We start from the raw sequence: 57,671 nt of genomic DNA on the forward strand, positions 1-57,671 counted from the left end.
CGCTCGCCCGCGTCGCCGGCGTAGACCCGCTCGGCGGCTACGAACGGCGCCTGACGATGTCGGTGCACCCGGGCCTCGACGCCGCGGCGGGCCGCACCGCCTGCGACCGGTCACCCCACCGCGCACGCGCCGAGCACGAGGCATGGCTCGGTGAGGTGGAAGGCATCGACCTCACCCTGTCCTTCGTTCGGTGCCGAGCCGTGGCTGCCGCCGGAGGAGCCGCTCGACGGCGGAAGCGTCGACTTCGAGGAGGAGACCGCGCGGCTGCGCGTCTCTGCCGGCGAGCGGCGGTGTTCGCGCGTCGCCGAGGAACTGGGCCGCGCCGTGCTGGAACTACTACAGGAGTTGTTTGCGTCCGAATAGGCATCCGGCCGCCGAATTGCTGCGCCGTTCGGCGGCCCGGCCTATTCTGGATGTCCGCATCGGCTGTCGGCAGGGGGGACGATGAGCTATATAACGCCAGGCCCAGGACGTCGCGACTTTTCCACCCCACCCCAGCAGGAGGCAGAGTCCCTCGTCGAGCGCGCTCGACGGGAAGCCGCGCGCCGCGCGGCCTCGTCCGGGAAGCGGGCGGACGCGGTCCCTTCTGGCCCGCCCCGGCCGGAGGCGACGGAGTCCGCCGTCGGGCCGCCGGTGCTCAGCCACTTGATCGAACATGAGCAGGCTCGTACCGCAGCCCGTCTGGCCAACGACCGGAAGCTCGCCGACGACGCGCTCAGGACGGTCGTGGGCGATCTGGACATCCTGCTCGGCCAGGCCGAGGCGCAGCTGCGGTTGTCGGATCGCGGACGCGCCCGGCAGACGGTCAAGGAGGCAGTGCCGCGGTTCGTCGCGATCTCGAGCCTGGCCGCGCTTCCGCTCGCCGAAGTGGCGGACATCCTGAACCTGCCTGCCACGGACGTAAGCACGGTAACCGACTCCCTTATCCGGCACGGCGGGCTGAGCCCGGCCGAGCGGCACGACGCGCTCACCGGGATCGAGCTGCTCCGCAAGCAGCTGCGGCAAGTGGAGATCACGAAAGACCACTCGCTGCTGGACCGCATCATCAGGTTCATCGTTAAGGTCGGAGTCCTGTTGGGCATCGCAGCGGGCTCCGCGCTTCCGGCGGCGCTCGCGGTCGGCGACACGATCGTCAAGGAAGTGGTCAAGGCCGCGATCACCGCACTCGTCGCGCTGGCGCTGCAACGGACGGTCCGCGGCGTGCTGGCTCATGGCGACGATCTCCGCACCACCGCGCGAGCGGCCCACACCGCCTTGGTCGACGAGCTGTCCGTCATAACGGCCTTGTGTGACACACCCGCCTACGAAGGCGAGCACACCGTACTGCGCGTCCGGCTCGCCGTGCGCTGCGCCATCGCGCGAATCGCCACGACTTCCGTGCCCTGGAACCGGAAGCAGGAATACTGGGCTGTCCTCGACGAGATCACCCGGAAACTCGCGAACGACCCGCCGACCACACTTCTGCATCTGCAACGCAAAGTCCGCGCGTTCACGCCACCGCCGGAGCGCCGGCCGGGTACCGGACCGGCCTGAGACGCACCGGGCTCACGACCCGGCGGGGCGGGAAACCACTTCGCTCGTTCTGCTGGGGTAGTGCATGTATTCGAAGGTGCGAGTGCGACGCGAAGTCGCACGTGGTGAGTGAGCTAGCTGTTGGTGACGCCGGTGTGGAGCCTGGACGCTGGTGGCTGGTCTCCGGTTGGAGCCGGCTTCGCGGTTACGGAGCTTCCACCACTGGCTCGCTCACGCTGCAATTTCTGACCTTGCCGAGGAGCCCGCACCGTCTGGTAGTCCCGGCACGACTCGCCTTTGTCCGGGCCGCTTGCCACCCTCCCCCGCGTTCCCCGGATCGGGCTGCCGCCAGCTTCACTCAGGCCGCAAGGCCGCGACAACGACGCCGAGCGGGTGCAACGACAACTCGACAACCTTGCCGAAGCGCCGAAGTCGAACAGGCCTCCGGACGCGGACGACAGCACGCAGAAATCGTGAAGCCTGGATGCCGGTCGTTGGTGCCATCGATGTGAGACTCGCCGCCGACCGCCATGACAGCGTGTTCCTTCTACGCCGACCGGCGCGCGCTTTCAGCTGGCAGTGAGCATCCTCAAAATTGTTTTTCGCCGCCGTCGACGTAGATGTTGGCGCCGACGATGAAGCTGCTCTGGTCCGAGGCGAGGAAGGCCACGGCGGCGGCGACTTCTTCCGCGGTGCCCATCCGGCCAATCGGAACCTCCGCCGCGAAGCTTGCCTTGACCGCCTCCGCGTTCTCCTCGCCGACCATGCCGGCGATCGCGGGGGTGTCGATTGTTCCCGGCGAGACAGCATTGACCCGGATGCCCCGTCCTTTGAGCTCGTTGGCCCAGGTTCGGGTGTACGAGCGCAGAGCGGCCTTGGTGGCCGCGTACGCGCCGAACGCCTCGACGCCGTCGTCGGCGCGGGTGGAGCAGTTGAGGATCACCGAGGCGCCCTCGTTGAGCAGCGGCAGCGCCTTCTGCACGGTGAACAGCGTGCCCCGGACGTTGACGCCGAAGATCCGGTCGAAGTGCTCCTCGGTGGTCTGCTCCAGCGTGGCGAACGATGCCGCCGCGGCGTTGGCGAACAGGGTGTCCAAGCCCTTACCTCGGGCGCGGACCGCGTCGTAGAGCCGGTCCAGGTCGGCCGGGTCCGAGATGTCGCCGGGCACGGCGGTGGCCGAGCCGATGGCCTCGACCGCCTCGTCCAATTCCGCCTTGCGTCTGCCGGTGATGAAGACGTGCGCGCCCTCGGCCGCGAGTCGCGCGGCGACGGCCCGGCCGATCCCGCTGCTCCCGCCGGTCACGACCGCTGTCATGCCTTCGCGTTGTCCCATGCTTTGACCTCCGGATATTTCCATACCGATCGGTACTTAATGAAACCCTAGCACTTAGGTACCGGTTGGTACCGAAGAGGTATCCTTGGTGGCGTGACTGGTCACGAGAAGGCCCTCATCGGCCGGCCCAGAGGGTTCGACGCCGAGCAAGCGCTCAGGCGTGCCTTGATGGTCTTCTGGGAGAAGGGCTACGACGGGGCCAGCCTTGCCGACCTGACCGGTGCCATGGGCATCACCAAAACCAGCATGTACGCGGCCTTCGGCAACAAGGAACAGTTGTTCCGCAAAGCCCTGGAGCTGTACACCGAGGGACCCGCCTCTTACGGGATGCAAGCCCTGCAGGAGCCGACCGCCCAAGCGGTGGCCACGGCGTTCCTCAACGGCACGGTCCAGGCCACCACCCGCCCCGAATGCCCGGCCGGGTGCCTGGGCGTCCAGGGCTCGCTGGCGACCGGCGACCTCGGCCGACCCGCGCGTGACGCGCTGATCGAGTGGCGAAACAACGCACGCCTACGCCTTGAGGAACGTTTCCAGCAAGCCGTCGACGAGGGTGACCTCCCACGAGACACCAATACGGGACGGCTCGCCCGCTACATCATGACAGTGTCGTTCGGCATCGCCGTCCAAGCCGCCAGCGGCATCACCCGTGGCGACCTCCAAGAGGTCGCCGACACGGCACTGCGCAGCTGGCCACCGGCCTGAGCGACAGCGACTGACTGCCAACCCGCCCTAGTACTCCAGCCGTAGTTCGTGATGGTCATGGTTCTAGGTCGGGCGCCGCCGAACGGTTCCTGGATCGCCGCCGGGCTTCCCGTGCGTGATCACGGAAGGTGAGGTCGTTCACCGTCCCGGTGTAGTGCGTTCGCTCGCTCGATACGGCAGGCCGGTCGCATTCCGTCGTTTTTGCCCGGATTTTCCTGAATGTTTCCCGGATTCACTCCAGCGTTTCCGCGCGTTCCCACACCTTCAGGTCATCGCACCGATCGGGGGTGGCCGCCTCGGTACCATCGGTTCGCTTGATGCGCACCGGCAGTCACGTTCCGAAGACCATTGTCAGGAGCTGCTGAATCGTGACGAACACCGGAATCGATGGCGAAACGTTGACCGTCGTGGCGTCCGTGGCGGCGGTCCGGCACACCGTCGCCGTGCCGGAGGAAACCGCGGCCAGATCGACAACGTGCTGCTGCTGGCGGTGCTGGCCGCCGGCGCGAAGTACAACATCGGCCTGCAGAGCGATGAGTGGTTCAGCACGTTCGACGACTTCGGACCACGGCACGCTCGGATTGTTGAACGTCAACGCCAGCTCCCACCGATTTCGCTGCGGGGAAGCCAGCGACTCCAGGTCGAACACACGATCGGCCACTGTGGTCAGATCCTGCGACGCGTGCGCTTCCGGTGTCAACCGGGGAGCAGGCAGAGTTGCGTCTGTCACGCCCCGGCCTGCCGTCCGGGACCTGCTCCCGTGTCAACCACGGGGATAGGCCGGAAGAGGGATGCGCACGGCCGCGGAGCTTGGCTAGTGTCGGCCGGTGCACCGGATCACCTTCGTGCGCCGGGACACCCGCGCCGGAGACCTGGCGCTGGCCTTGACGCAGTTCGCGCTGATGTGCGTCGTCGGCGCTCTGTTCCGGGAAGGGGCGTACCGGCTCTTCGACTGGTGGGCTTACACGCTCACCGCGGTGATCTCCCTCCCGCTCGCCGTCCGTCGCTCGGCCCCGATGACCGTTCTGCTCGTGACCTCGGCGGCGTATGTGGTCTTCACGGCGGCCGGATACTTGCCCGGCGTGAACGTGTGGGGCCCGATCGTGGCCTTCTACAGCCTTGCCGGGCTGAGACCGCCCAGGATGACCGCGATCGGCGCCGGGCCGGCCGCCGGGGCGATGTTCGCCTGTGGCCTGGCCTTGCGAGGGCCCTTGGTCGCGAACCTCGCCCAGGCGGTCGCCGTGCCTGCGGTGGCGTGGGGGCTGGGCAACATCTCGCGGCAGCTGGAGCAGCGGAACCGTCAGCTCGCCGAAGCGACCGCGCAGCTGGCGCACGAGCAACAGCGGAACATCGAACAAGCGGTGGTGCAGGAGCGGTTCAGGATCGCTCGCGAGCTGCACGACGTCGTCGCCCACCACATGTCGATGATCTCGATGCAGGCGGGTCTCGCGGGCTACGTCTTCGACTCCGACCCCGAGACGGCGCGGGCCGCAGTGGACACGATCGGCGCGACCAGCCGGGAAACGCTCGACGAGATGCGCCGCCTGCTGGTCCTGCTGCGCGAGCCGGATCCGGAGGACGGCGCCGGGACACCCGCACCCGCACCGGGGCTGAACCTGCTGCCGTCCTTGGCGGACCGGGCCGAGGCGGCCGGGCTCGGCGTCGCGTTGACCACCTCCGGCGATCTGGAGGGCTTGCCGTCGGGGCTGCAACTGGCCGTGTACCGGGTCGTCCAGGAGGCGACGACCAACGTGATCAAGCACGCCGGCGGGTGCGGGGTCGAGATCACGGTCCGCCGCGAGCCCGGGGTGGTCCACGCGGCGGTACTCGACGAGGGGCCCGGCACCGGGCGGGCCGGCACCGGCGGATTCGGTCTCACGGGCATGCGGGAACGCGCGAGGATGTACGGTGGGACGATCACCGCGGGGGCACGACCCGGCGGGGGGTTCGCCGTGAAGCTGACCATCCCGTTTCCCTGAAGCGAACCCCGTTCCGCATCGGAAGAGTCCCGCTGGGGAGGACGACTCCACATGGTCTCGGTACTCGTCGTCGACGATCAGCCGCTGGTGCGCGCCGGCCTGGCGGCGCTGCTGCACGCGGCCCCGGGTCTCGACGTGGTCGGCGAGGCCGCCGACGGCGAACAGGCCATCGCCCGTTCCGCGGCCACCAGCCCCGACGTCATCCTGATGGACGTCCGCATGCCGGGCCTGGACGGGATTGCCGCCACCCGCCGGATCCTCTCCGGTGCCGCCGAACGGCCGCCGCGGATCCTCATCCTCACGACCTTCGACCTCGACGAATACCTTTACGACGCCCTCGCCGCCGGGGCCGCGGGCTTCCTGCTCAAGGAGGCCGAACCGGCCCGCCTGCTGTCCGCGATCCACACCGTCGCCGCCGGCGACCTGCTCTTCGCCCCCGTGCTCACGCGACGGCTGATCGAAACGTACGTACGGCACCGCCCCCCGCTGGGACGTTCCGGCGCGCTGCGGACACGGCTCGGCGTGCTCACCGGCCGTGAGCGCGAGATCCTTCGGCTGGTCGGCACCGGGATCGCCAACGGGGACATCGCGCAGCGGCTCGCCATCAGCGAGGGCACCGTGAAAACGCACCTCAGCCGGGTGATGACGAAACTCGGCCTCCGCAGCCGGGCCCAAGCCGTCGTGCTGGCCTACGAGACGGGGCTGATCGTGCCGGGAGCGGCCGAGACGCTGTGACGTCGTCCGGGCCCTACCGCAGGAGTTTACTTCGGGCTACTGCGGGGGTTTACGTCGATCACCATTGATACATCGATGGATTGACGCAAACCGCCCGGGTGAACTGATTGACTGCGGACGTTCGAGTCAGCTGCCTCAGGCACAGTGCCCCACGCGGGCAAAGGGGAGTCGGAAAATGAAGAAAACGGGACGCACCGCCAGACGGTTGCTCTTCCTGGTGCTGGCCGTCATCGCCGGCGGCGCGGTGGCCACCTCGCCGGCCTACGCGACCGGGCACAAGTGTGAGCACTCGAAATGCATCGAGGTCTACGGCAGCGGCAACCACGTGCGGCCACGGATCTGCATGGGTACGGACAACGGCCGAACGAGCGGCATCGGCCACATCGAGGTCCGGCACCAGTACGGCGGCATCAGCTACTACGAGAACAGCGACAACAACGGCAGGATCAAGCCCGACATGGAGGACGCCTGCTTCAACGTCGATTTCTGGGTCGATTCCAACACCTACGTTTGCGGACGTTTCTGGGAGTACAAGAACGGAGCCTGGTACCTGACCTTCGGCGACTGGACCTGCCTCAAGACCCACCCGTGACACCGTGACCTGCTCGCGAAGCACCCGCTTCGCGAGCAGATCTGGGTGAACTCTGGGGCAGGTCACAACGCGGCGCTGCGGAACCTGTTCGGCCGACTGCTCAGCGGCCTGCGCTACTGCCTTCAGCACGAGCAGCTCTACCAGGAGCATCGCGCATTCCCGGCCGAGGCTCCATAACGCTGGCCAGGTAGGAGGTGGCCGGGAACGCCTCGGACATCAGCCCGAGCCTCGAGCTCCGACGCGGGAACGGCGCCCGGCCACCCCTACCCGGCCACCGTGGCCTGCCGAGCGCGACGTGCCTCAGAGGACACCAGGTTCGGCATGAAAACGCCTCGCCCGACCCCAGTACACGAGGAAGGTGGGCGTGCCGCGGATTAGCACGGCAGGTCCCCTTCATGTCTGCAACAATCCGGCCGGCGGCTGCTACCCCGGGCCATGCTGAAACCGTGCTCGCGTAGCTGAACCTGCTCAGGAGTCGCTGTTTGGCGGCCAGCAGTGGTCGCTGTCGGGGTCGTCGAGCCAGATGAACTGTTTGTCCGGCATGTTGAGCGCGGTCACGCCGAGCCGGGTGGCGTCGGGCTGCCCGAGGGTGCCGAACGCGGTGGCCGCCGGCCGGGTACTCGACATCGCTCCCCCGCCGGACACCGTCGTCTTCGCCGGCCAGCCCGAAACTCCTTCGAGCTCCACGGCGTCGTCCGGTCCCACCAAGACAGTCCCTTTCGGACAGATCGTCTACGCGCGCGCCGGCGACAAGGGCGCCAACGCCAACCTCGGCGTGTGGGCCCGCGACGAAACCGCGTGGCCATGGCTCGCGGGGTTCCTCACCGCTCGCCGGCACGGTGACCGGCATGGTCGCCGCCGAAGGCAGCCTCGACGAACCGAAGCTCCCGCCGACGTCGATCATCAACGACTACCTGGTCGCCTGGCTCGGCGCGACCGGCGCCATGGCGGCGCTGGCCCGCCGCGCCACCGAAGGCGGCAGCTACCGGGTCCACGTGTCACTGACCCGGGCGGCGATGTGGGCGGTCACCCTCGGCTTCTTCGACTGGGACTACGTCCGCGGCGCGGTCGGCAGCGCGGCGAGCACGAACTGCTCGACCCGCAAGCTGTTCACCTCGCTCACCTCGCTGGGCATCTACCAGGGCGTCACCGAGAACATCACGCTGTTCCGGACCCCGCACCACTACCTGAACGTGCTCTCCCCGCGCGGTGCCGACCAGCCAGCCGGTCTGGCTTCCGCGGCCGCGGAAGCCGGACGTCGCCGCGTCGGCCAAAGCCCTGGGCCGGGGCTGATCAGCGGCGATTGACTTTCACGTCGTCCATGCAGGTCGAGGTCACCGTGAGGTCCCGGTACGGGTAGTTCTCGCGCTCGAGCAGCTCCATCGCCATCAGCTCGGCCTGGTCGTGGGCTCGCCGGGTGGCGTCCGCGCCCGCGGCGACTTCCACGGCGACTCGGAAGCTGAACCCGCCCAGGTGCGGGCTGTAGGTGAGCGCGCCCGTTTCGCTGAACACCAAGTCGGAAAGGCCGGAAGTGCCGGCGTCGGCCAGCAGCTTGTCGCGGACGGCTTCCGAAGGCCGGTCGAACTTGCCCCGGACGAGGACACGGTAGGTCGGCATGCGGTCAGGCTAGCGGCGCACGCCCCGCGGGCCGACTGCTTTTGGCGGCAGCGTCCGTCCGGGCAACCCGCACAACAAGGCACGAACAACCGCGTTCCGGACAACCGCGCGACGAGCACTGTCCGCAATGGCCGGCCGGCCCTTCGCCGACGGAAGGTGACGGTCGCCGCATTTCCTGTCACCAGGGTGATTTTTCGTGTCTGCTTCGGTAACGCTGCCGGGCTTCCGCCGATAGCGGGGTGAACGGATACCGGGTGGAGGTTTGCGGTGGGTTGGATTCGACGTGCGGTGACCGCGGGTGCGGTCACCGCCTTGGTCACGGGTGTGCTGGCCGGGACACCGGTGGCGGCTATGGCATCGAGCGTTCCGGCGGCCGCCGCGAAGGCGACCGCGGGCGCGCCGTCCCATCCGGGCTCGGACTACATGGGCTCGACGATCGGGGCGCACACCACCGCGACGCCGAAGGCCGCTGCGCGCGCGGCCGCGACCGCGGCCTCGGGTGTCACGACGCCGGGTATGGACGTGTCCCACTATCAGGGCACTGTGGACTGGGGTACGGCGGCGGCCCAGGGCGCGAAGTTCGCGTACATGAAGGCCACGGAGAGCACGACCTATGTGGACCCGCAGTTCACGGCCAACTTCGCCGGCTCCGCGAACGCCGGGCTGCTGCGCGGCGCGTACCACTTCGGACTGCCGGACACCTCGTCCGGTGCGGCGCAGGCACAGTACTTCCTGAGCCACGGCGGCGGCTGGGTCGCCGACGGCAAGACGCTGCCGCCGGTGCTGGACATCGAGTACAACCCCTACAGCACGGCGGACTGGCCGGGCTGGTGCTACAACATGACCCCGGCGCAGGTCTCGGCGTGGATCTCCGACTTCGTCACGACGATCCACAATCGCACGAACCGGTGGCCGGTCATCTACACCACCAACGGCTGGTGGTCGAATTGCACCGCGAACAACCCGAACTTCGCCAATGATCCACTGTGGATCGCGGGGAACGTCACGATGCCGGCGAGCTGGACGGACTACACGTTCGACCAGACCGCGTCGTCCGGCACGTTCCCCGGTGACCAGGACGTGTTCAACGGCAGCCTGACCGATCTGCAGTCCTTCGGCACGGGCACCGTCGCCGACAAGATCACGCAGCACTACACCGACCTCGGCGGCGCGTCCTCCTACCTGGGCAACCCGACCGGCGGCGAATACGCGGCGGCCGGCGGCTGGGCGCAGAACTACGAGCAGGGCGTCATCGGCTACTTCCCGGCGACCGGCGCGTACGCGGTGCACGGCGCGATCTGGCAGCACTACCAGCAGCTCGGCGGCCCTGGCGGCGTGCTGGGCCTGCCGACGACGGACGAGACCGGGACCCCCGACGGCGTGGGGCGCTACAACCACTTCACCGGTTCGCTGGGCGCCTCCATCTACTACACGGCGTCGACCGGTGCCAAGGCGGTCTACGGCCTGATCCGGCAGAAGTGGGCCGCACTGGGCTGGGAAACCGGCCTCGGCTACCCCACCATCGACGAAGCCGGGACACCCGACGGCGTGGGCCGGTACAACCACTTCAACGGCGCCCAAGGCGCCTCCATCTACTGGACAGCGGCCACCGGCGCCCAGTCGATCCACGGCCTGATCCGGCAGAAGTGGGCCGCACTGGGCTGGGAAACCGGCCTCGGCTACCCCACCATCGACGAAGCCGGAACGCCCGACGGTGTCGGCCGCTACAACCACTTCAACGGCGCCCAAGGCGCCTCCATCTACTACACCGCGGCCACCGGCGCCCAGTCGATCCACGGCGCGATCCGCCAGAAGTGGGCCTCGCTGGGCTGGGAGGGCAGCAGGCTGCGCTACCCGACCAGCGACGAGTTCGCGGTCACCGGCGGCCGCCGCAACAACTTCCAGGGCGGGACGATCACCTACGTCACCGCCAGCGCGACGACCCAGGTCGCCTACAGCTGATTCCGCGCCGACGGGCCTGGTTCGCAGGTTGCGACCCGCGAACCAGGTTGGGCTTTGACGTGGCGATCCGCACCGATCACTTTCGCGAATTCCTCAGTTACGCCAAGGCCCACAACGTCCTGCCCGACATCACGACGTGGCACGAACTCGGCCCGGACTCCCTGGCCTCCTACCGGGGTCACTACGCGGACTACCGTACCCTCGAGCGGTCACTTCGGCGATGGTCAGGCACGAGGTCAGGTCGTGGAGCAGGATGAACCGGTGCTCGTTGCGCCATCAGTCGATTACGAGATTCGCGCACGCCGGGTCACTGCCCACTCGTTGATGCAGGATCGCGACACGTTCGCGAAGCTCATGCAGGACACGTTCACCGCCCCCGGCCGCGTGGGCGGCCGGCGACGAAGTCTACGGCGACAACCCGAAACTTCGCGCCGCGCTGGAGGCGCGCGAACTGGGCTACGTGCTCGCGGTCTCCCGCACCCACCACGTCCCCACCCCGCCGGACCCCAACGGGCCGACCACCTCGCCAAGCGCATCCCGCGCCGGGTCTGGCAGAAGCTCTCGGCCGGACACGGCGCACATCGCTACTACGACTGGGCACTGATCGCCATCACCGCAGGCGATCCGACGGCCATCAGCACCTGATGGTCCGCCGCAACCGCACCACCAACGAACTGGCCTGACACTGGCGGGGCCGGACGAGCACCAAGCCCGCTGCTGGGGCTCCTGGCACCGCTGGGTCACCCTGCCCCTGATCGCGCACGCGTTCCTCGCCGTCACCGCTGCCCTCGAATGCCGCGACCAAGCCCCGGCCGACGACGGGACCAGCCCTGACGGGCTGATCCCGTTCACCTGTAACGAGATCCGGCGCCTGTTCACCGCTCTCGTCGCCCGGCCCACCCGTGACACCGCCCACCGAATGCGCTGGTCGACCTGGCGACGACGCCACCGAGCCCGCGCCCGCCACCGCCACTACCGACGCCAAGCAGCCCCGTGGGTGACCAGTTCTGATTCCCTGCCCGCGGCCAGTCAATGGGGAGCCATCTGGCCGCGAATGCGACGAAGCGGAATTTGCAAAAACCTTGTTTAGCGCTAACATTCAGCACGGGAAGAAGCGTTGACTGCCAGGCCTCTGCACGACTACATCGGCTCGTATTTTGAGTCGAAAGTGATCATCTTCCGGTAGGTTGATCACTTGTGTCGCGGATGAGAATTTGAACTCATCGGCTCGGTCACCGAGATCCATCATGAGGTTGCGGATCTGCTGGGTGGTCCATCTACCGTCCGGATGCGTGGTCGTGCCGAGGACGTGGACGTAGCGGCTGCCGACCTCCAGCACGACGAACACGTAGATCCGCTTGAGGGTGAGCGCACAGTCGACGTGGAAGAAGTCGCACGCCAGCATCGTCGAGGCACCGACCCGGTGTCCAAGCTTGAGCAACTCACCCTGAATCCTCTTGTAGCCCCAACTGCGGTTCTCCCTGGCCATCCGTTCGATCAACCCGGCGATCACCTCGTCGGCCGGTGGCCGGCCGACCCGATGTGAATAGGTCCCCTTCGCAGCTACCAGTCGACGGTGCCAGCGCAGGATCGTGCCCGGGGTGACCAACCGGTGTGTTCGCAGCGCCTTGGGCAGCAGGCGGACCAACGCCGCGACGACGGCCCGGTCGGCCCTCCAGGCGAGGTTTCGGGTTGCCTCGGCGCAGCACCAGCAACTCGACGTCCTTGGACGCCGACGAGCGGCCGAGCAACACCAGCAGACCCACCAGCCGGAGGAAGACCAGGTAGAGCAGACGCAACGCCATGACCGGCGATCATGCCCTGCCCGTTGAACGTGCCATTGCCGCAGTTCAGATGGCATGACCGACTTCTGGAACCCCCCAGGTCGATCCCGATCTGTGGGGCGGCGATCCCCATGCCTTTGCCGAAAGTGTGCGCCTGCGCGACCCGCTCATACGCCGAGTGCAGCGCGGCCACCACGCGGCGGGCGTCCTCGGCCTCGGCGGGCAGGTCACAGCGGCGGGCGGCGCGGCGCGGGGTCGCTGTCCTGCACGGTGCCGAGCGAGGCAATCACCTCGCTCGGCGCCGGTGGCGGCCCGTCGACGGGCGCGGCGCGGCCACGGAAGTCCCGTTCGAGCCGGTAGCGGGCGTGCAGCGGCGGGTCTTCACACGACCAGGAGAAGACGTGCCGCTCGCCGGTGTCGTCGCAGCCGATCGCGGTGGCGAACGGCATCGCCTGCGCGGTCATCGACGTGTGCTGGCCCTACATGGACGCCAGCGGTCGGGTTGACCACGGCCTTGTTTCGAGCCGCTCGCCTATTGCTGCCGCCAGGATGCTGTCGTAGTCTCCCTGACGACCACCATAGATCCGATGAATTGCGGTACCAGGGCAGACGCAGTCCGGTTCCGACATCGCTCGACCCAGCCAGGCCGCACCCACGTCAACTCCGCACGCCTACTTCACCTGCGATCTCCCCTGTTGGCAGCCCATCCGTCAGTGGACAGGCGACTTCGCACCGCTCACCGCGCATCCCTCAACCAAGCAGTCATCGGACCTATCCAGTCCAGGGTCCGTATCTGAAGGAGCATCAATGTCGTTGTTCCGTAGGCGAGCCGTCGGACGGCTCGGTGTGCTCGTCCCCGTGCTGTGCGCCGCGGTCGTCGCACCTGGCACCGCCTCCGCCGCCTCTCCCACCCTGCTGTACGCGTCGCCGACCGGCTCGGGCAGCACCTGCACGGTCAGCGCGCCCTGCGACCTGGCCGGCATCCAGACCAAGGTTCAGGGCCTGGTCTCTGGGATGACCGCGGACATCGACGTGTACCTGCGCGGTGGAACCTACCGACTGGCGCAGGCGTTCACCCTCGGGCCCTCGGACTCCGGACAGAACGGTCACCGGGTCGTCTACGCCGCCTATCCGGGCGAAAAGCCGGTACTCAACGGCGCGAAGAAGATCACCGGCTTTTCGTTGTACGACAGCGCGAAGAACATCTACCGGGCCGCGATCCCGGCCGGCACGCAGAGCCGGCAGCTATTCGTCGACGGGGTGCGCGCCCAGCGGGCTCGCGGCCCGCTCAACCCGGGCGGCTTCACTCTCAGCGGGTCCAGCTTCACCACCAGTGACACCTCCTACGCGTCGTTCACCAACACCTCCTCGGTCGAAGTCGCGTACGACAAGGACTGGAAGCACATGCGGTGCCCCCTGGCGGGCATCACCGTGCCCAGTGGCGGCGGCTCCAGCCTCAACGTCGATTCGGCGTGCTTCGTGAACAACAACACCTCGGTGGTCAACCGGGGCTTCCCCTTCAACGGCGCCGGTCTGCCCAAGCTGGACGGCCTCACCTGGGTGGAGAACGCCTACCAGCTGCTCGACGAACAGGGCGAGTTCTACCTGGACACCGCGGCCAACTACCTCTACTACAAGCCGCGCACCGGCCAGGACCTCAGCACCGCGGACGTGGAACTACCCGTCCTGGACAAGCTGGTGGACGCCGGCGGCACCCCGGGCCACCTGACCCCGGTCAACGACAACGACTCCCACGCCACGTACACCGGCGCGTGGTCCACCTCCACCGGGCGCAACTTCGGCGACCTGCGCGACGACGTGCACGTCACCAGCACCAACGGCGACTCGGTGAGCTACACCTTCACCGGCACCGGCCTGGACGTGCTCTCGGAGGTCAACAGCGACGAGGGCGGCATTGACGTCTACGTCGACGGCACCAGGACCCAGAGCGTGAGCGCGACCGGCTCCACGCGGCTCGCCCAGCAGGTCATCGCCTCGGTGAACGGACTGACCAAGGGGCAGCACACCGTCAAGCTGGTCAAGACCAGCGGCAGTTTCATGGTGATCGACGGCTTCACCGTCATTCCCGACACCGTGGCCCCGGTCCACGACATCACCTTCCGGGGCCTCACCTTCGCCTACGCCACCTGGATGCTCCCCTCCACCGTCGGCTACCTCGACAACCAGGCGGGAGTGCTGTGGGACGCCATCACCCAGGCCCCGCTGCGCATCCCGGCGGCCGTCCAGATCCACCGGGGCGCCAACATCACCCTCACCGACAGCGAGATCACCCACACCGGCGGCAACGGCGTCGACCTGGCCGACGGCACGCAGAACACCTCGGTCACCGGGAACTACATCCACGACACCTCCGGCGGCGGCGTCTACGCCGGCGAGGTCGATGACTACTACCTCACCGACACCGCCAGGATGACCACCGGCGACACCATCTCGCAGAACTGGATCGAGCACGTCGCCCTGGACTACCGCGACGCGGTCGGCATCTGGGGCGGCTACACCCGCAATCTGACCATCGCGAACAACGACATCGGCCACACTCCTTACTCCGGGATATCGCTCGGCTGGGGCTGGGGCTACGCCTCCCCGTGCAGCATGCAGTCGGCCCAGGGTCTGTCCATCTGCCGCCACGGCACCATCTACGCGGGCGGCAACCAGATCCTGAACAACCACGTCCACGACGTGATGAACGTCCTGCACGACGGCGGCCCGATCTACACCAACGGCGGCCAGGGCAACGGCGGCGGCACCGTCACCTCCGTGGTCTCCGGCAACCTGCTTGAGGTGACCAACCACACCAACCAGGTGATCTACCACGACGAGGGCAGCTCCTACTGGGACACCCACGACAACGTCGTTCGCCTCGGACCGGGCAACTGGGTCGGGATGTGGACACCGACCATCCACGACAACTACATCCACGACAACTACGCGGACCGCTCCAACTGGGCAAGCAAAGCGACCAACACCACCGTGGTGCAGTCGACGATCGTCTCCGGCGGCGCGTGGCCCGCCGCGGCCCAGGCGATCATCGCGGCGGCCGGCCCCACGGCCGCGTACCGGCCGATGACCGGCCTGATCGACGACGACGACACAGCGATCGCCTACACCGGCACCTGGAGCGCCAACGGCTACCGTGGCCTGGGCGACCTCCACGACAACGTGCACGCCGCCTCCGTCGACGGCGCCACCGCCACGCTGACCTTCACCGGCACCGGTGTTTCGGTGATCGGCGAGAAGTACAGCGACCAGGGCCAGATCGAAGTCCTCATCGACGGCGCCTCCCAGGGCCGGTTCGACACCACCTCCACCACCCGCCAGGTGCGACAAGCCGTCTACAGCACCAGCGGCCTGACCCCCGGCAGCCACACCATCCAGGTCATCAAGCGCAGCGGCACCTGGGCCACTGTGGACGGTTTCGAGGTGACCGGCACCCACAACGACACCAACGCCTCCATCGCATACAACGGAAGCTGGAGGCTGTTCGCCAACCGCAGCCTCGGTGACTACCAGGACGACGTCCACGCCAGCACCGTCAACGGCGACTCGGTCACCGTCGCCTTCCTCGGCACCGGGATCGACGTGATCACCGAGACCAACACCGACGAAGGTCTGATCGCGGTCTCCCTCGACGGAGCCTCACAGGGCGCCGTCAACGCCAACGCCACCAGCCGCCACGCCCAGCAGACGGTCTACACCGTCAGCGGTCTCACGGCCGGACGACACACCCTCACCCTCACCAAGAACAGCGGCGCCTACCTGGTGATCGACCGGTTCGACGTCAGGTGACCAACCGCGGCCCCGGCCGCACAGCAGCCCGGCCCGTGCCCCTCCCGGCACGGGCCGAGCTGACTCACCGGTGCGGTTCCCAGGAGAACCACCAGCCACGGCCCGGCCGGCGGCACCCGGCAAGATCGCCGTGGGCCCGCGGGGACGTCAGCGGGTCATCCAGTAGCGGCGCACCGGGCCGCGCGTAGCAGGTCGGATCTCCTCGACGACGCCGGCGAGGCGTTCGATCGTCGTCGCGGAGGCGAAGTTGCCGGTGGCGCAGACGACCAGCACTGTGGCCAGGCCAACCACGACACCCACGCAGTAGTCACTGGAAAGCCGGATGATCGGGAAACCATCAAGTCCGGTTTGGGAGGGGGTCGGGAAAAGGGCCAGCTCTGCTGGTACCTCGCCCGACGGCCTACCTTGCTCTGTCCCCACCCGAGGTCACGCAAGCCGCCGCGTGGCTGCTCAGCGACCGCTCGTCGTACCTGACCGGCGTGACGCTGCCGGTCGACGGCGGCGCGAACGTGTGATCCCGCTCAGAAACGGGCGTTGGTCAGCCCACGCGGGACAGGCGTGATCGCGGCCGGTGGCGGCAACGGCGGGGCCGGGTCGGCCTGGAACGACTGGATCAGGTAGGCGATCAGGCGGCGGGACCCTGCCAGCGCGGTCTCGGTGTCCTCGGTGGCGATGGCGCAGTTGGCCGGCAGCAGGAGCATGAGGTCGGACGGGTCGAAGTCCCGCCGCAACCGCCCGCACTCCTGGGCGCGCCGGGTCAGCTTGGCGAAGCCCCGCTCGACCTGGGCTCGGCGGGAGTCCATGTCGACCGCGTCGGGGAACTCGGTGAGGAAAGCGGCGGTGAATCCGCGGTCGCCCCTTCTCGATGAACGTGGGGAATCCGCGCCACGGATCGGGATCGGCCAACGCCTCGTCGAGGACGTGGTCATCGGCCACTCCTTGCAAACGGAGTGAGAAGTCCGTATTCTCTAACCGGAGTAACGAGTCCGATTATAGCTCACTGGGTTCTGCGGCCACGGAATGGAGACCGGCATGTGGCAAGCGGTACTGCTCGCGTTCCTGGCCGGCTTGCTGGGGTGCAACGCGTATCCCCACTTCGCCAAGGGCATCACGGCGCAACGGTTCCCGACCGTGTTCGGCTCGTCCCCGGTGGTCAACGTGATCGCCGGCTGGTCGGGCTTGACGCTCGCCGCGCTGTGTCTGTGGGGTGCGCACCCGGTGCGGCATCCGGGCTGGGCGCTGCTCGGCCTGGCCGTCGGTGCGCTGCCCATGGGTTTGTTCCACGCCGCCGGCCATACGATCGGCGCCCGCGACTGAATCCACCGCTACCACAGATCACAACGGGGCTCTTCGACGAAACCATTGCCAGGTAAGCGATCCGCGGCGTGTCGCGACCGGGTATGGCGCGGCCACCGCATGATCATCAAGTGTTGGTAGAGGCGGGCCGGGTCGAGGAGAATCTGGGCACGCTGATCGGCCGGATCGGATCATACCTTTCCGGGTGGAACCGGTGCGGCAAGTCCGCAAGTACATCCGCGGCTTGGTGAGCGACCTGCCCCGCAAGAACTGCTGGACTCTGGCCGAGTACGCCGGGGACGCCACCCCGGACCGGATGCAGCGGCTGCTGGAACGCGCGTCGTGGAACACCTTCGCGGTGATGCGCGCGGTGCGGGACTTCGTCGTGGAGCTTGGCGGCCCACGGAATACGGAAAGCACCGACGCCCGGTGGTGTCGGCGCGCCCGGCCTGCCCGCGGCGTTGGCCGTGCGGCTCGCTGGCTGCCAGCCGGCCGGGAGCTCTGCTGCCGCGGTGTCCCTCCGGGGATGCAGCAAGAATCCGGCCGTGAACCGGGCGCCGACTGCCGAGGACGAGCGCAGAGCGGGCCGCGGCGATCGATCGAGGTGTACCACCCGTAGGGCGGTACACCTCGCGGCTCAGTCGGCGGGTTGGGGACTGGTGTTGCGTCGTTGAGCTTCGTGGAGCTGGTCTTCGAGGGAGATGATGCGGCACGCGGCGTCGATGGCCGTGCCCTCGTCGACCAGTTGCCGTACTCGCGCGGCGATGCGCAGCTGGTGGCGGGAGTAGCGGCGGTGCCCGCCCGCGGAGCGCTGGGGCTCGATCAGGCCGGCTTCATCGAGGCTGCGCAGGAAGTTCTGGGTGGTTCCGAGCATTTCGGCGGCCCGGCCCATGGTGTAGCCGGGGTAATGCTCGTCGTCGAATCTGTCGGCCGCCCTGGGCGTGGCCGGGTCGTATTGGGCAGGGATCATGCGACCTCCACATCACAAGGGACCCCGGGTGCCATGCGCGGCACCCGGGGTCCCAGGGGTTGGGTTTCACCATTGTCAACCGACGCGACCGCCGGCTTCCTGTACACGCGTCCGGCCCAGCGGGCAAGGACGCGGGGATCGCTTACTCGTAACCGAGAACCACCTGCCAATCCGATGGGACTGCGGTACCCGCGCGGCACTACTGCCCAGCCGCCGCGGGCGATCCAATGATGTGCCCTATCCCTTCTTTCCGGTGTTTTCCTCTTGCTGAGTACTGCTTCTGCGGTCATCACCGGCTGGAACCCTTCCACTGATCGGCCCCAGCACGCGTAACACCGCCGGCCCGCTTGCTCGGCCGTCTTCACTGCATACTGCGATCTATCCAACTGCAGGTACTGCTGATACTGCGGACAAACTGACTACTGCGTAATACCTTGCTCCGCGGGCAATCGAACTCCGCCCACGTCGTGCACTGCTTCACGTCACCGGGACCGTTACCTCTGACTTCATCTTCACAACCCGGCCCCGGGCACAGCTTCGGTCACCAGCCGGGACCTGTTCACTGATTGGCCCCGTGCTGCCTGACCCTTGTCTCACCTCGCGGGTAGTTACGTCCTCTCCCGCGCCTGCTTGACGTTGTCTCTCTCGGTACAAGGAGGACTCTACACACACTCAGCACCGAATGTCTAATCCAGCCGCCATAGATTTACTACGTGACCCGAACGGGTACCCGGCCCTCCGGGAGTCGCGGGTGAGGCGCTCGGGATGACGCCCGGCACGGACAGCGGAGGACAGTGCGATGAGTGACCAGGTCGCCGGGCAGGAGCCGTTCGAGCTCGCCGCGGTGCGCAACCGCGAGGACCACGCCGACGCTCTTACGCGGTTGATCGATCGGGGTCGCCGGGAACGCTGCATCGCGCTGTTGTCGGGCACCGAGGCCTACGCCGTGGCCGAATTGCTAGGCCAGCATGCCCAGCTCGACCCCACGGACAAGCTGCACCAGCTCGCCGCGACCATCGCCAGCCGGATCTACAGCCGCCTCGGCGCCTGACTCCAGGCCTCCACGCTCGCTGCGGCTCAGCCGCCGATCGGTTCGAAGTGTGCCCGGGGGCGCGTCCGGCCGGCGGGGACGACCTCTACAGCCGGCCCGGCGGACGCCAGGCCCGCGCACCGCCGAGGCCGCCGGGGTGGAAGTTTTGCCAGGCCACGCCCATCGAGTCGACGTCCGGTGGCCAGAAGGTCGCGGACTTGTCCCGCGCCGCGTGGGGCCGATGGTCGCGGCAAGCCCTCTCGAGCCTTCGCCAGACGGCAGCCACCGGTAGGCTGCGGGGGTGAGCGACTCGCACATCAGCCAGTTGCAGGTGAGCCAGTTACCCGGCGAGCGAGGCCTGCAGGTGATCGGCGCGGTCGACCTCAGCACCCGGGAGATCTGGCGCGACGCCCTGGAATCGGCGACCGCGGACGGTTCGCCGACCCGGCTGGACCTGTCCGAGCTGTCGTTCATCGACACCCGCGGCACATCCATGCTGCTCGCCGCCGCGCAACGCCAACCCGGCACGGCACCTCTCGCGATCATTCGCCCACCGACGGTCCTGCGCAGGGTCCTGGCGGTGCTGTGCCCGGACGAGCCGGCGCAGATCGTGATCGAAGAACAGGAGGCGTCGTGAGCACGCCCGTCGACACACCCGGCGCCGAGCCGTTCGTCCACCCCGCCCTGTTCTACCGGGATACCGACGAGTACCTCGCCGGCACCGTCCCGTTCATCCGGTCCGGACTCGCCGCGGGCGAACCGGTCGCCGTGGCCGTCCCGGGGCCCAATCTTGCGCTGCTGCGCGCCGAACTCGGTGCCGACGCCGACCGGGTCCGGCTCATGGACATGAACACCGCCGGCCGCAACCCCGGCCGGATCATCCCCGGTGTGCTGCGCGCCTTCGCCGACACCCACCCCGAGCAGCCCGTCCGCATCATCGGCGAACCGATCTGGCCAAGCCGCACCGACGACGAATACCCCGCCTGCGCCCAGCACGAAGCCCTGATCAACCTCGCCTTCACCGGCCGCGACGTCACCATCCTCTGCCCCTACGACACCCAGAACCTCACACCGGCAGTGCTGGCCGACGCCGAAGCCACCCACCCGCTGCTCATCGACGCCGCCGGTGAGCGAAGCAGCACCGCCTACAACCCCGAGCGGATCATCGACGGCTACAACCAGCCGCTACCCGAACCGGCCGACGCCACCGAGCTCACCGTCGATGCCACCAACCTCGCCCAGGCCCGGTTCCTCGCCCGCACCCACGCGCAGCAGGCGCGTTTGTCGCAGGACCAGGTCGCCGACGTGGAACTGGTCGTCACCGAACTGGTCACCAACAGCATCGACCACGGCGGCGGCACCGGCCGGCTCCGGATCTGGACCACCGACGGACACCTCGTCTGCGACGTCCACGACCAGGGCACCCTGACCGACCCACTGGCCGGCCGGCACCCCGCCAAGCCCGGCCAGCACCGGCAGCGAGGCCTGCTCCTGGTCAACCACATGTCCGACCTGGTCCGTCTCCACACCGGCCCCCGCAGCACCACCATCCGCGTCCACTTCCAGCTGTGACGCGGCCGGGTTCCTGTGGCGGTAGAGCCGTTTGGGCGAGCGGTCTGCGGGTATTCGCACCCGTGAGCGACGCCATGGGGACCATGACCGGTGCGTGGTGAGGACGTAGCCGGTGATGCCGCGCGCTGGGTCATGGATCTGCGCGGCACCGGTCCCTTCGCGCTGGCCGGGGCGCGCCGCTGGGCCCCCGGACAGTGCTCCCGTTGATCGAACGGGTTCCCGCACCCGGCAGCCGCCGCGAGCACTATCGCTTCCCCGACGACGGCTGGGCCCGGCTGATGTCCACCCAGAACGCCGTCGTGCGCCGGCTGGCGGACATGCGCGACTTAGCAGCGCGCCGAGATCGTCGCTGTCAGCGAACATGTCCAGGGTGCCGGTGGCCTGCAGGAGATCATGCGCCGGGCCGCGGGCGTGCAGGACACGGTAAGAGGTGCCATTGTCGACCGCGGTGAGGTAGCCGGCGAGCAGGGCACGCACTCCAGCGAGGTCGAGGGTAGTGACATGACTGACGTCAACCACGAGCGTGCTGGGTAGCTCCGCGACGCGCTGGCCCGTTTGCGCGATCGATTCGACTGTCGAGATGGACGAGCCGCGGGCCGCCGGACGACACTGGCGCGATGCCGACCGTGTACAAGAGCCCACCTGGCCACCGCGCGGTCCGGCGTTGGTGTTCCGATGCGTTGGCGCAGGCGGACTTCCCACTGACCACCACGACCGTGGACACCAGCGCCGGCCGGGTGGCGCTCACCACGGCCGGAACCGGGAAGCCGAGAGTCATCCTGGTCCCCGGCACCGGCTTCAACGCCGCGGTGGCGCTGCCGTGGCTGCGGGCCCTGTCGGACCGCTGGGCGACCACAGTGGTCGATCTGCCGGGCCAGCCCGGGCTCAGCGATCCACGGCGGCCGCGCCGGAACCGACCGGCTTGGTACGGCCGGGCGCTGGACGAGATCCTGACGGCCATGGACGCCGACGACGTCGTCCTGGTGGGCAACTCACTGGGCGCCGCTGTGGCGCTGGCCGCAGGCTCGCCGCGGATCGCGGCGCGAGCGCTGATCTCACCGGCCGGCTTCATCCGCCTCAGCGTGGACCCGGAACTGGCGCTGGCTTCGGCCGTCTGGCTGGTGCGTCCCACCACGGAACACACCCGCCGCATGCTCCGGCTGTTCGTCGCCCCCGGCGAAGACCCACCCTCGGCCGAGGTGGACTGGATGACGCTCATGGCGTCCTGCTGCCGCACGACGCTTGCCCCGCCGCCGCTGCCGGCCGAGTTGCTGGCCCGTCGCGCCGAACAGCCGTGCGTCGTCGCGGTCGGGGAACACGACCGGTTCCTACCGCCCCGACGGCTGGTCCCGGCCGTGCGCCGGACCATGCACGCCGACGTCCGGGTCATCGCCGGTGCCGGCCACCTGACCACCCCGGCTCACCTCGACGAGGTGGTGGCTCTCGTGGCCGAGGTCGTCGATCCGCCTGACCGCGATTGACCGAAGGATGGGGCCGTCAGCGGGAGTCTGGTCTGGGGATGGGGATGCCGGCGGCGCGGAGCTCGGTCTCGAAAAGCGCGGCCAGCCGCGCCCCGGCCGGTGTCCGCTCTTCGCCGTGGCGGGCGATCAATGTGTACCGGGTCGCGGCCTCGGTGCGGCCTTGCAGGCCGGCTCGAACTCCGAGACCGGATCCAGGCCGTAATCTTCGCCTACGAAAGCCGCCTCATCCACCCGGTGTGAAGTCCGTGGGTCTACGCGATCACCGTTGAGCGGTCAGGAAAGCTCCACACGCGGTAGGCATTCTTGTCCAGTCCGCTCAAGCCAATGGCGGCAAAGAAGCCACCCCGCAAACGCCGTTGGTCTTCTTCCGGCCGTCGGCGAGGGACCGTCGGTCAGGTCGCCGCGGGGTGGCTCCACAGCTCGGCCGCGCTCCCCCGGGCCACGTGCTCGCCATACACCCGCACCTTGCTCGCAATCACCTCGAGGCACTCGTTCAGCTCCGCGATCCGCGCGACGACCTGTTCCTGGTGCTCCCGCAGCAGCTCCAGGCGCTCGGCTTCGGTCTCCGGACCTCGGCGCACCAGGTCCGCGAACTTCCGGATCGTAGCCAGCGGCATGCCCGAAGCGCGGAACTTCGTACAGTAGTGCAGCCATTCGACGTCCCACTCGGTGTACACGCGGCGGCCTCCGGCGTCGCGGCGGACCGGCCCCGGCATCAGACCTTCTCGCTCGTACAGCCGCAGCGCGTGCACGCTCATCCCGGTGCGCTCGGCCACCTGCCCGATTCCCAGCTCCACGACAGTGATGGTAGATCAGTTGACCTAGACCCCGGTCTAGGTCCTAGCTTCGCCGTCATGACCACGCACCAGCACAAGATCGGCTCCGGCTTCGGCCACCGCACCACGGCTGCGGAAGTCCTGCACGGCACCGACCTCACCGGCAGGCTCGCCCTCGTCACCGGCGGTTACTCCGGACTGGGCGCCGAAACCACCCGCGCGCTCGCCGCCGCCGGGGCGGACGTGATCGTCCCGGCCCGGCGCCCCGGCGAAGCCCGCGCCGCGCTCTTGGACACGGCCGAAGTCGCCGAACTCGACCTCGGCGACCTGGGCAGCGTCCGCCGGTTCGCCGAGCGGTTCCTCGCCTCGGGACGCGGGCTCGACATCCTCATCGGCAACGCCGGCATCATGGCCTACCCCGAAACACGCGTCGGCCCGGGCTGGGAAGCCCACTTCGCGGTCAACCACCTGGGCCACCACGCCCTGGTCAACCTGCTCTGGCCGGCACTGCGGCCGGGTGGGCGGGTGGTGACCGTGTCCTCGGCGGGTCACCAGTTGTCGGGAATCCGCTGGGACGACGTCCACTTCGAGCGGGGTTACGACCGTTGGCTCGCCTACGCCCAGGCGAAGACGGCCAACGCCCTGTTCGCTGTCCACCTCGACGCGCTCGGCCGGGATTCCGGCGTCCGCGCGTTCTCCGTGCATCCCGGCGCGATCTTCACTCCTCTGCTGCGGCACCTCACGCGTGCCGAAATGGTCGAACGCGGCTGGGTCGACGAGGACGGCCACCTCGCCGATCCCGCGTTCAAAACTCCTGAACAGGGCGCGGCGACGCAGGTCTGGGCCGCGACCTCCCCGCAGCTGGCCGGGCTGGGCGGGGTGTACTGCGAGGACTGCGACGTCGCCGAGCCGACCGAGAGCTCCGCCATGGTCGACGGCGTCCGCGAGCACGCCGTCGACCCCGGCGAAGCCGCCCGGCTTTGGGCGCTTTCTGCGCGGCTGACCGGTGCTGATGCTTTCCGCGCGTGACCGAGGCCGGATCTCGCAACCATCCGGGTTCTCATCCGTGCTTAGACCACATCTCATTTGGGGTTGTTGTGGGTCAAAAGATCCAGCTTGACGGCTCGGCGGTAGCAGATCACCGCGCAGGCCAGCCGAGCGAAGCCCAGGAAATGGGCAGCCTTGCGCTCGTGGCGGCGCGCCAGCCGACGGAACCGGGAACCCCACTCCAGGGTCCGTTCGATGACGTACCGATGACGTCCCAGCCGCTTGGCCGACTCGATACCCCGGCGAGCGATCCGGGCAACGATGCCTCGCCGACGCAGCGCCTTCCGGCAGGCCGGGTAGTCGTAGCCCTTGTCCGCGTGCAGCTTGCGCGGCCGGCGCCGAGGCCGTCCGACCGGCCCGGCGACCGGTGCGACCTCATCGACCACCGCCTCGAACGTCAGGTGGTCGTTGCGGTTGGCCGCGGAGATGACCACGGCCAGCGGGATGCCCGTCGATCGTGACCCACCCGTCCTGCGTACAGCGCATCGGCGAGCACCTGGTCGAGCGGCTCCGCACCAGCCACCTCACCACCACCTGATCCCGGGCCCGTCCCGGTCGTGCGGGACTACGCCGGGTTCTCCGCGACGGCGAGGTAATCCGTGTAGATCTGCGGCGAGCCCGAGAACGAAGCCAGCTGCTTCCACTCCTCGTACATCTGCTTGGTGTCGCGGTGGGCGGACGCGAACTCCGCAGCCTCGCCGGTGGCGATGTCGGGCTCGGGATAGAAGACGTCCAGCGCGTCCAGGCTCGCGATCTCCATCATCATCACGTACTGGTCGAGGCGGTTGCCCCGCTCGCCCTTGAGCACGTGGAACCGCCAATCCGGGTAGTCGTCGATCCGGTGGTGGTTCTCGGCGATGAAGCGGTCGAACACCTCCTCGGTCACACCGGCGCGCAAGGCCAGGTTGTGGATCCCGATGACCCGGGCGACGGGCTCCTCCCCCGGGCGGTCGCGGTAGCGGGGGCCGGGCGTGACCGTGCTCCGCGGATTGTCGGCCAGCAGCCGGTAGTCGGTGAACAACGTCGGCAGCTCACCGAACGTGCCCAGCCGCCGCCACCGCGCCAGCACCGCCTCCGCCTCGGGGTGCCGCGCCCAGAACAGCCGGGCCAGCTCGGTCTGCTCACCCCGGGCCGTGACGTAGCGGTCGCGCTGCTCGGCGCTCTCGATCTCGTACAACATCAGGTACTGCCCGGTCCGCTCTCCGCGCAACCCGCGCAGCAGAGTCCACCGCCACCCCGGGTACAAGGGCAGGTGAACGCCTTCACCACGCACGAAAGTCTCGAACTCCTCCGGCGTAACACCAGCCTCTGTGTCGATGGCGATGTACTGGAAGGTGAACACCGACGAGCGTCCCATTGCGCGTCCAATCCTCGGGCCGGGAACGGGGTCGCGCGTCCGACAGGCACGACTCCCCGCACGACATCCTGCCCGCTCCAGAGCAACGGGGCCCGCGAGCCCTCCCCGCTGGACGCGATCCGACGGGTCCCACCGTCTGTGACGATCAACCAGCGTCAGCGCTACCAGGAACAACGTGGTGCGGTTCCCCGTCGCCACCCAGTCGAACTCAATGCCACGCAGGGTGCCGAACAACGCGTCCCAGTCCACCTCGACCTGGCCGACCCCCGCGGAGGGGATCGCGGCCTTCAAGCAACGCCGTGACCCAGAATTCCGGACCTGACGCCTCACGCGTCGATGCATAGGGCGTTATACGGCCAGCTGGCTCTCCCGGCCCTGCATGCGCCAATCGGACGAACATGCACGCGACCGCCGTCATGCGGCCACGCTCTCCACATCCGCTTAGACCGCATCTCGTCTGGGTGTGTTGCGAGGTGGGCGATATTGTTGATCACTGATGAGCGATGTGGAGAAGTGGTGCCCGGAGCCGTTGTGGCTGCTGGCACAGCCGCTGTTGCCCGACGCACCGCAACGCCGCCAGGGCGGGGACCGGCGCACGTTGGACGATCGTGTCGTGCGGCGATCCTGTACGTGTTGCGGACCGGGTGTGCCTGGTCGGCGCTGCCGGCGTCGTTCGGGGTGAGTACTCCGACCGCGCATCGCCGGTTCACCGAGTGGGTCGAGGCGGAGGTGTTCGTCCGGCTGCACCAGGTGATGCTGGATCTGCTCGGCTCGGCCGGGGCGATCGACTGGTCACGCGCGTCGGTGGACGGCATGCAGGTCCGGGCGGTCAAAGGGGGGATCTGACCGGCCCGAGTCCGGTCCTGGTCCTCCAGCCACGACCCAGGTACTTGACCTGCCCGTAGGCCTCATCAGAGTTTTGCGACCGACCATGCACCGAGGCGTGCTCAGCGCTGATGCGACTTGGAGCCGTTCGCCACCAGATGATCTTGTAGGCGCGCGTGGCGAAATTGGTAGACCGCTCCGACTTGGCGAAGCACGCCGCGCTGGCGCGCATCATCCAGGAAGGCCATCGCCCGCCAGGGAAGCCGGCCGCTCAATCCGAGCCAGGCTCGCACCCAGAAGAGCTGCCCTGAAGCTCGCAGGCATCCGGCGAACATGACAGCCACGACGACATAGGTCACACCGGCAAGGGCATCGAAACCAAGTACGAATATCCAGCCGATGACAAATACGCTTGCAGTGAAAAGAGCGAGGACAAGAGTGGACGCACGGTCGGCGCGTAGGACCGAACGAGGGCTTGCCGAGTGGGACGTATCAACGGGGTTATCGAACAGGAGCTTCAGGAGCCCAATTGCCAACCCGCCGAAGAGCATGACGGGAAGCCATAACGACAGAAGGCCGTCGAAGAGCCTGCAGAGACACCATTGACCGGAGAACACATCCGGAAGATTGTCAACGACGATGCCCATGGCTGAGCAGATAGCGCCTAAGGCGAATCCTGTCTTGAGGCTTGGAGCAACATTGCTGGTTCGGATCTCAGTTACTGACGGGCGCGAAGGGCCTGCCGGTCCGATGGAGAGTGCCAAGCCGAGGACCGAGAGCCACTCCCACCACCACCCAGGCGAAGCGGCTACCGTCCAGAACGTCAGCCATATACTCGCCGGCAGGGGATACATTAGCCAGCGGCCAATGCGGGGAATGGCGAGGATGAGTTCCCACCAGGCCAGGTCCCGGTTGCCGCGTCGGTGAAGGTGCAGCGCGAGGAAGCACAACCATCTCTCGGCCTGCTCGGCAGTCCAGCAGTCGCTATCTCGATCGGGAGTGGGACGAGCGGCGTAGGCAGTGGGAATGAGGCGGTCGAGGAGGTGGTCCTCGATGTGGCTGCGGTCGGTAAATTCCGGCGCCAGCAGCACGGCGGGATCGGCGGCAGTCTGACTGTAGGCACTGTGGGCGAGGCTGGTCATCAGTGGGGTCGACAGGGCCTGGGCGTATGGCCCCTGGGGTTGTGTGCGCAGGTGCTGGAGCACCGGATCCCACTTGGCCCGCTGGCTGGCGGGGGTGGCCTGCAGCAGGTATGCCTCGATGTCGTCGAGATCCAAGGGGCACAGTTCAATGACCGCAGCGGCCGCAAGCGGCTGCGCGGTGGGGCCACCCGTATCCGAGGACCCGACGGCACCAGGGACGAAGAGGTGGTGGTACTCCTCGCTTCGACAGGTCATCACCAATGGGGCCGCTTCATCGGGCTGTCCGGAAAGGGCGCGGTTGAGAGCCTGCAGCGCTGCTGGGCGTAGGTGTTCGGCCATCTCGTCGAGGCCGTCAAGGACGGGCGTGATCCGCCCTGCCTGTACGAATTCCAACGCCAGGCTCCGCGTCCGCGACCTGACGGTGGGGGCAGGAGCCCGGAGCACCGGATAGGTGGTTTCCAGCTGGGTCGCCATCCACTCGTGAAGGTGCAGTTCGGCAGGGTTCCAGGATGCCAGCGACAACAGCACGGGGACCGGCGCGCCGGGCTGGCGGCGCCGCAGAAGTTCGCGGGTCAGTTGCAGGGCGAGCACGGTCTTGCCCGCCCCGGGTTGGCCCAGCACCACCAGCCGCTGTGTCGGCAGGCGCTGGAATGCGTCGGCGATCTCGCCCAGGCCCCCGGAGAGGTAGAACTCGCGGGCCAAGTCTTCGTCCTCGGCGTGGACCGGACCGTCAAGGATTGCGGTGAGTCGGTCCATCACGACAGGATCCGCCGGCGACCACCGCATCGACAGCGGCAGTGGATGCGTTAGGCCTCGGGTTTCGGCCTCGTCCCGCCACTGCGCCGCCACGGCCTCGGCAACCTGCTCCAGCAACTCGTCTCGCCGTCGAGTTGCCGCCGATGCGGTCTGCTTTCCGCTGCGACCGCCGCGGACGGTGACCAGTGCCACCGCGGCGAGCACGAAACTGCCGACGCTGGCCAGTTTGTCGGCCCTGTCCAGCCCGACGGCGACGCCAGCCAGCGTGACAGCCCCGCACACAGCAAGGCAGGCCACCCACGCCGGCGCCCAGCCCAGTCGCGACCTGTGCCCGCTCACGCCACCCATGATGGCCTAAATCTCGGAGCGGACGCCATGGTCGGTGGCGAGGGCTGGCGATCACTCATCGAAACGTCGTCGATCCGCGTGATCAGGAGCCGCGGCAATGAACGTGTCGGATGGTGCAGCGACCTGGCCTTCGCTGCTCGAGGTTCGGTCGGATGGCCGGCACGAAGGGGCGTTCGCCGCAATCCCATGCGACTGGCAGCTATCCTGCTTCGTTTCGCCAATTAGCGTGCTTCGTCATAGCGGGAAGCGTCCACAAGAGACGAACGAATATTGATGGATCGCTTGATATGGAGGCAGTGACGAAGCGTCCATAGTCGTGTAGCCCGAACCACCGGATGCGCACCGGCGGGCCAAGCCCCGGCCGGGGCATGACCATTCCCATTCCGCACCGATCCACACGGAGGACGTCATGCCCCACAAGAACACCACCACCGACCGTCCCCTGCACTCCGTCGCCCGCACGAACGACGCACCGACCACAGAAGAGAAGGTGCGCGCCGTGCTCGCCGCCAAACCCGGATCGACGACCACCGAACTGGCCCTCGCGGCCGGGGTGGGCCGCTCGACCGCCGCGAAGATCCTCGCCCGCTGGGACCGCGACGGCGCGGCCATGCGCGCCGCAGGTGACGGCCCCCGCAAGCCCGACACATGGACGCTCGTCCCGTCGGACACCGGTACCACCGCGCCCGAACCGCAGGACACACTGCCGGACGCGACCGCACATACCGACTCCGAGGACAAGGCCGCCCCGACGGCAGCAGTATCACCGCATGCACCAAGCGATCTTGCCGCTACACCGACACCACCGAGAGCCGATCATGGGATGGGCCCCGGCGGCCGCCGGTTCGGCCTGGGATGTGACCGCGTTTGATCCACCGTCCGGACCGGTTGCCGGCCGTCAGGGCGGTGAACCGGACCGTAGCGAGCGTGCGGCATCTGCGTCGCGTGCGCCCAGAAACGGTCGCCGTAGGACCAGTGCCACCAGCGGGCCGGGTAGTTGGCCAGGCCCACCGCACCCAGCGCCGACGTCAGCAGCCTCCACGTCTTGTCAGGCGGCAACGGAAGCGGGCCGGAGCAGCACGTCGGCAGCAGCACGGTGTTCCGCACCGCTCTGTCTTCGTCGGAGAGGGTGAGATCCACGGCGCCGCCTGTCAGGTGCGGGGCGACCTCAGGTGGCGTCGCGCACACACCGACCAGCCGGTCGAGGTCCTCGGTGGAGACATCGGGATGGCTCAGTTTCACCTCCTCCACCGCGCACGTCGCGTGCCTGCACGGGTTCGGCGGGCGGTACCCGTCGACGATGAGCAGGCGGACGTGGCGCGGCAGCAGGCTCTGGGCGGTCACCAGCCGGTCGACGAGGCCGTACCGGAGATACGTCGGGCCGGCGACACGCAGCGGCGCGGACGTCTGCACGTCGATCAGCGGCTCCTCGCTGTCCCGGATGGGAATCGCGGCGAGACGCGGGTCGGACAGCAGCCAATGCGGCGACGGACGTTCCATGACGAAACCGTCGTTCACACCTCTGCAGAATCACTGCAATGGGACTACAGCGGCCTTGAGCTCCCCGTACTCCCGCGACCCGTAGGTCCGGAACGTCTCGATCGCCTCGGTCAGAATCGCCCTCGCCGCCGTCTCGTCGCCTCGTGCACGCGCAAGCCAGGCGAGGTCGCGCTGCGTGCGGGCGCGGCACAACGCCGCGCCCTGCGCCCGGAACATGTCCAGCGCGCTGGACAGGCACTTCTCGGCCGCATCAAGCCGTCCGGCGGCCAGCTCCAGCTCGCCCATCGTGCGCAGGACCATTGCCTCTCCCCAGCCGTCCCGCTCGCTCCCGTGCGTGGCCAGCGCGGTCTCCAGCGGCTCCCGTGCCTCGTCGAGCCTGCCCATGCGGATGTACGTCTTCGCCAGTCCCCGCAGGCAGAAGGCGATCAAACTGGCATCCTCCAACTGCCGGAACATCGCCAGTGCGCCGATGAAGGCCTGTTCGGCGTCGGCGAGCCTGCCGCGGGCCCGGTAGGTCAGGCCGATCGTGCGCAGGGTCAGCGCCTCGCCGCGCTGACTGCCTGCCCTGCGGTAGGCGGCGAGCCCGTCGGCCAACGCCGTGTCGGCGGCCGCGAAGTCGCCGCGTTCCAGGTGGACCGAGCCGATCAGCCGCTCGCAGTGGCCGGTGGCGCGGTCGTCGTCCAGGCTCCGGCACACCGCGGCCGCCTGCGCCAGGAAGTGTTCCGCCTCGGGCAGGTAGCCCTGGTCCCGGCAGGCCAGCCCGAGCGCGGTCAGCGCGCTGGCCTCACCGCGCGGGTCGTGCAGGTCGCGGAACCGTTCAACGGCGTCGGCCAGGTGCCGGCGAGCGTCGGCGAACCGGTCCTGCTCGTACCGGAGCTGGCCGATCTCGGCCAGCAGGATCGCCTCGCCGTGCGTGTTGCCGGCGGCGCGGGCGGCGGCCAGCGCGGCGCCGTGCGCGCGGTCCCACAGGTCCAGCACGCTGTTGAGGGCATAGCTCGACGCGCACAGCACTGATGCAATGGCGACGGCCAGCTCGTCGAGGCCCATCTCGGCGGCCCGCTCCACGGCGAGCACCAGCGACGCCTTCTCGATGTCGAGCCAGCCGCGGGGATCGGTCAGCGCGGTACCGAGCACCTCGAGGTCGACCGGGCCGGCCTCGGTCGTCGTCAGGGGAATCGCCCCGGAGGTCACGTGGTCGACGACGTGGTCCCGCAACCGGTCGAGCACCGCGGTCCAGCCGCCGGCCACGCGGGCGGTCGACGCCACCAGGTCGGCTCGGGGCTCGTGCCGTTCGGCCTCCTCGCGGGCGTAGATGCGGACCAGGTCGTGCAGCCGGTAGCGAACCTGGCCGGTGTCGTCGACGAAGGTGTAGTCGACCAGGTGGGTGTCGACGAGGTGCTCGACAACCTGCTCGGCCGTGCCGATGTCGACGTCGAGCGCGTAGGCCACGACCCAGGACCGGAAGTCGGCCAGCCCCAGGTGTCCGAGCCGGCGGAGCGCGGTCCGGGCGGCCGGTTCCAGGTTGCGGACGCTCAGCTCGATGCTCGCTCGGATCTGCTGGTCACCAGCGGACAGTTCGTTGAGGCGGCGCCGTTCATCGGTCAGCCTGGTCGCGAGCAGGCGTGCGGTCCACTGCCGGCGCGTGGCCAGCCGCGCGCCCGCGACCCGGACCGCGAGCGGCAGGTTGCCGCAGCAGGCCACGATGTCGGCGGCGGCGTCGGGTGCGGCCTCGATCCGGTCGGTGCCGGCGATGCGGGACAGCAGAGCGGTCGCCTCACCCGCGGAGAGCAGGCCCACCTCGACGAGGTGCGCGCCGGCGAGGCCGGCCAACCGGTTGCGCGAGGTCAGCAGGACCGAGCAGGTGCCGGCACCGGGAAGCAGAGGGCGCACCTGCTGCTCGTTCGCGGCGTCGTCGAGGACGATCAGCACGCGGCGGCCCGCCAGCGCGGTGCGGTAGGCGTCCATGCGCTCGTCGGGCTCGTCCGGGGTCGAGGTCTGATTCGGCTGCAGTGCCCGCAGGAAACGGCCGAGCACCTCGGTGGGCGAGGCCGGCGTGCCGGTGGTGCCACGCAGGTCGACGTGGAGCTGGCCGTCCGGGTAGGCCTCGGACACCTGGTGCGCCACGTGCACGGCCAGCGCCGACTTGCCGACCCCGCCCGGTCCGAGCAGGGCCGCGACCACCGGTCCGCTCCGCCCGCCGGTCAGCACGTCGACCAGCTCACACACCAGCTCGTCCCGGCCGGTGAAGTCGGCGGCGTCGGGCGGAAGTTGTTTCGGCACGGCCACTCGCGGTTCATCGCGGGTGGGCGATAGTGCGGGCCCGGGCCGCGCGGGCGGATCGGCGCGCGGCCCGAGCAATGCCGGATCCGACCGGAGGATGGCCTCGTGCAGCCGGGTCAGCTCGACCCCCGGCTCGATTCCCAGCTCGTCGACGAAGACCTCGCGGCCCTGCCGGAAGACGGCGAGGGCTTCGGCGGTCCGGTCCGCGCGATACAGGGCGAGCATGAGCTGGCCACGCAGCGACGCCCGGGTCGGGTGCTGCCCGACCAGGACGGTCAGCTCGCCGATCAGCTCGTCCGTGCGACCCAGCGCCAGGTCGGCGGCGATGCGGGCCTCGATGACCGCGAGCCGCTGCTCGTCGAGGCGGGCCGCCTCCCCCGCGAGGATGCGGCTGCGCACACCGCCGAGCGCCGGCCCGCGCCACAGCGCGTCCGCGGCCCGGAAGGTGTTCGACGCCTCGCGGTGCCGCCCGCCGGCCGCGGCTTCACGTCCCTCCGCGGTGAAGGCCTCGAACCGGTGCCGGTCGAGGCTGTCAGCTTCGAACCGCGCCAGGTAGCCCGGCGCCATCGTGCGGATGATCTCCGTGCCGTCGTCGCCGAGCGCCCGGCGCAGCGTGGACACATAGGTCTGGATCAGCGCCCGCGCGGTGGGCGGCGGCTCGTCGTCCCAGATGATGTCGACGAGGCGGTCCGCGGCGATGACCCGGCCCGGCTCGAGCAGCAGCGCGGCCAGCAACGTGCGGATCTTGGTGCCCCCCAAGGCCACGGTGCCGGTCTCGTCGGCGACCTCGACCGGTCCGAGCAGCCGGAACTCCATCCCCGCCCCTGATCGTCTCCCCCGAGATGTCACGGCGGACCCTACGCCCGGCGGCGACGCCAGAAAACCGCTGTACGGCGGTTGCAGGCGGATTTGCAGAGAACCTGCAGCGCGGGTCCCGACGCTGGGGCCATGACCAACAAGACGATCGCTCGGCTCACCGTCACCTTCGCCACCGCGGCACTGACCGCGGTCTCGATCGCCGTCCCGGGCACGGCGCACGCGTCGACCGTCAACGGCCCGATCTCCCGCACCGAGGTCCTCGATCGGGCGCAGCACTGGGTGGACCAGGGCTACACCTACACCCAGACCGGCACCCACGTCCCCGGACCGGACGGCGGGCAGACCTACCGCCGGGACTGCTCCGGGCTCGTCTCGATGGCCTGGCACCTCAACACGAGCCTGATCACCAACGAATTCCTCAGCAAGGCCCAGAACGGCAACACCATGCACGTCATCGCCCGGGACGACCTGCGCCCCGGCGACGCGATGGTCCGCGACAGCGACGGCAGCGGCCCTGACGGGCACATGGAGCTGTTCGCGTTCTGGAAGAACCAGGGCGACCACGGCCAGGGCGCCTACGTCTACTCGTTCAACTCCACCGGCCAGACCGTGCAGAACCCGTACAAGGTCAACAACTCCGGCAACCTCGGGTTCGACTCCTGGTCCGAGGTCACCTCCTACACGGCCATCCGCTACGACCGCATCGTCGAGCAGTCCTCCTCGGCCAACGGGGTCGCGGCAGGCGATGTGACCGGTGACGGCCGAGCCGATCTCGTCGCCCGCGGACCCGACGGGACGCTCTCGCTGTACGCCAACAACGGCAGCAACACCTCGCCGTACGACACCGGGAGCCTGATCGGCACCGGCTGGCAGAGCTTCAGCTGGTTCCTCGTCGGCGACGTCACGGGGGACGGCCGAGCCGACATCGTCGCCGCCAAACCCGACGGGACACTCTGGCTCTACACCAACGGCGGCAGCGACACCTCGCCGTACAGCACCGGGACGCTGATCGGCTCCGCGTGGCAGCAGTTCAGCCACGTCACCCTCGCCGACGTCACCGGCGACGGCCGGGCCGACCTGGTGGCGGCCAAGCCCGACGGCACGCTGTGGCTCTACACGAACAACGGCAGCAACACCTCGCCGTACGACACCGGGATCCAGATCGGCTCGGGCTGGCAGCCGTTCACCTGGATCCTCGGCGAGGACGTCACCGGCGACGGCCGAGCCGACATCGTCGGCGCCAAAACCGACGGATCCCTCTGGCTCTACACCAACGGCGGCAGCAACACCTCGCCCTACAGCACCGGAACCCAGATCGGCTCCGGCTGGGCCCAGTTCGACCGCATCCAGGCCGGCGACGTCACCGGCGACAACCGGGCCGACCTCACCGCCACCAAGGCCGACGGCACCCTGTGGCTCTACACCAACGGCGGCAGCGACACCGCGCCCTACAGCACCGGCAGCCTGATCGGCTCCGGCTGGCAGCCCTTCGCCTGACCCACTTCTCGCAACGGGAGCTCACCATGCGCAAATACCTCCTGGCGGTGCTGGCCGGGGCAGTCCTCCTCGGAGGAACGTCGCCCGCGATCGCCGGACCAGCGCCGGACACCGACGTGCCGAACGGATCCGCCAAGGCCGCCCGTGAACCGAACTCGCCCACCGCACTGGCCGCGGGCCTGCCGCCCGGCTACTCCGTCAACGGCATCGACGTCTCCAGCCACGACCACTCCGGTGGCAAGACGGTCAACTGGGCGAACCAGAAGGCGGCCGGCGACGAGTTCGCGTTCGTCAAGGCGACCGAAGGCACCAGCTACACCAACCCCTATTTCGACCAGGACTACCACGGCGCCAAGAACGCCGGGCTCTACACCGGCGCATACGCGTTCGGCCGTCCGGACCTGGGCAATCCGGCGGGCCAGGCGAACTACTTCGTCGACCACCTGCAGTGGGCGACGGACGGCCGGACGCTGCCGCCCTTCCTCGACATGGAATGGCCGTACGGCTCGCTGAACCTGCCCGACTGCTACGGGCTCGGCCAGGGCGACATGCGGGCGTGGATCAGCTCGTTCCTCGACCAGGTCAAGGCACGCATCGGCCGCACACCGATGATCTACACCAACGTCAACTGGTGGAACCCGTGCACCGGCAACAGCACCGCTTTCTCCGGGTACCCGCTCGACATCGCCAGCTGCAACTCGTCGCCACCGTCGGTGCCGGGCTGGGGGACACAGTGGACGTTCTGGCAGTACGACATCGACGCGTGCGGCCGCGGCGCAGCCCACGACTCCAACGTCTTCAACGGCTCGCTGGCCCAGCTCGCCGCGCTCGCGGGCGGATCGGGCGGCGCGAACGGAGTCGCCGCCGGCGACGTCACCGGAGACGGCCGGGCCGACCTCGTCGCCCGCAAGCCCGACGGGACGCTCTCGCTGTACACCAACAACGGCAGCAACACCTCGCCGTACGACACCGGCAGCCTGATCGGCACCGGCTGGCAGAGCTTCAGCTGGTTCCTCCCCGGCGACGTCACCGGCGACGGTCGAGCCGACATCGTAGCGGCCAAACCCGACGGGACACTCTGGCTGTACACCAACGGCGGCAGCGACACCTCGCCGTACAGCAGCGGGACGCTGATCGGCTCCGCGTGGCAGCAGTTCAGCCACGTCACCCTCGCCGACGTCACCGGCGACGGCCGGGCCGACCTGGTGGCGACGAAGCCCGACGGCACGCTGTGGCTCTACGCCAACGGCGGCAGCAACACCTCGCCCTACAGCACCGGAACCCAGATCGGTGTCGCCTGGCAACAGTTCAGCTGGGTCCTCGGCGGCGACGTCACCGGCGACAACCGGGCCGACCTCATCGCCACCAAGGCCGACGGAAGTCTGTGGCTCTACACCAACGGCGGCAGCAACACCTCGCCCTACAGCACCGGAACCCAGATCGGCACGGGCTGGGCTCAGTTCGACCGCATCCAGCTCAGCGACGTCACCGGCGACAACCGGGCCGACCTCATCGCCACCAAGGCCGACGGAAGTCTGTGGCTCTACACCAACGGCGGCAGCGACACCGCGCCGTACAGCACCGGCAGCCTGATCGGCTCCGGCTGGCAGCCCTTCGCCTGACCCTGACCCACCTACGCTGCCGCCCCCGGCCGTCGCCGGGGGCGGCAGTTCCTCGGTGGAGGCATGCGACGCAGCGCATCCAACTGCACAGGACCGCGCTCAACGACAGCCAACTGCGCCACGCGACCAGCAGATTCTCCATAACCGCAGGTCAGAGCCACGATCGGCCCATACTGGCAGTGAGAGGGTCACCAGCGCTGTTCTCCCTGGTCAAGGACGTCCCCGTCAGTCGGCTGACCCGAGCTGATCAGTGATCATCGGCAGATCCGAACGACATACTTTGTGGCACGGTGCCCCACCTCGAGCAGTACAGCGAGAAGCATCCGCTGACATCAGCTCAGCAACAGAGGACCTTCGGAAGTCATCGATAGCTCGCCGATGCCGGTAACCCACACGGAAGCCACCTCCGCCGGCGATAGGACGCACAGCAGACCCGCCGTCAGGCGTGCCCAACCGATGAGCCAGCGATCGACGCGGGGCCGACCGCCAGCTCCTGGAAGAACCCGACCATAGCCCTACGCCTGCTTCGTGGGTCGGTTGGTCGAGGCGCGCAACGTGTTCGTGTCGCTGGCGACCTTCGGCGCGTCCAGGAACCTGTCCACGCCTGGCGCACTGTCGGGCCGCTGGCTCCCTCTGGTCGCCCGCCGTTGTCGATCACTTCAGCGGGCAAGCGATCCTGCGGCCCCAACCCGGCAACGGCCTGCTCGCCGAGATCCTCGCCCGCCTCCGCGTACTGCCCACCTGGCCCTGACCACCCGGCCCACTGGCCCCGACCCGAGGAACCCGAAAACGCGAACCCGGCGCGACAACCGGGCCGGCAGCACGCCCACCACCCGGACAACCCACACGAAGATCAACAACAAGCCGAAGATCGACAAGCCAAACTACTCGCAGATTCGGGTCAGACGGTCTCCACCAGTGCGGCGAGGCGGTTGCCGAGTTGTCGTCCGGTGCCGATCGCCACGGCCCACGCGTCGCGCGTGGTCCAGTTCTTGGCACGCGTTCGCTCCAGCACGAAGTCTGTCGATCGGACCCGTCGCTGATCGATCGCGATGCGGCCGACGACCTTCCCGTTGACGTCGAAGAGGAAATGCTCAACGCTGACGCCCGCGAGCGTCTCCTCCGTGATGGATGCCCGGAAACGCGCGAGAAAGGTCCCGGCGAGGTGAAGGGACCCCACCAACACGGCGGGTTTGACCTGCTGGTGAATGCGGCCGAAGTCCACGACCGCGTCCGGCGTGAGGTGCCATCGCGGCTTCTTTCCATCAGAACGAATCGGCAGCCGCCGCACCAGATCCTCGGTGTAGCTCCACCCGCGGACACCGAGTTCGAGGTCGATGCCCGTGCCCGGGTCGATCGGTACATCTCCGAGTAGCTCGACATCCTGTACACACACGGTGAATCGGTCGTTGGGTGAGGGGCGGCCTGTGCTCGCGCGCCAACCCGTCGCGCACTGTCGCCGGAACATGCGGCCGTACTGGCGTACGAGGTGGATCTCGAGGGCCGATGCGTGCGGGTCCCATGCGCCGTCCCGCAGATAGTACGCGGGGCCGGGGATTTCCGGGCGCGGCGCCCCGCGGTTCGGGACAAGCCGGGCCGCCGCGCCGCCTGCCTTGCGCAGACTGGACGGGTCGAGACGAGCCAGAATTCCCGGCAGTGCCGTTCCGGGGTCGTTCACATACCGGTGCACGCTCTCCAACGCGGCATCCATCGCGGCGACGACGGCGAGGGTGGAGGCGGAGTCGTACAAGGGGTCGGCCGTCTCCGAGTCCACGGCGAGAAAGGTGTGCGGACCGCCCACGAAGTAGACCGCGTGCCCGCGTGCGCCGTTGTCGACCACAAGGTCGTAGACCGCCTCACCTTCGGGTGTCTCATCGGGATGGTGTGACGTGACTTCCCGCACGACCGTCGTTTCCTGCCCTTCGGGGCCGATGGCTTCGAGCGTCACCCCGGCGACCAGCGCCCCCACACCGTCGGCGATCATCGTCGGTACCGCGTCGATCAGGTTCCACGGGTCGACCGCCCTGCGCCGCGGCCCCGGACCGTCGGCCGCGCGAAAGGGATGGCCCGACGTGACGAAAGCCTGCAGGCCGTTCACGGAATACAGTGTTCGGCCGAGTCGGCCCGGTTTTTCGACCAGTGCGATCGTTCCCACTCCTCCATTGGACATTACTTTGTCACCGATCTCGATGTCCTCGATGGCCTTCACCGATCCGTCTGCCATCAGAACGCCGGTGCCCGCACCGAGACAGCTGGTGTCCGGCGGTTGATACGTGTTGAGCGGGCCCCAGAAGCACAGGCTTTGGGAATAGCCGTTCGTCGCCGAGACATTCGTGTTAACCGGCGGTGGCGGCGGATCGCCATCGAACGATGTCGTCTCTGATTCGGGCATTCCCGCAGTGAGCAGGCCCGACGTCGATCCGGCCACATCTGGTCCGGCGAGTGGGACGTACCACGTGGTGTATCCGCCGTTCCACCAGGCCTGCGGACCTACCTCACCAGGTACGGTGAGCCCGGCGCTTTGCAATGCTTGGATTTCGGCGTCCACATTGGAACTTCCCAGCGCTTTCAGGGTGACCCATAGGTTGTAGAGAAACCAGACGGCGGCGTTCGTGCTGTCACCTCCCATCGCGATGGCGGCATTGACGTTCGCGGTGAACTGTCCCTCGCTCAGCGCATCGCCGAGTTCGGTGCAGGCCTGGGCGAGTTGGCCGGCCGAGGTTAGTGCGCGCAGCGCGGACACTGTCGGGTCGTAGGCGTTCTGCAACGTGGCCAGATAGCTCGCGGTGAGAGCGGGCAGGAACATGGCGTTCATGTTCGCCAAGTCCATCGTCAGCTTGCCCGAGTCCACGGACAGCGAAGCCGCCTGTCGCGCCGCGTCGGTGAGTACGGCCAGGACGTACGCCTGCCACCAGCCTGCGTTGAGTTGCGCGTTCTGCGCCTGCGCCCCGGACGCCACCGCCTCCGACGCGGTCGTGGGGGCCCGGTTGTGAAAGAACGCATCGGCGTAACCGGAAAACGGGCCGTCATAGGCGTACCACGAGTAGTAGCCGAAGCCACTGTCGCTCGGCTGTGCCGAGATCGCGTTATTGGCCATATTGACTTCGAGCAGTGTGCCCAGGACACCACGGTGGGTCGACTCGAGGTCCGGGTCTCCGTAGTACGGCAGCCCGTCGAGCAGCGCCTGAAGGTACGGCAGCATGTTCTCGGCGCTGTCGGCTTGCGCCGAGGCACCGATCACATCGTCGACGAACTGCTGCTGATACTGCTGATATGTGGTCATCGCGTCTCCACGCGCAGGTGCTCGGTAGGCACGGTGTTCACGCCGTTGCCGTCGGAGGAGGCGGCGGCGCCGCGACGGTGGTGGTGAAGGGCGCCGATGCGGTCCCGCAAGAGTTCGTCGCCGAGATGGTGTTGTTGGTGCTGGAGGCCGGACTCGCCATCTGGCCGTTGGGGGTGAACGCCCCGGTCTGCGTGCTGAAGCCGAGGAAGGCGGGCAACGGGTCACCTTCGCAGGCATAGGTCGCCTGCGTACTGGGAACAACGCCGAACGTCGGACCGAAGGTCTGCAGGGTGGACGGTGTGCTGTCCAGGATGAAGCTCAGATCCACCATGGTCATGAAGTTCGGTGCCATGCCCATCATGACGAGCGTGAAGGCTGTTCCCGCCTGATCCGATACGATGACTCCCGACTCTGTGGCCACCAGCGATCCCGAGGCCTGGGCGGGAGAGTAGTTCCCGTTCTTGTCGGGCGGTATTGGCCTGAAAGCCAGGGTGAGGGCAACCATGTGTTTTCCATCGCTGGTCAGCGTGGCGTTACCTTCCGGTACACTGAGCCAGGTCTGGGTGATGACGGTCGGCGTGGTCGGCGAGGACGCCGGGGAACTCTGCGGCGGCGGCATCGGAGGCTGAAACGAGACCGTGTTGTCGCTCATCATGCTCAGGTACAGCGCGACCGGTGGTTTCGTGTCGTCCGGCTGTGCCACCGTGAAAATGGTGCTCATGCCGAGGCCATCCGTCGACGCCTGCCACACGCAGTTCGGCAGGTGGGTCATCTCGCCGTACTGAATCGAGCCGTCCGGGTTCACGAGGAGGGTACCGATCTCGTCGACGGACAGCGAGAACCCGACCATCAGCAGATTCGACTCGTCGGGATTGATGAACGGCGTGGCGTAGTCCAAACTGCTGGCCTTGCCGCTGACCGTGAATCCAGCCGGTTTCGCGTACTCTGTGACGAACTGTTCAACCGGGTCCGCCGGCTTCTTGAAAATCTCATACAGCATCAGGCCCAAGCCGGCCAGTGCCACGAGGATCGAGAGCGGGCCGGCAAAGGCGAAGATGGATGCCATGACGCCCTCGGCCGCGATCACTCCGCCCTCGACCAGCCAGCTGCCGAGGGTGGCGAACAGCATCAGTGACCCTCCAACGATGTTCAGGATGTCGGAGGCGAGGGCAACACCGGATTCTCCCTCAATTATGGTATAAATACTGAAGCCGATCCCGGCCAGGATGAAAAGCGGGCCGATGCGGGTCGCGATGAACTCGTCGAGGTTTTTCCCGAGTATCCTGGCCGCCCAGGATGCATCCTCGGCTGCCGCTGTCGTGTCGGTGACGAGGACCGCGGTGAGGCCGCCCTCATCGCCGACCGCGAACTTGCCGACAGTTCCTTGGGTGTCACCCAGCCAGCGAGCCGTGGAATTCCCGATCCTGACCAGGCCCTGATCAAGTTGATCGGCCTCGCCGGAGGCGATGATCTTGCTGACCGCCGCGGCCCGCTGGGCGGCCGTCATCCCGTCCACATTGAAGATCGCGTAGATCCGGACGCCTCGTTTGACGACCGCTGACACGATCTGCAAGCCGAGCTGCACCGTGTCGAGGACCAGGTTGGCGCGTTCGGCGGTGCTCAGTTGGTCCCAGCTCTTGAATTCGGTGAACAGATTGAACACGGCCAGTGTGGTGATCCCACCGATCAGCAGCGAGCCGAATAGGTTACCCACCGCCGAGAACTTCGGGTATTCTTTGGAGAACCAACTGACCCACTTACTCGCCACGTACGGCAAGGCAAGCGAGTCCTGGATCGCTGCGGAGATCGTCCGCAATGCCTCGATCGAGTCGTGCAGTAGCTGGTCCGCGTTCTGGTCCTGCAGGATGGTCGCGATCTGTGCGGCCGCTTCGGCGATCTGCTGGTCTTCGTTGTTGATGTTGTTCTGGACAAAGGTTTGCAGGTATTCCTTGATGATGTCGAAGCTTGTGGCGTCGCCGAGGAAACCGAACATGCTCGGCAGGATGTTGGTACACAGGAAGGTGTTGATCGTGCTCGTGTACCGCTGCGCAAAGAAGCCCGACGGATCCAGAGCGGTCAATACCGCCACGTTTTGCTGGAACAGTCGGGAGAGGGTGGTGCCGTCGCCCGACCCGGTGTTGATCGACATCTGCATGGCGATGTTCGCCAGGATCGACGGCGCCACGTTGTAGGTATAGAAAGCGAAAGCCCAGTAGACGTTGTTGGTAGTCGCGTACTGGCCCGCGTTCTGGACGTCGGCTATGAGATTTGCTTTGAGATCGGGGGGCGATGTGGGGTCGACGACGACATTGTCATTGATGTCGGCGATCGCGAGGGCGACCGTCTGCGTGATCACGTTCTGGTACTGCGCGGCGTTCGTGACTTGATCTGCCAGGTACTGCGCTGTCATCGGGCAGTGTTGCTGCCACTCGTATTCGAACAGTTCCTGTCCGTGCGTGTAGTAGACCTTCGACGTGGCCACCTGTGTCTTCAGCCAGGCCGCCGCTCGCGGACCGTTGAGGTACGCGCAGTTGGGATCCGATCCGGTCGACATTCCCTGGGTCATGACCGCTGTCGCCAGTGATCCGTACCACTCGGACGGATTGGGCACTCCCTGCACCGGGCTGTTGGCCACTGTGGCCAGTTCCCCGGTGAGGGTCGGCTGCGTCGTGCCGGGGAAGAGCAGACCCCACATGGCCGAGGGGATAAAACTGTTCATGATGTCGCTCAGATCCTGCGTCACGGCGGCCTGCACCATGTCACCCCAGGCGCCTTGCTGGTTCTGCCCGAACGGCGTCATCGCGAGGAGGCCGAAGATGTCGAGCGAGGAGTCCCCGAGGGCCTCGGTGAGTTCGAGGGATCTTTGGTGCATTTCGGGATGCAGGTCGCTGTGCCGGGAAATCGCGGACAACGCCGCCGTCGTGCTCAATCGGGTTATCCGCACGGCGGCATCGTCGATTGCCGCGCTCGATCCATCACGGTTGAACCGCATGCTTCCGCTCGCCGGCAGGCCGGTAAGCTGCTGGTAGGCCAGGTCGAGGTCGCTCCAGCGCAGGCGGTCGCCAATCAGACCGGCGCCTGCGACCGGCTTCCCGCCGATGATCAGCTTTCCGTCGAACACCGCGAAGGCCGCGGCTTGCGCGGACGTCCGGTAGTAACCGGTGGCGGCCGGATTCGCGCGCACCCCTCGCATGCCCACGAGGGTGCCGTTCGGTGCGACATTGTCGATTTCCAGGACGCCGTTGATAGTCGCCGCGGCCGAGTCCTCGACGGCTTGCAGCCAATAGGGATAGACGGTGTCCGGCCCGGTCGCGGGATTGGGGCCCGTGTCGTCCTGGGGCGGAATATACGACTTGAAACTGAGCTGCCAGACCAAGGTGCCGTTCTGCTGCCCGAGTTGCAGTGCGGCCTCGAAAGACCCCAACGTCGGGTCCCAGGGAATCGCCTGCGTCACATTGTCCTGGAAGTCAAACGTGAACGTGGGCGGTGCTATCGGGCCTTCAGGTGTCACCGTATAGGTCAACTGCAGCCGCTCGGCGACCCAGGAGGCGGAATTCCAGGCGGCGCAGCTGGGGTCCCAGATCAGGCCGACGACCGAGCCGCCCGACGTCTCATAGGAAGCCCCGCAGTTGAGGGCGACATCGCAGATGAACTGAGCCCGCGCGCCGGCGGTCACAGAACAGAGATCGTGCGCCGGACCGATGTTCCCGTGCCCACCCCTCCCGTCATGGCTGAACCGGAAGTGGCCGCCACCGAAGGCACCCCTCCAGGTCAGCGTCCGATCGTGCGCGTCATAACTCCACGCGTCACGCGGAATCGGCAACTGGTCCAGATAGAGCTGGTCGTTGCCTGAATGACGAGGATCGTGCAGCAGCACGATCCGCCGGGGAATCTCTCGCCGAGAGTTGCCGAACGTCGCCATGCGTTCAATGACCAGGTCGTGGTGCTCGGCCTGTTTGAAGCCATTCCGTCCGTTCTTCGGCCGGGTTGCTCGAGCGGTGGCTCTTTCCTGCCTCTGTGTCGTGGCAGCAGTCACGTCATACTCCTCGTGTCGTTGCGTGGCTGGCCAGCAGGTCTTCGATGTCGCCGTCCAGCCCGGTGCCCGTCCCGATGAGACCCGTCACCAGATCGGCGATGCCGATCAATGTGCCGGAATCGGACAACCCTTGGACCCGCCCCGCCGCGTCATCACCGAGCAGGGCTCGTCCCGACGGCGACTTCCACAGCGCCCGGCCCGGGGTACGCCGACCGGCGACAGTCCCGCTCACGTGTTCTCCCGACTCGCGCTCGGGCCTGCTCGGACACCAGCCCTGGACAGGCAGAAAGTAGCAGTCGGACTACTCAAGGTGGCCGACTTCTACCCGATCGTGGGTCCGTCAGGTCTCCCGAACCGACCATCCCCGGCACCACGCCGCCGGAGCCGTCATCAGCGGAAACACCGAAAAGCGACCCGACGCCCCCGCGGGCGCACCGCAGGTGGGGTGCCGCGCCCAGGCCCGGCGCCGAGATCGGCTACTCCCAAGCCGTCGCCGGCCTTCCCGCCAACGCGGTGCAGGGACTGGATGACGCGATCCGACAGGGCCGGGTTTCAAGCCGCTGAGGTCGCCCAGCGGGGTGCACTGGATATTCAGGCCTGCGGTGGGACATATCGACGATGGTCGCATACTCACCTCCTTCGACCCGAAGCGATGCAGGATCGTCAGTGGGTGACGCCAACCAGCTCATCTGGCGAATCGGCGACTTAATGGTCGCGACCAAGCTCGCGGTCGATCGGTAACCCGCAGGCTGGCGGGCAAACACGCCGGACAGGCGGCCCGCTCGCGACGCCACCTGCCCGCAGCTGTTGAGCGATGTTCGGACAGCGACGACATCAGCGGCCCACGGTTGGCCGATGTCGCGCCGAGAAAGTGCCTGCCGACACCGCCGAGATCCACCAGGCGCCGCCGACGCGCGCTTGCGTGAGCTCGGCGGGAAATAGCCTCAGCACAGTGGAATCAGCTTCCGTCCCCGGTGTCGCCGCACAATTCCATGCGGCGACACCGAGCTTCCCGAGTACAGCCCATCAAACCCGCTGGCTCCAGCATCGCCGGAGAACGGGTTCCGACCGGCGGAAGCCGTCTCACCGACCGCGAAGACCTGCAACAGTACGAGGCAATCGACGATCGCTGCCGTGTCTTCCGGCACCACCATCTCCGCCGCCTCGATCACCTCCGGCAGCAGCAGGCCACGCGGGCCGGCGAGGTCCGAAATTGCCTCGTAAGCTTGGCCTAGCGCTGAGTCGGCCAACAGGCCGGACTTCTCGACGAACTCCACCGCACCCGCCGATGTGGCAAGCCTGCTTTCGATCGCTTTGATCGCCCGGGTCTCGCTATTGCCCTTCCGGACGTCTCCGACCGCGGGCAGCTGCTCGCCCCGAGCACCGCCGACCTCCAGAAGGCCGCCGGCAAGCTCTACGACGTCCAGTTCTCCGAGACCGCCTTCCACCCCGTGGTCGACGGCACCCTGATCCCCGACCTGCCGATGAAGCGGATCGCCTCGCCGGACGGCCCTGCCAAGCCCGTCATCATCGGCACCACGCTGGACGAGGCACGTTACTGGCTGTACCACATGCCCGCGCTGAACTGGCTCCCCCGGTTCTTCTACCTGCCCTGGCTGCACGACGTGGCCGGCAACCGCGCCGACCGGATCGTCGAGGCCTACGACCGGGAGCGCCCCGAGCTGACCGGGCCGCAGGCCGGGCTGGCCCTCGTCGGCGACGTGGCCTTCCGGATGCCCGCCATCTGGATGGCCGAAGCACTCTCCGGCCGCGGCGTCCCCGTCCACATGTACCTGGCCACGATGACCTCCCCCGACCTGAACGGCACCCTGGGCGCGCCCCACACGATCGAGCTGCCCTTCGTGTTCGGCACCCTGACCGCCCCGGGGGCGCCCGCCTTCATCGGGACCGACCCCGCCAACGCCCGGCTGTCGGACACCATCCAGCAGCTGTGGACCTCCTTCGCCCGCACCGGTGTCCCCGCAGCCGCAGGCGTGACCTGGCCGGCCTACGACACCGGGCAGCGGCGCACCCTCACCCTCGACCGCACCACCGTCCAGGTCGTCAGCGACCCCTACCCGCAGACCGCAAAGCCTGGGGAAGCCTGCGGTTCGACGGCGCCGACCCCGGCCTGGACCGGCTCACCCCGCTGCAGCCACTCGCCCGGTTGGCCGCCTGCATCGTCACGGGCGTTTGCCGCGCATGACCGACGCGCCGAAGGGGCGGGCATCACAGTCCCAGGTAGACTCCGGTTCGGGTGGGGAGGCTCCACGGGAGGGGTCCCTGAACCGACCGAATGCGAGACCTGTCACCGTGAGTCACGATGCGTACCTCGTTGCCGCTTGAGCGGATCTTGCGGCCATGACCGCTTCCTTCGTCGAAAAAAGCGAATCGCGATGGAACCGGCTGGACTCGCGGCAGCGAGAACTGATCCTCGACGCCACCGCCGTCCTGCTCTGGGGCGGCCTGTCCATCGCGGTGTCCGCGGACGCCGAGGGCCTGTGGTGGGCGTCCGGCGCCGCGGTCCTGCTTGCGGCCAGGCGGTTCGCACCGTCGACCGTGCTGCTCGGAGTGATGTCGGTCGAGCTTTTCACGGCGGGCATTGTTCCCTTCGCGCTGTGGTGTGCGGCATACACGGTCGGCGCGCGCGGCCGGGCGCTCCGCGGCGCGCTGGGGGTCGCGGCGGCGTCCCTCGCGTACGTGGTCTTGTCCTGGGATCCGGGCGACGTAGTCGACGGCGTCTCGGATGCCGGGTTCCAGGTCCTGTTCCCCGCTTTGCTGGGGGTGTTCGTCCGCCGCCTCCGGCTGGTGGCCGCCATGCACCGCGACCGGGCGGATGCGTTGGCGCGCGAGCAGGAACTGGTCGCGGAGCGTGCCATCACGCAGGAGCGCGACCGGATGGCCCGCGAAATGCACGACGTCCTGGGGCACAAGCTGAGCCTCATCACGTTGCACGCCGGCCGGCTCGAACTCGGCGGCAAGGCGGATCCCCGGACCGCCGAACTGCTGGGCGCGACCAGCCGCGAGGCCGTGCAGGACCTCCGCCGGATCATCCGGGTGCTGGACGGCGATCCCGCCGGTGACGGTCCCCGTCCGAAGACGCTCCCCGAACTCGTCGAATGCTCACGGCTGACCGGCATGCGCATCGAGTCCCGGTTGGACGATGTGGCCTCCTTGCCGGCGGCCCTGTCCGATGCCGTGTCCCGCATCACGCAGGAGGCTCTGACCAATGTGCACAAGCACGCCGGGCCGGTCGACGTCGTCGTGGAGTGCCGGGTGACGCCGAGCGAGGTGCGGCTGCTGATCAGCAACCGCCTGCCCGCCCGGCCACCGAGGACCCACGGCACGGGAACCGGCCGTGGCCTGCGATCGCTCGCAGCCCTCGTCCGGATGCTGGGCGGCCGCCTGTCCCACGGGCCGACCAGCGACGGCGGCTTCGCCGTGCACGCCGTCTTGACGAAGGAGGACGCATGATCTCGGTCCTCATCGCGGACGACGAACCGCTGGTCAGGTCCGGTATCCGCGGCTTGCTGGAGACCGCGGAGGACTTTGTGGTCGTCGCGGAAGCAGGGAGCGGAACCGAAGCCGTGCTGCTGGCGGAGCGCCATCGGCCGGACGTCGTGCTGATGGACATCCACATGAGCGGCGGGGACGGGCTGACGGCGGCGGAGCTGGTGTGCCGGCACGTGCCGTCGACGGCGGTCGCCATGCTGACGACGTTCGGGCAGGACAAGTACGTTCACCGCGCTTTGCGTTCGGGAGCCGTGGGCTTCCTGCTCAAGGACATGCCACCACGGGCGCTTCTCGACGCGGTGAGGGCACTGGCGGCAGGGGACGCGTTCCTGGCGCCCCAGGTGACCCGCTCGGTACTGGCCACGTTCAACGATGGGGATCCGGGACGCGTCGAGCGGGCCCGTGCCCGGCTGGCCGTCCTGACCGATCGGGAACGCCGCGTCCTGACCATGCTGGCGAACGGCTTGTCCAACGCGGAAATCGCCCGTTCCTCCGACATGAGCGAGGGCTCGGTCAAGGCCCACGTCAGCCGGATGCTCGTCAAGCTGGACTGTGGCAACCGGGTGCAACTGGCCTTGATCGCTTACGACGCTCAAGAGTGCGGCAGCAGGTTGAGCAGCACCCCGGACAGCAGGACGACGTAAGCCAGCAGCGTGACGATGCCGGTCGAGGCCAGGGTGGCCTTGATGGGCTGGCGGACGCACTGGTAGGCGATCAGGCCGGGCACGATGAAGCCGAGTGTTCCGCGGGAGAACAGGAACGGGTGGTCCCGCAGCAGGAACAGGAAGATGGTCAGCTGCAGGAACACGCCGAGCAGCAGAACGGCGGCGAAGAGCCGCTTGCCGTAGAGGATGACGAATTTCTGCAGCAGCCGGGCGCCGAAGTAGGTGGCGATGGTGACCCCGGCGATGATCCACAGCCGGCGCGGATCGGTGATGAGGGCCAGGGCGAGCCAGCCCGGGGTGATCATCCCGCCTGGTGAGAGGTTGGACAGCAGGTAGCAGCCGAGCGAGAACACCAGCCCGATGGCGATGCCGAGCACGGCCACCTCGGCCGTCACGGTGGCGGTCAGCACGGCTGCCCCACCTTCTCCAAGTGGTGCAACAGGATTTCTCCTTGGCCGTGGATGTTGCCGATGGCCACGAGCGACGCCCCGTGGTCGATCTGGTCGACGATGGTCTGCAGGATCTGCTCGACCGGACGGTTCGCGCCGCCGAGGTCGAAGACCGGCCCGTCCCATCCGGACGGCACCTTGACCAGCGCCGACTTGGCGGGGTGCCCGATCACGAAGAGCTTGTCGGTGCACAGTTCCGGCACGATCTCGCCCATCTGGCCGTTGCGTTCGACGCGGTCAGGCCGGCAGTTGACGAGGGTGAACACGGGCGACTGGATCCGCCCGTGCTCGATGAGCTCCTGCACGTTCATCACGGTGGAGCGCGGATCGTTGGCGGCGAACACGTTGGCGAAGCGGAGCACCTTGCCGCCGAAGCGGTAGGACTCGACGGTGAGGACGCCGGGATCGGGTGGCGCCTGCCACATGCCCTTCAGCGCCATTTCCCTGGACACCCCGAGCAGTCGCGCGACTTCGAGCGAGATGGCGACGTTCTCCTTGAAACTGTGGTAGCCGAAGCCGGTCATTTCGGCGTCGGTGACGTCCTCGGCACTGACGGCGATCAACTGGCAGGACCGCTTGTCCGCTTCCTCCTGGAGGACGGGCAGCAGCTCGCGCTCGGCCGTGACGCAGATGCCGCCGACCGGCATGGATCGCGAGAGCGAGCGGGCGACGTCCTCCAGGGTGGGGCCCATTTCCTGGAGGTGGTCTTCGCGCACGTTGCTGAGGACGCCGATGGTGGATTGGATGAGCTTGGTCTGGTTGATCTCCTGCAGCGGCGGCATGACGGCCATGCATTCCATGACCAGGACGTCCGGCTTGGCGGCGGCGGCCTGGCGGACGATGCCGATCTGCTCGACGACGTTGGCGATGCCGAACTTCCGGTGCACCGGCTCCTCGGTCGCGTCCGGGTGGATGAACCGGGCCGCAGTGCCGGTGGTCTTGGCGACCACCGTCAGTTCTCCGGCGCGCAACGCTCCGGCACACAGCCGGGTGACCGAACTCTTGCCGCGGATGCCGTTGACCAGGATCCGGCTGGGGATGCGGTCGAGATTGCGCTGGTGCCGGCGCTGCTCGACGATCCCGGCGACGAGCAGCACCACGAGTGCGACACTGAAAACTGCGTAAAGGAACGTCATCGGTTCCTCCCGGCCAGATCGCGCCGGATCCGTTCCAGGTCGCGGGCGACGAGGCCGAGGTGGTCGTAGCGGCGGACGATCACCGGGTCGTCGGTGTCGCCGCGGGTGAGCCGTCCGGCCGCCCGCGCCAGCGCGGACAACGGGCCGACGATCACCACGTAGAGCCAGCCGAAGACCACGACGGTGAGCACCGCAATCAGGGCCCCGAGCAGGATCAGCTCGCGTTTCTCGTCGGAGTGGGCCAGGGTCATCGAAACTTCCGGCCGGTCGGTGACGACCGTGAGACCGGTTTGCCGGGTCGGCTGGGCGCTGGTGACCGGCGCCCAGCTGACCGCGTGGCGCTGGCCGTCGACGTCGCGCAGCGCGTGGCCGGGTCCGCCGGCCGCGTCCTTGGCGGCTTGCTCCAGGTCCGGGCGGGTCAGGGGTTCGAACGCGGTGAAGCCGATGGTCGCGCCGATGACCTTGCGGTCGGCGTTGAGCAGCCGGGTGTTGCCCGGTCCCGCCAAGGACAATGGCCTGATCAGCGCGTTCGGCTTGAACTCGGCGATCAGCCGGCCGGCCTTCTCGCCGGTGACCGGAGCGGAGACGAACACCCGCGGTGAGACGCCCTGCGGCGGCCCGACCGCGAGCGCCGGTTTGTCGGCAACCTTGATCGCCGCGACATCGACGTCTTCTCCGACCTTGGCGCGTACGTCGCCGTCGGGTCCGACGTACGCGATCCCTCGGTACCGATCACGCGTGGACATCAGCTGCGTCAGCAGCTTGGACGGGGTTTCGGCATCCTTGAGGATCCGGATCCCCGCGGCGACGGCGTTCAAATCGGACACACCGCTGTCCAGCGAGTGTTGCAGCTGGCGGGCGGCCAGTGCCGTTCGTGTCTGCTGTTCGGCCGCGACGCTTTCGGGAATCGGGTCGACCAGCCAGGAGGACGGCGCGGTCGCGACGGTGGCCGCGGCGCCGAGGAAGGCGGCGGCGCCGAGCGCCCAGGTCAGCAGGGCCAGCGGGAACCAGCGCTTGGGAGGGCTGTCCGCGCCCGGCTCGGCATTCTTTCTGGTCCTGATGCGATGGAGGCCGGTGCTTGTAGTCATTGTCCCTCAGTCGGTTTCCGGTGGGAGCTGGGTCGCCGAACGCTCGTGAACGCGGAAGCAATGCGTCCTGCCTCCCCGTGCTTCGGTGCCCGTGGCACGTCTTGCCGAGCTGCCTCGGCGACTCGCCTGAGGAGCCGGACTGGGCGCACCAGCGCGAAGTAGAGGACCGCGAAAACGACCACGGTCAGTGCGGCGAGCACGGCGCTGACCGTGATCGCGCGCCGTTGAGAAGCGTCGGTGGGCGCGGCTGTTTCGGTGGTCGGCTGGTTCGACACCACAGTCCAGCCGAGCATGTTCGACGGCGCCTTGCCGCTCAGGGATGCCCAGGCGATCACTTCGGATCGCTCGCCGGCGCGCTGGGCCCGGCTGCCCGACGTACTTTCGCCCATTTCCTTGTCCGGGTCGATGACTCCTTGCGGTGGGGTGCGACCAGCCGGGCCGACGATCACCGAGCCGGACTTGTCGAGCAGCCAAGCGCCGTCCGGCCCGGCCACGGCGAGCTGCTCGCTGAGCCGGTTCGGGTCGAGGTGCCCGACGAGCAGGTACTTCGCGTCGGCCGCCTTGCCGACGGGCGTGTACTGCACGATCTGCTGTGCGGTGCCGACCTGGGCCAGCCGCAGGCCGGCCGCGGTCGGTGCCGGCTCGCCGAGTACCGCGGGCTGGGCGGATTCGCCGACCTGGGCCACCACGACGTGACTGGCCCGGTCGACGACGTAGAGCGACTTCCACATCCGGCTCTTGAACGGGACCATCAGGGCCCGGTTCCGCTGGCTCAACGATTCGTCGACGACCGTGGCGATCTCCGCCAGGCTGCTCAGCCCGCCGTTGAGCGACCGGGTGATGGCCTGCTCGGCCGCCACCGTGCTTTCCCTTCTGCTGTCCAGCACGGACTGGGGTACCGGGGAGAAGTCCCGCGATCGGGACATGTAGATCCCGGCGGCGGTCGCGAGGATCAGGAACACCATCAGCCCGGCGATCCAGGGCGCCCGGATGCCAGGTACGCGTCGCGCGCTCATCGGCCGACCGCCTCCTGTGCGAGGGCGGACACGACGCGGTCGCTCAGTTCGGCCGTGAATCTCGCGTCCGCGGACACTTCGATGTGGGCGAAGTCGCCGCCGTGGGCGACGACCCACTGCGCCTGGACGTTGGTGGTCGCTTCCAGGCCTTCGCATCCGGTGACCCAGGACAGGCACACCGAGACCCCGGCGTCCTTGAGCCGCTGTGCCACCCGCTCCGCGTATGGGCTGTGGAGTTTCGGGCCCGCGGAGACGACGGCGTCGCTGTCCGGCGCCGTTTCGTTCCGGAAGCCGTGCAGCTGCATGACCGGTACCCTGCGCTGGGCCAAAAGTTCGTGCACCGTCTCGAATACGCTTTCGTTCGTGTGAGCCATGTCGGCCTGCTTGTCCGGCGCCGCCCGGCGGTGCGCGCCGGCGATCACGAGTACCGAGCCGGGCACCTTCCGGAACAGGTCGGCGCCGAGCCGCTCGCTGCCCTGGTCCGCTTTCGGGTGGGGGACTTCGATTCCCAAGTGGACGGTCCCGGCCGGGTCGATGAGGATCCGGCCCCAGCCGCGCGATCGGTCCGTGCTCTCGGCCACTTCGTAGAAGGTCCGCTTGGTCGCGGTGTCGACCCGCTTGGAGATCGTGTAGCCAACGGCAGCCAAGGCCGTCTTCGCCTCCAGCGGTTTTCCGTCCAGCACGCGTTCGACGCCCTCACCGATCGCTTTGCGCTCTGCGGGAGACGGCTGCGTGTAGCCGGATTCGGCCGACATCCGCTGCGCGAATTCCTGAATGTCGGCCGTCAGGTCGATATCGCTGCCGGCGAGGTCATCACGCTTGTCGGCGGCGCCGGGCACCAGGAGCAGGACGAGCGCCACGATGCCGGTCACCGCCACGACGCCGGTCGACACCCACAATGCCGTGCGGGAGTGCTTCATGAATTCGACATTCCATGATCACGTGGCCCGGCGCCGCTGAATGTAACTATCGTTCAGCCGGTACCCGACGACTGGCGGTCCGGGTTCAGCCACCGCGCCGAGGGGAACGCCGACCGGCTGGCTGGTTCCGGCCGACCGGCGGGGTCGTTCCGGAAACCTGCGGGGTCGTTCCGGAAACCTGCGGGATGGGCAACGGCTGCCGAAGCAGCGATATTTCCGGTATGGCACAGAGATCGTCACCACAGGACACCGCACTTCCGACGGAGGCAGTGCCCGCGGAGCCCTCGATGGGCCGGCTGGTCGGCGTCGACCTGGCCCGTGCGCTGGCCGTGTTCGGGATGTTCGTCATCCACATCGGACCGTCGGCGACGGCCGTGGACGGCATCGGCGGCTGGGTGCGCAGCCTGGCGGAAGGCCGCTCGTCGGCCCTGTTCGCCACCCTCGCCGGGTTCTCCCTGATCCTGATCGCCGGGCGCCGGGAGGCGAAGACCGGACTGGCCGGACGGCAGGCGAAGGCGCGGATCGCCATCCGCGCGGTGGTCCTGCTGGCGCTGGGCACCGTCATGGCGATGGTCTATGGCGGCGTGGTGATCCTCGCCTTCTACGGCGTCTACTTTCTGCTGGCCCTGCCGCTGGTGCGGCTGCAAGCCAGGACGCTCGCGATCGTCGCCGCCGCGCTGGCCCTGGTCATGCCGCAGCTGGCGTTCGGCATCCGCGCCCTGCTGACCGAGCCGGTCACCGCGGCCCTCAAGGCCTACGACCCGCTCGACCGGATCGGTGCCGTGAGCGTGCTCGATCTGTTCGTCACCGGCTTCTACCCGGTAATCACCTGGATGCCGTTCGTGATCGCCGGCATGGCGCTGGCCCGCCTCGACCTGACCGCCCGCACGATCCAGCGGCGGCTGGCCATGGTCGGTCCCGCCCTCATCGCACTCGGCTACGGCACGCCCTGGCTGGCGTCCCTGCTGTTCCCCGGCCTTTGGGCCGCCATGGAGGCGCCGGCCGGCAGGGACATGGGCCCGAAATTTGACCCGGCCGGTTCACCGTGGACGCTGCTGACCGCCGGGCCGCACACCGGAACGACGTTCGACATCGTCGGCAGCCTCGGTGTCGCCATCACCGTGATCCTAGCCGCGACGGTGGCGATGGACCGCCTGCCCCGGCTGCGCCGCCTGGCCGGGCCGATCATCGCGGTCGGCACCATGTCCCTGACCGCCTACGTCGGCCACTTCGTCGCATCGTCCTTCTTCGTGCCGGGCCAGGGTGCCGACGCGCCCGCGGAGGCCGCCAACCAGACTTCCTGGACGCCGGTGCTGCTGTTCATTCTCGGCGCGATCCTGTTCGCCACCATCTGGTCCCGGTTCTTCCGCCGCGGGCCTCTGGAACACCTGCTCAACGCCGCCACCAAACCGGTCAGGCACCTCCGGTGAGACTTCAGTGCTCCGCGGCGGGTCCGGCCTGCCGCGGAGCACCGAGGAGCCGGCCGAGATAGAGGTCCCGGGCCACCAGGCTGACCGCCAGGTGGTCTGCCAGCGGGTCGAAGAAGGCGCTGCGGTACTTGGCGTCGGTCACCGTCGACGCGGCGAAGTACAGACCGGAGAACGCCGCGATGAACAGGGAGACGTGCAGCAGCTCCTGCGGCACGGCCAGCTGAATACCGAACAACGTGCCGTTGGTGGGGTCTCGGCTGATCCAGGCTTTGATCACGGAGTGCTGGACCGCGATGATACCGAAGATCACGAAGAAGACGAACACGAGGGTGGCGAGCACGAGGGTCTGCAGCACCTGGGTCAGGACCAGGACGAGGATCATGTTCGCCCGCTCCAGCTTCTTGAGCGGAACCCGCTCGGCGCGGACGTCGTCCAGATAGGACGCCAGCGGCGTCTCCCGCAGCTTGTCCAGGCCGACCGGGGCGGTCCGCGACTGGGTCAGCGTCGTGACCTCGTCCTTGAACATCGCGAGCAGGAAGACCACGCCGACCGCGGCGAAGAGCCCGACGACCAGCCACAGCCGCGGCCGGGGCAGCGAGGCGCCGACCTGCCAGATCTCCGTGGTGAAGAACCCGAAGACGGTGAACAGCAGCAGGAGTGGCAGCGCCCGGCTGGTCAGCTCGCCCAGCATCCGGGTCTGTCGGAACGCCGCCCGCAGCGCCCAGCCGACGATCGAGCCGGCCCCGGCGAACGCGGCCGCGAACAGTCCCGCCAGGATCGCCAGGTGCGTCACGACGCCGAGCGGCACGGAGCCGCCCGCGACGGCCCGGTCGAGAGCAGGCACGCCGAGCACGAACACGGCCGCCAGGACCGCGGCGGGCACGGTTCCGCCGCGGTCGACCAGCTTGCGCCGCACCCACCGCGCGGTGAGCCAGGAGCCAAGGACGGGGAAGCCAACCAGACCGAGCACGAGGCCGCTGTAGCCCAGCGAGAAGAGGTCGTTCTCGATGAGCCGATCGAAGTCCGCGTCCGTTTCACCGTCCACCACGTTCAGCAGGGCGGTCATGACTTCCCAGACCGCGATGAACACGACCGCCGGGGCGGTGCGGACGAGCAGCCGGGTGGGGCGGCCGCGGACCACCGCGGGCAGGCCGCGCCGCCGGAACCACTGTTCGACGGCTTCGATCTCGCGTTCGCCTGTCATGGTTGCCTTTCCCGTCGCCGTCGGTCGCTGCCGCGATCACGCGGATGTTACTAATCCGACCAAAAGTAGGCCGACCCCCACTCGGCACGTAACCGTTGCTACGAAGCCATTCGGCCGTGGCTGTGGTCGGATCAGTAACGATCGGCACACTAGCGGCGCTGCTCCGCGCGGGGCAGGCGGAGCTCGAGCCGGAAGCCGCCGTCGACGGTCGGTGCGGCCTTGACGGTGCCGCCGAGCAACGTGGCGCGTTCGTGGAGCCCGAGGAGTCCGAGGTGGGCGCTGGGCAGGGCCAGGGTCGGGCGCGTGGGCCGGGTGTTGGTGACGGTGACCGCGAGGTCGTTGCCGTCGTCCGCGAACTCGACCGTGGCGGTGCTGCCGGGGGCGTGTTTGCGGACGTTGGTGAGGGCTTCCTGGATGGTCCGGTAGATGGTGCGCTGGACGGCGGTGTCGATGCCCTCCGGCGCGGCGCCGGTCACGCGGGTTTCGATGCCGCTGCCCGTGATCAGCCGGTCCAGATCGGACAGTGTCGGCTGCGGCGTCAGCCCGGCGGTCCGGCTGCCGGAGGCGCGGAGCAGGTTCACCATGTGCCGGAGTTCGTCGAGGGTGTCCACGGACAGTTTCCGGACGTTGTCGGCTGCGGCCTTCACGTCCGGGTCGGTGGTGGAGACACCGATGGCGCCGGCTTGGACGGCGATCAGGCTGACCTGGTGGGAGACGACGTCGTGCATCTCGCGCGCGAGCTGGTTGCGTTCCTTGGCCAACGTGGCCTGGGCGTCGAGCAGGCGTTCGTGTTCGCGGGCGGCCCGGATGTCCTCCAACCGCAGGGCCAGTTCCCGCTGGGCGTGGACGAGCCTGCCGAAGAAGATCGGTGCGGCCGCGGTCATGGTCGCGTAAATGAGCATGAGCACCGTGTCGGTGCGCGAGTAGTGGAACTGCAGGCCCGGGAAGACGTAGCCCACCGCGGCGACGAGCCCGCAGCCGGTGAGCAGCACCCGGTCCGAATACCGCACGGCGACCGCGTAGAGCGCGACGAGCGTCGCGATCACCGAGCCGACGAGGGCCAGCGCGGGAAGAGTGAGCATGAAGACGGGTACCGGCCACCGCCGCCGGAACAGCAGCGCGCCGATGGCCACGATCGCGACGCCGACGTCCCAAGGCTCGGTGGGCTGGTTGAACACCGCGTCGAGCCCGGCGACGGTGAGCAGGCCCGCCTCGGCCACCAGCGCTTGCGTCCGGTTCACGGGCCGGTGCCGTCGAGCAGGCCCGCACGTTGCGCGACGAGCGCGGCCTGCACCCGGCTGCCGACTTCGAGCTTGGTGAGGATCGCCGACACGTGGTCCTTGACGGTGCCGACGCTGACGTGGATCCGCTGCGCGATGTCCGTGTTGGACAGTCCGTCCGCGATCAGGACGAGGACCGCGCGCTCGCGTTCGGAGAGCTGGTCGACCTGCGTGGCCGCGGCGGAACCGGCACCGGAATCGAGGTAACCATCCACCACGGTCCGGGTGACCTTCGGTGACAGCACCACTCCCCCGGCGGCCAGCGTGCGAACCAGCTGGGCCAGCTGCTCGGGCGCGGTGTCCTTGAGGATGAACCCGGCCGCGCCCGAGCGCAGCGCGGTGGCGATGTACTCGTCGGAGTCGAACGTGGTCAGCATCGCCACAGCCGGCGGGTTCTGCAGCCCGCGCAACTGCCGCAGCACGGTCAGGCCGTCGACGTCCGGCATCCGGATGTCGAGCAGCACGACATCCGGACGCTGCAGAGCGATCTCCTTGACCGCCTGCCCGCCGCTCACGGTCGCCACGACCTCGATGTCCCCCGCTGCCTGCAGGATGAGCCGGAACCCCGACCGCACCAGCTCCTCGTCGTCGACGACGACCACTCGCACCATGCGCCCAGTCTCCCCGGGAGCGGCCCGGTCCCGCCAGCCGGGACCCGGCGACCGGTTGCCCGCCGACCGGCTGAAGATCGGCAGCCTGTCGACGGGTGGTTCGGGCCGGGTCACCGGTGTCCGCACCCCGGGTCTCGAGGCGACGATGGAGTCCGACGAAGGGAGTTCCCATGGAGAACCAGGACCGCGAGCTGATCCTCGGGCTGGCGAATCGCCTGCGGCAGGCGCAGCCGGTGCAGAAGGACCCGGAGGCCGCCCAGCTGATCACCCAGTACATCCAGTCGCAGCCGGACGCGCTCTACCTGCTCGTCCAAGCCGTCCTCGTCCAGGAGGACGCGTTGCGGACCGCACAGGCCCGGATCGCCGAGTTGCAAGCCGCCCCGCCGGCCACGGCACCGGCCTTCGGCGCCGCGCCGGCCCCGGCATTCGGGCCCGCGCCGAACCAGGCCTACGGAGCAGCGCCCGGCCCGGCCTACGCGCCGCAACCCGCGCAGGCCGGGGGCGGGTTCATGTCCCGCATGTTCGGCCAGAACCGGGACCAGGCCGCACCGGCGGGCGGGGCACCGGGCCGCTCCGGCGGCGGGTTCCTGAAGACCGCGGCGGTCACGGCGGCGGGTGTCGCCGGTGGAGCGTTGCTGTTCCAGGGCCTGAGCGGGGCGTTCGGTGGTCACGAGGCCTCGGCGGGCGAGCACCACGGCG

Annotated in this window: 48 protein-coding genes and 6 pseudogenes (1 of these 54 running past the window's edge); 28 read left to right on the plus strand and 26 right to left on the minus strand. The window is 68.4% G+C overall.

What is annotated here, in order from left to right; genetic code table 11:
- Nucleotides 1-150: 150 nt before the first annotated feature.
- A complete protein-coding gene (locus AB0M82_RS15925) occupies nt 151-363 on the plus strand; it encodes a hypothetical protein (protein ID WP_364722044.1) in 213 nt (70 codons plus the stop codon).
- Nucleotides 364-645: 282 nt separating this feature from the next.
- The gene (locus AB0M82_RS15930; RefSeq protein ID WP_364722046.1) at nt 646-1,533 is read left to right on the plus strand and encodes a hypothetical protein; all 888 of its coding nucleotides are present in this window, start codon (nt 646-648) and stop codon (nt 1,531-1,533) included.
- Nucleotides 1,534-2,101: 568 nt separating this feature from the next.
- On the opposite strand, the gene AB0M82_RS15935 is transcribed toward AB0M82_RS15930, so the two are convergent.
- Nucleotides 2,102-2,845 (minus strand): SDR family oxidoreductase, encoded by a 744-nt coding sequence (locus AB0M82_RS15935; protein WP_364722048.1) that lies wholly within the window; start codon nt 2,843-2,845, stop codon nt 2,102-2,104.
- A 93-nt stretch (nt 2,846-2,938) separates the two neighbouring features.
- Between AB0M82_RS15935 and AB0M82_RS15940 the strand changes: the two genes are divergently transcribed.
- Nucleotides 2,939-3,547, plus strand: a complete 609-nt coding sequence (locus tag AB0M82_RS15940; protein ID WP_364722050.1) for a TetR/AcrR family transcriptional regulator — start codon at nt 2,939-2,941, stop codon at nt 3,545-3,547.
- Nucleotides 3,548-3,878: 331 nt separating this feature from the next.
- On the opposite strand, the gene AB0M82_RS15945 is transcribed toward AB0M82_RS15940, so the two are convergent.
- Nucleotides 3,879-4,247, minus strand: a complete 369-nt coding sequence (locus AB0M82_RS15945) for a hypothetical protein (RefSeq protein ID WP_364722052.1) — start codon at nt 4,245-4,247, stop codon at nt 3,879-3,881.
- Nucleotides 4,248-4,374: 127 nt separating this feature from the next.
- Between AB0M82_RS15945 and AB0M82_RS15950 the strand changes: the two genes are divergently transcribed.
- The 3 genes from AB0M82_RS15950 to AB0M82_RS15960 all read left to right on the plus strand — a co-directional run bounded on the left by AB0M82_RS15950 (nt 4,375) and on the right by AB0M82_RS15960 (nt 6,853).
- Entirely contained in the window at nt 4,375-5,526 is a 1,152-nt protein-coding gene (locus tag AB0M82_RS15950; RefSeq protein WP_364722054.1) for a sensor histidine kinase, read from the plus strand.
- Nucleotides 5,527-5,577: 51 nt separating this feature from the next.
- Complete coding sequence (locus tag AB0M82_RS15955; protein ID WP_364722056.1) at nt 5,578-6,261, plus strand: response regulator transcription factor; 684 nt, start codon at nt 5,578-5,580, stop codon at nt 6,259-6,261.
- A gap of 175 nt (nt 6,262-6,436) precedes the next feature.
- Nucleotides 6,437-6,853, plus strand: coding sequence for a hypothetical protein (locus AB0M82_RS15960; protein WP_364722058.1), 417 nt, complete (start codon nt 6,437-6,439; stop codon nt 6,851-6,853).
- A 468-nt stretch (nt 6,854-7,321) separates the two neighbouring features.
- Here AB0M82_RS15960 and AB0M82_RS15965 read toward each other — a convergent pair whose 3' ends face one another.
- Nucleotides 7,322-7,558, minus strand: a complete 237-nt coding sequence (locus AB0M82_RS15965) for a hypothetical protein (protein ID WP_364722060.1) — start codon at nt 7,556-7,558, stop codon at nt 7,322-7,324.
- Between the two features lie 143 nt (nt 7,559-7,701).
- Here AB0M82_RS15965 and AB0M82_RS15970 point away from each other — a divergent pair, with 143 nt between their 5' ends.
- Complete coding sequence (locus tag AB0M82_RS15970) at nt 7,702-8,160, plus strand: hypothetical protein (RefSeq protein WP_364722062.1); 459 nt, start codon at nt 7,702-7,704, stop codon at nt 8,158-8,160.
- Here AB0M82_RS15970 and AB0M82_RS15975 read toward each other — a convergent pair.
- Nucleotides 8,147-8,470, minus strand: a complete 324-nt coding sequence (locus AB0M82_RS15975; protein WP_364722063.1) for a DUF6204 family protein — start codon at nt 8,468-8,470, stop codon at nt 8,147-8,149. The genes AB0M82_RS15970 and AB0M82_RS15975 overlap by 14 nt on opposite strands.
- 516 nt (nt 8,471-8,986) lie before the next feature.
- Between AB0M82_RS15975 and AB0M82_RS15980 the strand changes: the two are divergent.
- The 3 genes and pseudogenes from AB0M82_RS15980 to AB0M82_RS15990 all read left to right on the plus strand — a co-directional run.
- Nucleotides 8,987-9,529: pseudogene (locus AB0M82_RS15980) on the plus strand (GH25 family lysozyme); the annotation flags it as partial.
- A gap of 21 nt (nt 9,530-9,550) precedes the next feature.
- Complete coding sequence (locus tag AB0M82_RS15985; RefSeq protein WP_364722357.1) at nt 9,551-10,432, plus strand: hypothetical protein; 882 nt, start codon at nt 9,551-9,553, stop codon at nt 10,430-10,432.
- 379 nt (nt 10,433-10,811) lie between these two features.
- Nucleotides 10,812-11,423 (plus strand): annotated as a pseudogene (locus AB0M82_RS15990) (hypothetical protein); the annotation flags it as partial.
- Between the two features lie 108 nt (nt 11,424-11,531).
- Here AB0M82_RS15990 and AB0M82_RS15995 read toward each other — a convergent pair.
- Nucleotides 11,532-12,080, minus strand: a complete 549-nt coding sequence (locus AB0M82_RS15995) for a hypothetical protein (protein WP_364722065.1) — start codon at nt 12,078-12,080, stop codon at nt 11,532-11,534.
- A gap of 363 nt (nt 12,081-12,443) precedes the next feature.
- Nucleotides 12,444-12,680: a hypothetical protein gene (locus AB0M82_RS16000; RefSeq protein WP_364722067.1), complete on the minus strand. Its 237-nt coding sequence runs from the start codon at nt 12,678-12,680 to the stop codon at nt 12,444-12,446.
- 343 nt (nt 12,681-13,023) lie between these two features.
- Here AB0M82_RS16000 and AB0M82_RS16005 point away from each other — a divergent pair, with 343 nt between their 5' ends.
- Nucleotides 13,024-16,023, plus strand: coding sequence for a hypothetical protein (locus tag AB0M82_RS16005; protein ID WP_364722069.1), 3,000 nt, complete (start codon nt 13,024-13,026; stop codon nt 16,021-16,023).
- A 147-nt stretch (nt 16,024-16,170) separates the two neighbouring features.
- Here the strand turns inward: AB0M82_RS16005 and AB0M82_RS16010 are convergent, their stop codons facing one another.
- Nucleotides 16,171-16,323, minus strand: coding sequence for a hypothetical protein (locus tag AB0M82_RS16010; protein ID WP_364722071.1), 153 nt, complete (start codon nt 16,321-16,323; stop codon nt 16,171-16,173).
- A gap of 116 nt (nt 16,324-16,439) precedes the next feature.
- Between AB0M82_RS16010 and AB0M82_RS16015 the strand changes: the two are divergent.
- Nucleotides 16,440-16,538, plus strand: a pseudogene (locus AB0M82_RS16015) (SDR family oxidoreductase); the annotation flags it as partial.
- A gap of 6 nt (nt 16,539-16,544) precedes the next feature.
- Here the strand turns inward: AB0M82_RS16015 and AB0M82_RS16020 are convergent.
- Nucleotides 16,545-16,952 (minus strand): hypothetical protein, encoded by a 408-nt coding sequence (locus AB0M82_RS16020; protein WP_364722073.1) that lies wholly within the window; start codon nt 16,950-16,952, stop codon nt 16,545-16,547.
- Between the two features lie 103 nt (nt 16,953-17,055).
- Between AB0M82_RS16020 and AB0M82_RS16025 the strand changes: the two genes are divergently transcribed.
- Complete coding sequence (locus AB0M82_RS16025; protein ID WP_364722075.1) at nt 17,056-17,340, plus strand: hypothetical protein; 285 nt, start codon at nt 17,056-17,058, stop codon at nt 17,338-17,340.
- 169 nt (nt 17,341-17,509) lie between these two features.
- A pseudogene (locus AB0M82_RS16030) lies at nt 17,510-17,710 on the plus strand (IS701 family transposase); the annotation flags it as partial.
- 246 nt (nt 17,711-17,956) lie between these two features.
- Here the strand turns inward: AB0M82_RS16030 and AB0M82_RS16035 are convergent.
- Nucleotides 17,957-18,289 (minus strand): helix-turn-helix domain-containing protein, encoded by a 333-nt coding sequence (locus AB0M82_RS16035; RefSeq protein WP_364722077.1) that lies wholly within the window; start codon nt 18,287-18,289, stop codon nt 17,957-17,959.
- Between the two features lie 799 nt (nt 18,290-19,088).
- Here AB0M82_RS16035 and AB0M82_RS16040 point away from each other — a divergent pair.
- The 4 genes from AB0M82_RS16040 to AB0M82_RS16055 all read left to right on the plus strand — a co-directional run bounded on the left by AB0M82_RS16040 (nt 19,089) and on the right by AB0M82_RS16055 (nt 22,372).
- Complete coding sequence (locus AB0M82_RS16040; RefSeq protein WP_364722079.1) at nt 19,089-19,340, plus strand: hypothetical protein; 252 nt, start codon at nt 19,089-19,091, stop codon at nt 19,338-19,340.
- Between the two features lie 280 nt (nt 19,341-19,620).
- Entirely contained in the window at nt 19,621-19,956 is a 336-nt protein-coding gene (locus tag AB0M82_RS16045; protein WP_364722081.1) for an STAS domain-containing protein, read from the plus strand.
- A complete protein-coding gene (locus tag AB0M82_RS16050) occupies nt 19,953-20,891 on the plus strand; it encodes a sensor histidine kinase (protein WP_364722083.1) in 939 nt (312 codons plus the stop codon). The genes AB0M82_RS16045 and AB0M82_RS16050 overlap by 4 nt, the downstream gene beginning before the upstream one ends.
- 617 nt (nt 20,892-21,508) lie before the next feature.
- Nucleotides 21,509-22,372, plus strand: a complete 864-nt coding sequence (locus AB0M82_RS16055) for an alpha/beta hydrolase (protein ID WP_364722085.1) — start codon at nt 21,509-21,511, stop codon at nt 22,370-22,372.
- Nucleotides 22,373-22,764: 392 nt separating this feature from the next.
- On the opposite strand, the gene AB0M82_RS16060 is transcribed toward AB0M82_RS16055, so the two are convergent.
- A complete protein-coding gene (locus AB0M82_RS16060; protein WP_364722087.1) occupies nt 22,765-23,169 on the minus strand; it encodes a MerR family transcriptional regulator in 405 nt (134 codons plus the stop codon).
- A gap of 57 nt (nt 23,170-23,226) precedes the next feature.
- On the opposite strand from AB0M82_RS16060, the gene AB0M82_RS16065 reads away from it, so the two are divergent.
- Nucleotides 23,227-24,177, plus strand: a complete 951-nt coding sequence (locus AB0M82_RS16065) for an SDR family NAD(P)-dependent oxidoreductase (RefSeq protein ID WP_364722089.1) — start codon at nt 23,227-23,229, stop codon at nt 24,175-24,177.
- Nucleotides 24,178-24,230: 53 nt separating this feature from the next.
- On the opposite strand, the gene AB0M82_RS16070 is transcribed toward AB0M82_RS16065, so the two are convergent.
- Together AB0M82_RS16070 and AB0M82_RS16075 are read right to left on the minus strand one after the other, a co-directional pair.
- Nucleotides 24,231-24,641: a transposase gene (locus AB0M82_RS16070; RefSeq protein ID WP_364722359.1), complete on the minus strand. Its 411-nt coding sequence runs from the start codon at nt 24,639-24,641 to the stop codon at nt 24,231-24,233.
- Between the two features lie 119 nt (nt 24,642-24,760).
- Nucleotides 24,761-25,552, minus strand: coding sequence for a hypothetical protein (locus tag AB0M82_RS16075; RefSeq protein ID WP_360778343.1), 792 nt, complete (start codon nt 25,550-25,552; stop codon nt 24,761-24,763).
- 496 nt (nt 25,553-26,048) lie between these two features.
- Here AB0M82_RS16075 and AB0M82_RS16080 point away from each other — a divergent pair.
- Nucleotides 26,049-26,415, plus strand: a pseudogene (locus AB0M82_RS16080) (transposase); the annotation flags it as partial.
- Between the two features lie 84 nt (nt 26,416-26,499).
- On the opposite strand, the gene AB0M82_RS16085 reads toward AB0M82_RS16080, so the two are convergent.
- Nucleotides 26,500-28,614, minus strand: a complete 2,115-nt coding sequence (locus AB0M82_RS16085; protein ID WP_364722091.1) for an NACHT domain-containing protein — start codon at nt 28,612-28,614, stop codon at nt 26,500-26,502.
- Between the two features lie 418 nt (nt 28,615-29,032).
- Between AB0M82_RS16085 and AB0M82_RS16090 the strand changes: the two genes are divergently transcribed.
- Nucleotides 29,033-29,494 carry a helix-turn-helix domain-containing protein gene (locus AB0M82_RS16090; RefSeq protein ID WP_364722093.1) on the plus strand — a complete coding sequence of 154 codons (462 nt, stop codon included), beginning with the start codon at nt 29,033-29,035 and terminating at the stop codon, nt 29,492-29,494.
- Here AB0M82_RS16090 and AB0M82_RS16095 read toward each other — a convergent pair.
- Entirely contained in the window at nt 29,440-30,123 is a 684-nt protein-coding gene (locus AB0M82_RS16095; RefSeq protein WP_364722095.1) for a hypothetical protein, read from the minus strand. The two genes, AB0M82_RS16090 and AB0M82_RS16095, sit on opposite strands and share 55 nt — an antisense overlap.
- A 30-nt stretch (nt 30,124-30,153) precedes the next feature.
- Nucleotides 30,154-33,219, minus strand: a complete 3,066-nt coding sequence (locus tag AB0M82_RS16100) for a BTAD domain-containing putative transcriptional regulator (protein WP_364722097.1) — start codon at nt 33,217-33,219, stop codon at nt 30,154-30,156.
- A gap of 132 nt (nt 33,220-33,351) precedes the next feature.
- On the opposite strand from AB0M82_RS16100, the gene AB0M82_RS16105 reads away from it, so the two are divergent.
- On the plus strand, nt 33,352-34,719 hold the full coding sequence (locus tag AB0M82_RS16105) for an FG-GAP-like repeat-containing protein (protein ID WP_364722099.1): 1,368 nt from the start codon (nt 33,352-33,354) through the stop codon (nt 34,717-34,719).
- Nucleotides 34,720-34,745: 26 nt separating this feature from the next.
- Nucleotides 34,746-36,341 (plus strand): GH25 family lysozyme, encoded by a 1,596-nt coding sequence (locus AB0M82_RS16110; protein ID WP_364722101.1) that lies wholly within the window; start codon nt 34,746-34,748, stop codon nt 36,339-36,341.
- 901 nt (nt 36,342-37,242) lie between these two features.
- On the opposite strand, the gene AB0M82_RS16115 is transcribed toward AB0M82_RS16110, so the two are convergent.
- From AB0M82_RS16115 to AB0M82_RS16125, 3 genes are read right to left on the minus strand one after another with little or no spacing between them, the layout of a single operon-like run.
- Entirely contained in the window at nt 37,243-39,624 is a 2,382-nt protein-coding gene (locus tag AB0M82_RS16115; RefSeq protein WP_364722103.1) for a Hint domain-containing homing endonuclease, read from the minus strand.
- 37 nt (nt 39,625-39,661) lie between these two features.
- Nucleotides 39,662-43,660: a hypothetical protein gene (locus AB0M82_RS16120; protein ID WP_364722105.1), complete on the minus strand. Its 3,999-nt coding sequence runs from the start codon at nt 43,658-43,660 to the stop codon at nt 39,662-39,664.
- A 1-nt stretch (nt 43,661) separates the two neighbouring features.
- Complete coding sequence (locus AB0M82_RS16125) at nt 43,662-43,892, minus strand: hypothetical protein (RefSeq protein ID WP_364722107.1); 231 nt, start codon at nt 43,890-43,892, stop codon at nt 43,662-43,664.
- A 1,135-nt stretch (nt 43,893-45,027) separates the two neighbouring features.
- Between AB0M82_RS16125 and AB0M82_RS16130 the strand changes: the two are divergent.
- The 3 genes and pseudogenes from AB0M82_RS16130 to AB0M82_RS16140 all read left to right on the plus strand — a co-directional run.
- Nucleotides 45,028-45,663: pseudogene (locus tag AB0M82_RS16130) on the plus strand (carboxylesterase family protein); the annotation flags it as partial.
- A 358-nt stretch (nt 45,664-46,021) separates the two neighbouring features.
- Nucleotides 46,022-47,134 (plus strand): histidine kinase, encoded by a 1,113-nt coding sequence (locus tag AB0M82_RS16135; protein ID WP_364722109.1) that lies wholly within the window; start codon nt 46,022-46,024, stop codon nt 47,132-47,134.
- Complete coding sequence (locus AB0M82_RS16140; protein WP_364722111.1) at nt 47,131-47,817, plus strand: response regulator transcription factor; 687 nt, start codon at nt 47,131-47,133, stop codon at nt 47,815-47,817. The genes AB0M82_RS16135 and AB0M82_RS16140 overlap by 4 nt, the downstream gene beginning before the upstream one ends.
- Here the strand turns inward: AB0M82_RS16140 and AB0M82_RS16145 are convergent.
- From AB0M82_RS16145 to AB0M82_RS16165, 5 genes are read right to left on the minus strand one after another with little or no spacing between them, the layout of a single operon-like run.
- Nucleotides 47,766-48,248 (minus strand): poly-gamma-glutamate biosynthesis protein PgsC/CapC, encoded by a 483-nt coding sequence (locus AB0M82_RS16145; RefSeq protein WP_364722113.1) that lies wholly within the window; start codon nt 48,246-48,248, stop codon nt 47,766-47,768. The genes AB0M82_RS16140 and AB0M82_RS16145 overlap by 52 nt on opposite strands.
- Nucleotides 48,242-49,423 carry a poly-gamma-glutamate synthase PgsB gene (gene pgsB / locus AB0M82_RS16150; RefSeq protein WP_364722115.1) on the minus strand — a complete coding sequence of 394 codons (1,182 nt, stop codon included), beginning with the start codon at nt 49,421-49,423 and terminating at the stop codon, nt 48,242-48,244. The genes AB0M82_RS16145 and pgsB overlap by 7 nt, the downstream gene beginning before the upstream one ends.
- Nucleotides 49,420-50,511 carry a hypothetical protein gene (locus AB0M82_RS16155; RefSeq protein WP_364722117.1) on the minus strand — a complete coding sequence of 364 codons (1,092 nt, stop codon included), beginning with the start codon at nt 50,509-50,511 and terminating at the stop codon, nt 49,420-49,422. Before AB0M82_RS16155 ends, pgsB begins: the two co-directional genes overlap by 4 nt.
- Nucleotides 50,508-51,527 carry a hypothetical protein gene (locus AB0M82_RS16160; protein ID WP_364722118.1) on the minus strand — a complete coding sequence of 340 codons (1,020 nt, stop codon included), beginning with the start codon at nt 51,525-51,527 and terminating at the stop codon, nt 50,508-50,510. The genes AB0M82_RS16155 and AB0M82_RS16160 overlap by 4 nt, the downstream gene beginning before the upstream one ends.
- Nucleotides 51,524-52,447 (minus strand): hypothetical protein, encoded by a 924-nt coding sequence (locus AB0M82_RS16165; protein WP_364722120.1) that lies wholly within the window; start codon nt 52,445-52,447, stop codon nt 51,524-51,526. The genes AB0M82_RS16160 and AB0M82_RS16165 overlap by 4 nt, the downstream gene beginning before the upstream one ends.
- 287 nt (nt 52,448-52,734) lie before the next feature.
- On the opposite strand from AB0M82_RS16165, the gene AB0M82_RS16170 reads away from it, so the two are divergent.
- Nucleotides 52,735-53,877 (plus strand): DUF418 domain-containing protein, encoded by a 1,143-nt coding sequence (locus tag AB0M82_RS16170; RefSeq protein ID WP_364722122.1) that lies wholly within the window; start codon nt 52,735-52,737, stop codon nt 53,875-53,877.
- Between the two features lie 4 nt (nt 53,878-53,881).
- On the opposite strand, the gene AB0M82_RS16175 is transcribed toward AB0M82_RS16170, so the two are convergent.
- From AB0M82_RS16175 to AB0M82_RS16185, 3 genes are all read right to left on the minus strand, one after another.
- The gene (locus tag AB0M82_RS16175; RefSeq protein WP_364722124.1) at nt 53,882-55,081 is read right to left on the minus strand and encodes a hypothetical protein; all 1,200 of its coding nucleotides are present in this window, start codon (nt 55,079-55,081) and stop codon (nt 53,882-53,884) included.
- A gap of 149 nt (nt 55,082-55,230) precedes the next feature.
- Complete coding sequence (locus tag AB0M82_RS16180) at nt 55,231-56,322, minus strand: histidine kinase (protein WP_364722126.1); 1,092 nt, start codon at nt 56,320-56,322, stop codon at nt 55,231-55,233.
- A complete protein-coding gene (locus tag AB0M82_RS16185; protein WP_364722128.1) occupies nt 56,319-56,972 on the minus strand; it encodes a response regulator transcription factor in 654 nt (217 codons plus the stop codon). The genes AB0M82_RS16180 and AB0M82_RS16185 overlap by 4 nt, the downstream gene beginning before the upstream one ends.
- A 170-nt stretch (nt 56,973-57,142) precedes the next feature.
- Between AB0M82_RS16185 and AB0M82_RS16190 the strand changes: the two genes are divergently transcribed.
- Nucleotides 57,143-57,671: the 5' portion of a DUF2076 family protein gene (locus tag AB0M82_RS16190; protein WP_364722130.1), read on the plus strand. 53 nt of this gene lie beyond the right edge of the window; only the first 529 of its 582 coding nucleotides appear in the window; the start codon lies at nt 57,143-57,145; its stop codon lies off the right edge, out of view.

This window comes from Amycolatopsis sp. NPDC051128, assembly GCF_040682715.1.
Lineage (GTDB): Bacteria > Actinomycetota > Actinomycetes > Mycobacteriales > Pseudonocardiaceae > Amycolatopsis.

Bases quoted from the DNA above. Each gene is read 5' to 3' on its own strand.
- AB0M82_RS15935 (WP_364722048.1), bottom strand. From the start codon at position 2,845: ATGGGACAACGCGAAGGCATGACAGCGGTCGTGACCGGCGGGAGCAGC.
- AB0M82_RS15955 (WP_364722056.1), top strand. From the start codon at position 5,578: ATGGTCTCGGTACTCGTCGTCGACGATCAGCCGCTGGTGCGCGCCGGC.
- AB0M82_RS15960 (WP_364722058.1), top strand. From the start codon at position 6,437: ATGAAGAAAACGGGACGCACCGCCAGACGGTTGCTCTTCCTGGTGCTG.
- AB0M82_RS15970 (WP_364722062.1), top strand. From the start codon at position 7,702: ATGGTCGCCGCCGAAGGCAGCCTCGACGAACCGAAGCTCCCGCCGACG.
- AB0M82_RS15975 (WP_364722063.1), bottom strand. From the start codon at position 8,470: ATGCCGACCTACCGTGTCCTCGTCCGGGGCAAGTTCGACCGGCCTTCG.
- AB0M82_RS16000 (WP_364722067.1), bottom strand. From the start codon at position 12,680: ATGACCGCGCAGGCGATGCCGTTCGCCACCGCGATCGGCTGCGACGAC.
- AB0M82_RS16005 (WP_364722069.1), top strand. From the start codon at position 13,024: ATGTCGTTGTTCCGTAGGCGAGCCGTCGGACGGCTCGGTGTGCTCGTC.
- AB0M82_RS16020 (WP_364722073.1), bottom strand. From the start codon at position 16,952: ATGACCACGTCCTCGACGAGGCGTTGGCCGATCCCGATCCGTGGCGCG.
- AB0M82_RS16025 (WP_364722075.1), top strand. From the start codon at position 17,056: ATGTGGCAAGCGGTACTGCTCGCGTTCCTGGCCGGCTTGCTGGGGTGC.
- AB0M82_RS16035 (WP_364722077.1), bottom strand. From the start codon at position 18,289: ATGATCCCTGCCCAATACGACCCGGCCACGCCCAGGGCGGCCGACAGA.
- AB0M82_RS16040 (WP_364722079.1), top strand. From the start codon at position 19,089: ATGAGTGACCAGGTCGCCGGGCAGGAGCCGTTCGAGCTCGCCGCGGTG.
- AB0M82_RS16055 (WP_364722085.1), top strand. From the start codon at position 21,509: ATGCCGACCGTGTACAAGAGCCCACCTGGCCACCGCGCGGTCCGGCGT.
- AB0M82_RS16065 (WP_364722089.1), top strand. From the start codon at position 23,227: ATGACCACGCACCAGCACAAGATCGGCTCCGGCTTCGGCCACCGCACC.
- AB0M82_RS16075 (WP_360778343.1), bottom strand. From the start codon at position 25,552: ATGGGACGCTCGTCGGTGTTCACCTTCCAGTACATCGCCATCGACACA.
- AB0M82_RS16090 (WP_364722093.1), top strand. From the start codon at position 29,033: ATGCCCCACAAGAACACCACCACCGACCGTCCCCTGCACTCCGTCGCC.
- AB0M82_RS16095 (WP_364722095.1), bottom strand. From the start codon at position 30,123: ATGGAACGTCCGTCGCCGCATTGGCTGCTGTCCGACCCGCGTCTCGCC.
- AB0M82_RS16100 (WP_364722097.1), bottom strand. From the start codon at position 33,219: ATGGAGTTCCGGCTGCTCGGACCGGTCGAGGTCGCCGACGAGACCGGC.
- AB0M82_RS16105 (WP_364722099.1), top strand. From the start codon at position 33,352: ATGACCAACAAGACGATCGCTCGGCTCACCGTCACCTTCGCCACCGCG.
- AB0M82_RS16110 (WP_364722101.1), top strand. From the start codon at position 34,746: ATGCGCAAATACCTCCTGGCGGTGCTGGCCGGGGCAGTCCTCCTCGGA.
- AB0M82_RS16115 (WP_364722103.1), bottom strand. From the start codon at position 39,624: ATGACCACATATCAGCAGTATCAGCAGCAGTTCGTCGACGATGTGATC.
- AB0M82_RS16135 (WP_364722109.1), top strand. From the start codon at position 46,022: ATGACCGCTTCCTTCGTCGAAAAAAGCGAATCGCGATGGAACCGGCTG.
- AB0M82_RS16140 (WP_364722111.1), top strand. From the start codon at position 47,131: ATGATCTCGGTCCTCATCGCGGACGACGAACCGCTGGTCAGGTCCGGT.
- pgsB (WP_364722115.1), bottom strand. From the start codon at position 49,423: ATGACGTTCCTTTACGCAGTTTTCAGTGTCGCACTCGTGGTGCTGCTC.
- AB0M82_RS16155 (WP_364722117.1), bottom strand. From the start codon at position 50,511: ATGACTACAAGCACCGGCCTCCATCGCATCAGGACCAGAAAGAATGCC.
- AB0M82_RS16160 (WP_364722118.1), bottom strand. From the start codon at position 51,527: ATGAGCGCGCGACGCGTACCTGGCATCCGGGCGCCCTGGATCGCCGGG.
- AB0M82_RS16165 (WP_364722120.1), bottom strand. From the start codon at position 52,447: ATGAAGCACTCCCGCACGGCATTGTGGGTGTCGACCGGCGTCGTGGCG.
- AB0M82_RS16170 (WP_364722122.1), top strand. From the start codon at position 52,735: ATGGGCCGGCTGGTCGGCGTCGACCTGGCCCGTGCGCTGGCCGTGTTC.
- AB0M82_RS16175 (WP_364722124.1), bottom strand. From the start codon at position 55,081: ATGACAGGCGAACGCGAGATCGAAGCCGTCGAACAGTGGTTCCGGCGG.
- AB0M82_RS16185 (WP_364722128.1), bottom strand. From the start codon at position 56,972: ATGGTGCGAGTGGTCGTCGTCGACGACGAGGAGCTGGTGCGGTCGGGG.